This is a genomic window from Aliiroseovarius crassostreae (genome assembly GCF_001307765.1).
In the GTDB taxonomy this organism is placed as follows: domain Bacteria; phylum Pseudomonadota; class Alphaproteobacteria; order Rhodobacterales; family Rhodobacteraceae; genus Aliiroseovarius; species Aliiroseovarius crassostreae.
On the sequence record NZ_LKBA01000023.1, the window covers coordinates 170,611 to 226,010 of the forward strand.

At 58.3% G+C, this 55,400-nt stretch carries 52 protein-coding genes, 1 tRNA gene and 2 pseudogenes (1 of these 55 running past the window's edge); 30 read left to right on the forward strand and 25 right to left on the reverse strand.

The window, feature by feature from the left end:
- The 4 genes from AKJ29_RS16570 to AKJ29_RS16585 form a co-directional block, all read right to left on the reverse strand.
- Nucleotides 1-224, reverse strand: partial view of an acyl carrier protein gene (locus AKJ29_RS16570; RefSeq protein ID WP_055192641.1) — the 5' portion only. Its footprint begins 10 nt before the window's first position; only the first 224 of its 234 coding nucleotides appear in the window; the start codon lies at nt 222-224; its stop codon lies off the left edge, out of view.
- Between the two features lie 224 nt (nt 225-448).
- The gene (fabG, locus tag AKJ29_RS16575; protein WP_055192642.1) at nt 449-1,186 is read right to left on the reverse strand and encodes a 3-oxoacyl-[acyl-carrier-protein] reductase; all 738 of its coding nucleotides are present in this window, start codon (nt 1,184-1,186) and stop codon (nt 449-451) included.
- Nucleotides 1,187-1,275: 89 nt separating this feature from the next.
- The gene (gene fabD / locus AKJ29_RS16580) at nt 1,276-2,217 is read right to left on the reverse strand and encodes an ACP S-malonyltransferase (RefSeq protein ID WP_055192643.1); all 942 of its coding nucleotides are present in this window, start codon (nt 2,215-2,217) and stop codon (nt 1,276-1,278) included.
- A gap of 186 nt (nt 2,218-2,403) precedes the next feature.
- Nucleotides 2,404-2,982, reverse strand: coding sequence for a hypothetical protein (locus AKJ29_RS16585; RefSeq protein ID WP_055192644.1), 579 nt, complete (start codon nt 2,980-2,982; stop codon nt 2,404-2,406).
- Nucleotides 2,983-3,262: 280 nt separating this feature from the next.
- Here AKJ29_RS16585 and rpsF point away from each other — a divergent pair, with 280 nt between their 5' ends.
- From rpsF to AKJ29_RS16610, 5 genes are all read left to right on the forward strand, one after another.
- The gene (gene rpsF, locus AKJ29_RS16590; RefSeq protein ID WP_055192645.1) at nt 3,263-3,619 is read left to right on the forward strand and encodes a 30S ribosomal protein S6; all 357 of its coding nucleotides are present in this window, start codon (nt 3,263-3,265) and stop codon (nt 3,617-3,619) included.
- 19 nt (nt 3,620-3,638) lie between these two features.
- A complete protein-coding gene (gene rpsR, locus AKJ29_RS16595; protein WP_055192646.1) occupies nt 3,639-3,866 on the forward strand; it encodes a 30S ribosomal protein S18 in 228 nt (75 codons plus the stop codon).
- 10 nt (nt 3,867-3,876) lie between these two features.
- A complete protein-coding gene (rplI, locus tag AKJ29_RS16600) occupies nt 3,877-4,491 on the forward strand; it encodes a 50S ribosomal protein L9 (protein WP_055192647.1) in 615 nt (204 codons plus the stop codon).
- A 134-nt stretch (nt 4,492-4,625) separates the two neighbouring features.
- Nucleotides 4,626-5,531: a bestrophin family protein gene (locus tag AKJ29_RS16605; protein ID WP_055192648.1), complete on the forward strand. Its 906-nt coding sequence runs from the start codon at nt 4,626-4,628 to the stop codon at nt 5,529-5,531.
- Nucleotides 5,532-5,587: 56 nt separating this feature from the next.
- The gene (locus AKJ29_RS16610) at nt 5,588-6,028 is read left to right on the forward strand and encodes a transglycosylase SLT domain-containing protein (protein ID WP_074963756.1); all 441 of its coding nucleotides are present in this window, start codon (nt 5,588-5,590) and stop codon (nt 6,026-6,028) included.
- A gap of 220 nt (nt 6,029-6,248) precedes the next feature.
- Here the strand turns inward: AKJ29_RS16610 and tig are convergent, their stop codons facing one another.
- Entirely contained in the window at nt 6,249-7,580 is a 1,332-nt protein-coding gene (gene tig / locus AKJ29_RS16615) for a trigger factor (RefSeq protein ID WP_055192650.1), read from the reverse strand.
- Nucleotides 7,581-7,602: 22 nt separating this feature from the next.
- A tRNA-Leu gene (locus AKJ29_RS16620) sits at nt 7,603-7,687 on the reverse strand.
- 245 nt (nt 7,688-7,932) lie between these two features.
- Here AKJ29_RS16620 and AKJ29_RS16625 point away from each other — a divergent pair.
- Both AKJ29_RS16625 and AKJ29_RS16630 read left to right on the forward strand, forming a co-directional pair.
- A complete protein-coding gene (locus tag AKJ29_RS16625; protein WP_161805472.1) occupies nt 7,933-8,430 on the forward strand; it encodes a Hint domain-containing protein in 498 nt (165 codons plus the stop codon).
- 146 nt (nt 8,431-8,576) lie between these two features.
- Nucleotides 8,577-8,993 (forward strand): Hint domain-containing protein, encoded by a 417-nt coding sequence (locus tag AKJ29_RS16630; RefSeq protein ID WP_055192652.1) that lies wholly within the window; start codon nt 8,577-8,579, stop codon nt 8,991-8,993.
- On the opposite strand, the gene AKJ29_RS16635 is transcribed toward AKJ29_RS16630, so the two are convergent.
- The gene (locus AKJ29_RS16635) at nt 8,990-10,591 is read right to left on the reverse strand and encodes a bifunctional ADP-dependent NAD(P)H-hydrate dehydratase/NAD(P)H-hydrate epimerase (protein WP_055192653.1); all 1,602 of its coding nucleotides are present in this window, start codon (nt 10,589-10,591) and stop codon (nt 8,990-8,992) included. The two genes, AKJ29_RS16630 and AKJ29_RS16635, sit on opposite strands and share 4 nt — an antisense overlap.
- A 281-nt stretch (nt 10,592-10,872) precedes the next feature.
- Here AKJ29_RS16635 and AKJ29_RS16640 point away from each other — a divergent pair, with 281 nt between their 5' ends.
- Nucleotides 10,873-11,211: a P-II family nitrogen regulator gene (locus tag AKJ29_RS16640; RefSeq protein ID WP_055192654.1), complete on the forward strand. Its 339-nt coding sequence runs from the start codon at nt 10,873-10,875 to the stop codon at nt 11,209-11,211.
- A gap of 48 nt (nt 11,212-11,259) precedes the next feature.
- Nucleotides 11,260-12,666, forward strand: a complete 1,407-nt coding sequence (gene glnA / locus AKJ29_RS16645; RefSeq protein WP_055192655.1) for a type I glutamate--ammonia ligase — start codon at nt 11,260-11,262, stop codon at nt 12,664-12,666.
- Between the two features lie 580 nt (nt 12,667-13,246).
- Here glnA and AKJ29_RS16650 read toward each other — a convergent pair.
- Complete coding sequence (locus tag AKJ29_RS16650) at nt 13,247-14,029, reverse strand: heme-dependent oxidative N-demethylase family protein (RefSeq protein ID WP_055192656.1); 783 nt, start codon at nt 14,027-14,029, stop codon at nt 13,247-13,249.
- Nucleotides 14,030-14,286: 257 nt separating this feature from the next.
- On the opposite strand from AKJ29_RS16650, the gene AKJ29_RS16655 reads away from it, so the two are divergent.
- The 13 genes from AKJ29_RS16655 to AKJ29_RS16720 all read left to right on the forward strand — a co-directional run bounded on the left by AKJ29_RS16655 (nt 14,287) and on the right by AKJ29_RS16720 (nt 26,858).
- The gene (locus tag AKJ29_RS16655; RefSeq protein ID WP_055192712.1) at nt 14,287-15,504 is read left to right on the forward strand and encodes a bifunctional alpha/beta hydrolase/OsmC family protein; all 1,218 of its coding nucleotides are present in this window, start codon (nt 14,287-14,289) and stop codon (nt 15,502-15,504) included.
- 102 nt (nt 15,505-15,606) lie between these two features.
- On the forward strand, nt 15,607-16,656 hold the full coding sequence (alr, locus tag AKJ29_RS16660) for an alanine racemase (protein ID WP_055192657.1): 1,050 nt from the start codon (nt 15,607-15,609) through the stop codon (nt 16,654-16,656).
- Nucleotides 16,653-17,438 (forward strand): MlaE family ABC transporter permease, encoded by a 786-nt coding sequence (locus AKJ29_RS16665; RefSeq protein WP_055192658.1) that lies wholly within the window; start codon nt 16,653-16,655, stop codon nt 17,436-17,438. Before alr ends, AKJ29_RS16665 begins: the two co-directional genes overlap by 4 nt.
- Nucleotides 17,435-18,181, forward strand: coding sequence for an ABC transporter ATP-binding protein (locus AKJ29_RS16670; protein WP_055192659.1), 747 nt, complete (start codon nt 17,435-17,437; stop codon nt 18,179-18,181). The genes AKJ29_RS16665 and AKJ29_RS16670 overlap by 4 nt, the downstream gene beginning before the upstream one ends.
- Before the next feature lie 397 nt (nt 18,182-18,578).
- The gene (locus AKJ29_RS16680) at nt 18,579-19,034 is read left to right on the forward strand and encodes a paraquat-inducible protein A (protein ID WP_055192661.1); all 456 of its coding nucleotides are present in this window, start codon (nt 18,579-18,581) and stop codon (nt 19,032-19,034) included.
- Nucleotides 19,035-19,087: 53 nt separating this feature from the next.
- On the forward strand, nt 19,088-20,455 hold the full coding sequence (gene radA / locus AKJ29_RS16685; protein WP_055192662.1) for a DNA repair protein RadA: 1,368 nt from the start codon (nt 19,088-19,090) through the stop codon (nt 20,453-20,455).
- A gap of 44 nt (nt 20,456-20,499) precedes the next feature.
- Nucleotides 20,500-21,066: a CvpA family protein gene (locus AKJ29_RS16690; protein ID WP_055192663.1), complete on the forward strand. Its 567-nt coding sequence runs from the start codon at nt 20,500-20,502 to the stop codon at nt 21,064-21,066.
- Between the two features lie 170 nt (nt 21,067-21,236).
- Nucleotides 21,237-22,733, forward strand: a complete 1,497-nt coding sequence (purF, locus tag AKJ29_RS16695) for an amidophosphoribosyltransferase (RefSeq protein WP_235477648.1) — start codon at nt 21,237-21,239, stop codon at nt 22,731-22,733.
- A gap of 60 nt (nt 22,734-22,793) precedes the next feature.
- Complete coding sequence (locus AKJ29_RS16700) at nt 22,794-23,279, forward strand: DUF1284 domain-containing protein (protein ID WP_055192664.1); 486 nt, start codon at nt 22,794-22,796, stop codon at nt 23,277-23,279.
- 70 nt (nt 23,280-23,349) lie between these two features.
- On the forward strand, nt 23,350-24,003 hold the full coding sequence (locus tag AKJ29_RS16705; protein ID WP_055192665.1) for an SDR family NAD(P)-dependent oxidoreductase: 654 nt from the start codon (nt 23,350-23,352) through the stop codon (nt 24,001-24,003).
- Between the two features lie 132 nt (nt 24,004-24,135).
- On the forward strand, nt 24,136-24,921 hold the full coding sequence (surE, locus tag AKJ29_RS16710; RefSeq protein WP_055192666.1) for a 5'/3'-nucleotidase SurE: 786 nt from the start codon (nt 24,136-24,138) through the stop codon (nt 24,919-24,921).
- Nucleotides 24,918-25,574 (forward strand): protein-L-isoaspartate(D-aspartate) O-methyltransferase, encoded by a 657-nt coding sequence (locus AKJ29_RS16715; protein ID WP_055192667.1) that lies wholly within the window; start codon nt 24,918-24,920, stop codon nt 25,572-25,574. The genes surE and AKJ29_RS16715 overlap by 4 nt, the downstream gene beginning before the upstream one ends.
- A gap of 126 nt (nt 25,575-25,700) precedes the next feature.
- Nucleotides 25,701-26,858, forward strand: coding sequence for a LysM peptidoglycan-binding domain-containing protein (locus AKJ29_RS16720; protein WP_235477658.1), 1,158 nt, complete (start codon nt 25,701-25,703; stop codon nt 26,856-26,858).
- Between the two features lie 239 nt (nt 26,859-27,097).
- On the opposite strand, the gene der is transcribed toward AKJ29_RS16720, so the two are convergent.
- The 3 genes from der to AKJ29_RS16735 form a co-directional block, all read right to left on the reverse strand.
- Complete coding sequence (gene der / locus AKJ29_RS16725; RefSeq protein ID WP_055192668.1) at nt 27,098-28,558, reverse strand: ribosome biogenesis GTPase Der; 1,461 nt, start codon at nt 28,556-28,558, stop codon at nt 27,098-27,100.
- A 47-nt stretch (nt 28,559-28,605) separates the two neighbouring features.
- Nucleotides 28,606-29,952 (reverse strand): PQQ-like beta-propeller repeat protein, encoded by a 1,347-nt coding sequence (locus tag AKJ29_RS16730; RefSeq protein WP_235477666.1) that lies wholly within the window; start codon nt 29,950-29,952, stop codon nt 28,606-28,608.
- Between the two features lie 78 nt (nt 29,953-30,030).
- Entirely contained in the window at nt 30,031-30,663 is a 633-nt protein-coding gene (locus tag AKJ29_RS16735) for a hypothetical protein (protein WP_055192670.1), read from the reverse strand.
- A gap of 259 nt (nt 30,664-30,922) precedes the next feature.
- Between AKJ29_RS16735 and AKJ29_RS16740 the strand changes: the two genes are divergently transcribed.
- The 4 genes and pseudogenes from AKJ29_RS16740 (at nt 30,923) to AKJ29_RS19535 (ending at nt 38,170) form a co-directional block, all read left to right on the forward strand.
- Nucleotides 30,923-32,167: an efflux RND transporter periplasmic adaptor subunit gene (locus AKJ29_RS16740; RefSeq protein WP_055192671.1), complete on the forward strand. Its 1,245-nt coding sequence runs from the start codon at nt 30,923-30,925 to the stop codon at nt 32,165-32,167.
- The gene (locus AKJ29_RS16745; protein WP_055192672.1) at nt 32,164-35,910 is read left to right on the forward strand and encodes an efflux RND transporter permease subunit; all 3,747 of its coding nucleotides are present in this window, start codon (nt 32,164-32,166) and stop codon (nt 35,908-35,910) included. Before AKJ29_RS16740 ends, AKJ29_RS16745 begins: the two co-directional genes overlap by 4 nt.
- Before the next feature lie 690 nt (nt 35,911-36,600).
- Nucleotides 36,601-37,355, forward strand: a pseudogene (locus AKJ29_RS19055) (IS5 family transposase).
- Between the two features lie 54 nt (nt 37,356-37,409).
- Nucleotides 37,410-38,170 (forward strand): IS5 family transposase gene (locus AKJ29_RS19535; RefSeq protein WP_152972471.1). Its coding sequence is split into 2 segments (ribosomal slippage): nt 37,410-37,725 and nt 37,725-38,170, totalling 762 coding nucleotides; the frame shifts between segments, so codons are not numbered across the junction.
- Between the two features lie 253 nt (nt 38,171-38,423).
- On the opposite strand, the gene AKJ29_RS16770 is transcribed toward AKJ29_RS19535, so the two are convergent.
- Nucleotides 38,424-40,250: an ABCB family ABC transporter ATP-binding protein/permease gene (locus AKJ29_RS16770; protein WP_055192676.1), complete on the reverse strand. Its 1,827-nt coding sequence runs from the start codon at nt 40,248-40,250 to the stop codon at nt 38,424-38,426.
- Nucleotides 40,251-40,364: 114 nt separating this feature from the next.
- Entirely contained in the window at nt 40,365-41,672 is a 1,308-nt protein-coding gene (locus tag AKJ29_RS20260) for a LysM peptidoglycan-binding domain-containing protein (RefSeq protein ID WP_235477684.1), read from the reverse strand.
- 250 nt (nt 41,673-41,922) lie between these two features.
- Here AKJ29_RS20260 and AKJ29_RS16780 point away from each other — a divergent pair, with 250 nt between their 5' ends.
- The gene (locus AKJ29_RS16780) at nt 41,923-42,504 is read left to right on the forward strand and encodes an LOG family protein (RefSeq protein ID WP_055192678.1); all 582 of its coding nucleotides are present in this window, start codon (nt 41,923-41,925) and stop codon (nt 42,502-42,504) included.
- Here the strand turns inward: AKJ29_RS16780 and rarD are convergent.
- The 12 genes and pseudogenes from rarD to AKJ29_RS16840 all read right to left on the reverse strand — a co-directional run bounded on the left by rarD (nt 42,459) and on the right by AKJ29_RS16840 (nt 52,974).
- Nucleotides 42,459-43,385: an EamA family transporter RarD gene (gene rarD / locus AKJ29_RS16785; protein ID WP_055192679.1), complete on the reverse strand. Its 927-nt coding sequence runs from the start codon at nt 43,383-43,385 to the stop codon at nt 42,459-42,461. The genes AKJ29_RS16780 and rarD overlap by 46 nt on opposite strands.
- Nucleotides 43,386-43,515: 130 nt before the next feature.
- A pseudogene (locus AKJ29_RS16790) lies at nt 43,516-43,924 on the reverse strand (GFA family protein).
- Between the two features lie 82 nt (nt 43,925-44,006).
- A complete protein-coding gene (locus AKJ29_RS16795; protein WP_055192680.1) occupies nt 44,007-44,606 on the reverse strand; it encodes a superoxide dismutase in 600 nt (199 codons plus the stop codon).
- Nucleotides 44,607-44,699: 93 nt separating this feature from the next.
- A complete protein-coding gene (locus tag AKJ29_RS16800) occupies nt 44,700-45,359 on the reverse strand; it encodes a hypothetical protein (RefSeq protein WP_139231490.1) in 660 nt (219 codons plus the stop codon).
- A 255-nt stretch (nt 45,360-45,614) separates the two neighbouring features.
- Nucleotides 45,615-46,043: a hypothetical protein gene (locus tag AKJ29_RS16805; protein ID WP_055192682.1), complete on the reverse strand. Its 429-nt coding sequence runs from the start codon at nt 46,041-46,043 to the stop codon at nt 45,615-45,617.
- 282 nt (nt 46,044-46,325) lie between these two features.
- Entirely contained in the window at nt 46,326-46,742 is a 417-nt protein-coding gene (locus AKJ29_RS16810) for a hypothetical protein (protein ID WP_055192683.1), read from the reverse strand.
- 65 nt (nt 46,743-46,807) lie between these two features.
- Nucleotides 46,808-47,320 (reverse strand): hypothetical protein, encoded by a 513-nt coding sequence (locus AKJ29_RS16815; RefSeq protein WP_055192684.1) that lies wholly within the window; start codon nt 47,318-47,320, stop codon nt 46,808-46,810.
- Nucleotides 47,305-47,739, reverse strand: a complete 435-nt coding sequence (locus AKJ29_RS16820; RefSeq protein WP_139231491.1) for a hypothetical protein — start codon at nt 47,737-47,739, stop codon at nt 47,305-47,307. The genes AKJ29_RS16815 and AKJ29_RS16820 overlap by 16 nt, the downstream gene beginning before the upstream one ends.
- Nucleotides 47,740-47,824: 85 nt before the next feature.
- Nucleotides 47,825-48,379 (reverse strand): sarcosine oxidase subunit gamma, encoded by a 555-nt coding sequence (locus tag AKJ29_RS16825; protein ID WP_055192686.1) that lies wholly within the window; start codon nt 48,377-48,379, stop codon nt 47,825-47,827.
- Entirely contained in the window at nt 48,372-51,395 is a 3,024-nt protein-coding gene (locus AKJ29_RS16830) for a sarcosine oxidase subunit alpha family protein (protein WP_055192687.1), read from the reverse strand. Before AKJ29_RS16830 ends, AKJ29_RS16825 begins: the two co-directional genes overlap by 8 nt.
- Nucleotides 51,392-51,715, reverse strand: a complete 324-nt coding sequence (locus tag AKJ29_RS16835) for a sarcosine oxidase subunit delta (RefSeq protein WP_055192688.1) — start codon at nt 51,713-51,715, stop codon at nt 51,392-51,394. Before AKJ29_RS16835 ends, AKJ29_RS16830 begins: the two co-directional genes overlap by 4 nt.
- 11 nt (nt 51,716-51,726) lie before the next feature.
- Nucleotides 51,727-52,974, reverse strand: a complete 1,248-nt coding sequence (locus AKJ29_RS16840; RefSeq protein WP_055192716.1) for a sarcosine oxidase subunit beta family protein — start codon at nt 52,972-52,974, stop codon at nt 51,727-51,729.
- A gap of 274 nt (nt 52,975-53,248) precedes the next feature.
- Here AKJ29_RS16840 and ccmI point away from each other — a divergent pair, with 274 nt between their 5' ends.
- From ccmI to AKJ29_RS16855, 3 genes are read left to right on the forward strand one after another with little or no spacing between them, the layout of a single operon-like run.
- Nucleotides 53,249-54,520 (forward strand): c-type cytochrome biogenesis protein CcmI, encoded by a 1,272-nt coding sequence (gene ccmI, locus AKJ29_RS16845; RefSeq protein WP_055192689.1) that lies wholly within the window; start codon nt 53,249-53,251, stop codon nt 54,518-54,520.
- 53 nt (nt 54,521-54,573) lie between these two features.
- Nucleotides 54,574-54,993 carry a Holliday junction resolvase RuvX gene (ruvX, locus tag AKJ29_RS16850; RefSeq protein ID WP_409360044.1) on the forward strand — a complete coding sequence of 140 codons (420 nt, stop codon included), beginning with the start codon at nt 54,574-54,576 and terminating at the stop codon, nt 54,991-54,993.
- Complete coding sequence (locus tag AKJ29_RS16855; protein WP_055192690.1) at nt 54,993-55,247, forward strand: DUF1289 domain-containing protein; 255 nt, start codon at nt 54,993-54,995, stop codon at nt 55,245-55,247. The genes ruvX and AKJ29_RS16855 overlap by 1 nt, the downstream gene beginning before the upstream one ends.
- The last annotated feature ends 153 nt before the right edge of the window (nt 55,248-55,400 follow it).

A 55,400-nucleotide genomic window follows, 5' to 3' on the forward strand; every position in this document is an offset into this window, starting at 1 on the left:
TCGGTGATGAACTTTACGGCGTCGCCGAAGGTCTGGATGGTTTCGGCAGCGTCATCCGGGATCTCAATGCCGAACTCTTCCTCGAAAGCCATAACCAGCTCAACTGTGTCCAGGCTGTCTGCGCCCAGGTCGTCAATGAACGAGGCCGATTCCGTAACCTTGTCCTCTTCCACACCCAGGTGCTCAACAACGATTTTTTTCACGCGATCTGCGACGTCGCTCATGGTAAATCCTCACATTATTCAGGGCTTGTGCCCTTTGGGTCGGGCCGGAGCCCTGTCTCATTTGGCCTCGAAAGACCGCTCAGTTTCCCGCGCGTTATGCCGAGATCCCCAGACATGCAAATGCGCCCGGGGGAAAACCTGCGCCGCCTATACCACATCGGGTAAGATAGGCAAACCATTTCAGGGATCAAGGGGCAGGCACACCCGGCCCCTTGATCAAAGCCTTAAAGCATCGCCATGCCACCGTTGACATGCAGCGTAGTACCGGTCGTGTAACCTGCTTCGTTTGACGCCAGATACAGAACTGCGGCCGCAATTTCATCCGCACTGCCCATACGTGCAGCCGGAATTTGCACGTTGATCTTGTCTTTCTGATCATCGCTCAGCTTGTCGGTCATTGCGGTTGCAATGAAGCCCGGCGCCACACAGTTAGCGGTGATCCCGCGGCTCGCAACTTCATAGGCCAGCGATTTGGTCATGCCGACCATGCCCGCCTTCGACGCGGCATAGTTCACCTGACCGGGGTTTCCGGTGGCGCCCACGATCGAACTGATATTGACGATTCGCCCCCAGCGCGACTTCATCATCGGGCGCATCACCCCACGGCAGAGCCGCATGGTCGAGGTCAGGTTCACGTTGATCACGCTATCCCATTCCTCATCCGACATGCGCATGAAGATCTGATCCCGGGTGATACCAGCATTGTTCACCAGAATATCGACCGATCCCATCACCTCAATCGCCTGCTTGGGCAGGGCATCCACCGCCTCGCCATCCGAAAGGTTGCAGGGCAGCACATGCGCGCGCTCCCCCAGTTCAGAGGCCAAAGCCTCAAGCGGTTCCACCCGGGTTCCTGACAGCGCAACAGTCGCCCCCGCGCCGTGAAGCACCTTGGCAATCGCGCCCCCAATACCACCCGAGGCGCCTGTGATCAGCGCATTTTTACCGGTCAGATCAAACATCTGCTTTTCCTTCTTTGCTTTCCAGCCCCCTCAGCCCTGTGAAAGGAAACAAACGAGTGCTTCCCTACGAGACCGGCGGCTCTTCTGAATTATCCGTTCAGCGCCTCAATGGCAGCTTTCACATCCTCAGGTGTGCCCACCGCACGGCAGGTCACATCCTTGGCAATCCGGCGGATCATGCCCGAAAGCGCCTTGCCAGCACCGATTTCCCAGACTTCATTCACGCCTTCATTTGCCATCCACGCAACACTTTCGCGCCAGCGCACGGAACCGGTCACCTGCTCCACCAGCAAAGAGCGGATTGTCGCCGGATCGGAAAGCGCGGTGGCGCGCACATTGGCCACCAGCGGCACGCTGGGACGTTCCATATCCACTTCTGCCAGGGCCTGCGCCATCGCTTCGGCCGCAGGCTGCATCAGTTCACAATGGAACGGGGCGCTCACCGGCAGCAGCACGGCACGACGCGCGCCTTTCTGCTTGGCAATCTCAACCGCACGTTCTACTGCCTCCTTATGGCCAGACACCACAACCTGTGCGGGATCATTGTCATTGGCGGCCTGACAGATCTGCCCCTGTGCGGCTTCCTCGGCGACATCGGTCGCGGCGTCGAAATCCAGACCAAGCAGTGCCGCCATGGCCCCAACCCCGACCGGAACAGCCTCCTGCATCGCCTTGCCACGAATGCGCAGCAGGCGCGCCGTATCGGCGATGGAGAAAGTGCCCGCAGCGGCCAGCGCGGAATATTCCCCCAGCGAATGCCCGGCGACATAGGCGGCTGCGTCAATTCCCACACCTTCCGCTTCCAGTGCCTTCACAGCAGCCAGCGAGGTGGCCATCAGCGCGGGTTGCGCATTCTGGGTCAGGGTCAGCTCTGCCTGGTCCCCTTCCCAAATCAGGGTCGAAAGTTTTTCGCCAAGGGCCTCGTCCACCTCGTCAAACACAGCTTTGGCTTCCGGGTATGCCTCTGCGAGGGCTTTGCCCATGCCAATGGATTGGGCACCCTGCCCGGGAAATACGAATGCGCGGCTCATAACCCCTCCTTTGCCCAATCGGACAGATTTCTTTCCCCAAGGGCATAGCCTGCGGGGGAAGCGGGCGCAACGGGTTTAAACTGCACCAAAAAAAATGGGGCGCTGCCGCACCCCATCCGTGGTTCGCGCCTCGCCCAGATCGCGCCGTACTGCGCATGGATCCAGGCTCAGGCAGGACCGGTTTCGTCAGGCGTCGAGTGTTGCACGCCTCATATCTGCTTTGATGCGCATTAGCAGAGGATACAACAGGTCCTCCGGCCCGGCAGCCACTTCGAAAGCCAACGGGGCATCGTTGCGGCGCACATAAAGAACGGCATCGTCCCCCTCATATGCCGGGCGCGAGACAAACAGATCTCCTGCCTGCTGAAGCGGCATTTCAGCGACCACAGAAAAGCGGCCATTTGCGCGCCGCAGACCGCGACGCAGCTGGCGCCTTTCGAGATCAACCTGCGTTTCTTCACACCGGTCATTGGTGCCACTCCAGAACAGAACCGACCCGAGCAGGGCAAAAAGCACGCTCACCCCGATCTTGAACGGGATGACATCAGGGTGCACGGATGCGCCGGGCATCACCCAAAGGCCAACCGCAACCAGCAAAAGAACAATCCCGCCATAGCGCAACAGGAGGTAGCCAGCCCTCATCGCAACGCCCGCAGCATCGCAAGAGGTGATCATGTACCCCCAGCGCGTGTGGGTCAGCTCCGGCCCCTGGTCTTCCGACCCGAGGGATTTGACATCGTTGATATCGTTGATCAGAACGCTCATTACGCAACATCCTTCCTTGCCGTCTTTCCGTTAATCATTTGCGCTGAAAGGTGGCGGGAATGGGGCAGCGGAGAGGAGTTGTTTTGACACCCACCACCTTCGCTGTTCTGGCGCATACGCCTGACACGGGGGGCGCTTCCCCCTGCCCCTTGCATCCTGGCCCGATCCGTGTATAAGGCCCTGTCCTTTCCGCATGTCTTGAACTGCGTTGCCTCTCGTGAATGGGTCGCGGAAAGGTTGGACCCATACTTTGAAGCACGTGTAAATAACAGGAGCTCACATGCCGCTTTATGAGCATGTCTTCATCTCGCGCCAGGACCTGTCCAACGCGCAAGCTGAAAACCTCGTCGAACATTTTGGCACCGTGCTGGCCGACAACGGCGGTAAAGTCGTTGACAGCGAGTACTGGGGCGTCAAAACGATGGCCTACAAGATCAACAAGAACCGCAAAGGGCATTATGCCTTCCTGAAAACCGACGCGCCTGCCGCTGCGGTTCAGGAAATGGAACGCCTGATGCGCCTGCATGACGACGTGATGCGGATCCTGACCATCAAGGTCGATGATCACGCTGAAGGTCCGTCGGTTCAAATGCAGAAACGTGACGAACGCGGCGACCGCCGTGGCCGTGACCGCTAAGTTCGGAAGGATCTAAACAATGGCTAGCAAACCGTTTTTCCGCCGCCGCAAGGTCTGCCCGTTCTCGGGTGACAACGCCCCGAAGATCGATTACAAAGACACCCGTCTGCTGCAGCGCTACATCTCTGAGCGTGGCAAAATCGTGCCTTCGCGCATCACCGCCGTTTCGGCCAAGAAGCAGCGTGAACTGGCCCGTGCCATCAAACGCGCCCGCTTCCTCGCCCTGCTGCCCTACACCGTGAAGTAAGGAGAACATCATGCAAGTTATCCTTCTGGAACGCGTGGCCAAACTGGGTCAAATGGGTGACGTGGTTGACGTCAAGCCGGGTTACGCCCGCAACTTCCTGCTGCCGCAAGGCAAAGCCCTGACCGCATCGCAAGCCAACATCGCTGGCTTCGAAGCTCAAAAGGCTCAGCTGGAAGCCCGCAACCTCGAAACCAAAAAAGAAGCTGAGGCTCTGGCTGAGAAGCTGGACGGTCAGCAGTTCATCGTGATTCGCTCCGCTTCGGATGCCGGTTCGCTCTACGGTTCCGTCACCCCGCGTGACGCCGCAGATGTGGCCACCGAAGCTGGCTTCTCGCTGGACAAAAAACAGGTTGCCCTGAAAGCTCCGATCAAGGATCTGGGTCTGCATGCCGTGCATGTGCGCCTGCACCCTGAAGTCGAAGTTGACATCTTCCTCAACGTGGCCCGTTCGGAAGAAGAAGCCGAACTACAAGCCTCGGGCAAGTCGATCCAAGAACTGGCTGCAGAAGCTGAAGCCGAAGCTGAATTCGAAATCGCCGAACTGTTCGACGAAATCGGTGCCGCTGCTTCGGATGATGACGACGCTCTGGCTCCGGTCGCTGAAGACGCTTCGGAAGAAGAGTAATCTTCTTTTGATACACAATTAGAAAGGCCGCTCGAGTGAGCGGCCTTTTTTCTTTGCCCGAACCTCTGCCAACAACAAGCGTTTGACTTTCACATCAACACCAGCAATGTCTCTTCTCAAAGATTGGGAAGCTCATGATCGTAAAAGACCAACCCTCAGCGCTGCAGTTATTCTTTGCCATGCAAGGATCAATCGTTCCGAAAATAAGCATGAAGCTGTTTCTTATCGCAGCCCTGTCCCTTGCTATCTTCTTGATCGACCGCAGTGTGATACCGCTCCCACGTATCTCAATCACAGCGATGGGGATATTCGGCGTCGCCCTGTCCCTGTTTCTGGGGTTCCGCAACAACGTAGCCTATGATCGCTGGTGGGAAGGGCGCATTTTATGGGGCAAGATGATTGCCGACACGCGTAACCTGGGACGCAATGCTCAGATCTTTCTGGCGGATGCCGAGCAGAGAGAGCACCTTATTTCGACCGTCATGGCCAGCATCCATTTTCACCGTGGCTTCCTGCGCTCTGTGGATGCGCAGGCCGAGGTTGACCAGTGGATAGGCAAAGACTTGGGTCAGGAGCTTTCCAAATACCAGAACCCTGCCAATGCAGCCCTGCAAGAGGCCGCAAAGCAGATCGGCAACCTGACGCGCGCAAAAAGCCTCTCGGGTTTTGGGCAATTGGAGCTGTCCCGCACTCTGGCCTCGCTGACCCAATCGCAAGCGGGATGTGAGCGCATCGCAAGCACCCCCCTTCCCTATGTCTATTCACTGCTGATCCGCCGCACGACCTATATCTATTGCTGGCTTCTGCCATTTGCGCTTCTAGACAGCACCGGGGGTTTTGCACCTATCCTGTCTGCGGTCGTCGCCTATGTCTTCTTTGGATTGCAAGCCGTAACGCATGAGCTGGAAATGCCCTTTCAGAACATCGCAAATGGCCTGCCGCTTGACGCTATGTGCCGGATCATTGAGATTTCGGCAGCAGAATCGCTGGGACACGTGCCCCCGCCCCCGCTTACCCCAGTCGATTATGAGCTTACTTAGTCATACCTCACATTTCGCGCCGTTCCTTTGTTCTTTTCGCAACCACATTGCCACTAATTGGCTGCGGCCGCCACAGACAGGGTGATTCCAGACACTCTACCGGGGCGGATGCGTTCAACCCACCGCTCTATCCCAACGAGACCCCCGAACTGCGCGCCCTGATCAACAAATGGGCCGACCATTACCAGATCCCGCGCGAGCTGGTGCATCGCCAGGCCGTGCGCGAAAGCACCCACCGCCCCTGGGCGCGCAACGGACCCTATTGGGGGCTGTTGCAGATCCTGCCCCAGACCGCCCGCACCATGGGCCATCGAGGCCCGGCAGAAGAGCTGCTCGACCCAGATGTGAACCTGAAATATGCAGGGAAATACCTGAAAGGTGCTTATCTGGTGTCGAATGGCAGCATTGAAGGCGCAATGAAATGGTACGCACGCGGCTATTATTATGAGGCAAAGCGGCTGGGGCTGCTGGTGGAAACGGGGCTGCGACCGGGGTAATACTCCCGCGTCTTTACGGCCTTTGGCCGACAGGCTTGGGCGTGGCCTCGCTTCGCTCGGGAAGGGGCCTTGCCCCTCTTGTCCCCTTTGGGGGCCAATTCACCCAGGATATTTTTGACCAGAAAATGCGGCAAAAAGGCCGGGGATCGTTCCCGTTCGAACCGGCACAAAAAAGGCCGCCCCAAGCGGGACGGCCTTTTCATAAGCGGGAATGCCCGTCTTATTCGTCTTCCAGCGCCTCAACGGCCTTTTGAAGATCGTCTTTCGACACTTCTTTTTCCGACACATCAGCCAGTTCAAAGATGTAGTCAATGACCTTATCTTCGAACAGCGGTGCCTGGATCTGCTGGCGCATCTGCGGGTTTTGCTGAACGAATTCAAAGAACTGACGCTCCTGCCCCGGGTATTGACGCGCCTGGTTCATGATCGCCTGGGTGAACTCTGCATCAGAGACCTGGATCTCGTTTTTCTGGCCCAGTTCGGCCAGCAGCAGACCAAGGCGCACACGACGTCCGGCCAGTTTGTTGTGCTCGTCGGTGGGTTCAACTTCCGGGTGGTCGTGGCCTTCCACTTCCGGGTTTTCCTCATGCCACAGCTGATGAGCGATCTGCTTGGCTTCTGCATCCAGCAGCGACGGCGGCAGGTCGAACTCAACCAGCTTGTCCAGCTCATCCAGCAGGCCACGCTTCATCACGGCACGGGCTGCACCGCCGAACTCAGCTTCAAGACGCTCGGCGATCTGAGTTTTCAGAGCCTCGAGGCCTTCGGCACCGAATTTCTGGGCCAGCTCATCATTGATTTCTGCGGCAACCGGTTCCTTCACCTCATTCACGGTGCATTCGAACACGGCATCTTTACCAGCCAGGTGCTCAGCGCCGTATTCAGCGGGGAAGGTCACTTTGACTTCCACTTCTTCACCGGCCTTGGCACCAACCAGTTGGTCTTCGAACCCCGGAATGAACGAATTCGAGCCCAGAACCAGCGGGTAATCGTCGCCAGCGCCGCCTTCAAAGGCTTCGCCGTCCACTTTGCCCAGGAAGTTGATCACAACCTGGTCACCGTCTTTGGCTTTCGATCCCTTTTTGCGGGCTTTGAAGTCCTGCGCGGTTTCAGCCAGGTTGCCCAGAGCTTCGTCCATATCAGCGTCACCAGCCTTCACAACCAGTTTCTCGAGCTTGATGCCCTTCAGGTCGACTTCCGGAATTTCCGGCAGAGCTTCGTAGGTCATTTCAACCTCGACGTCGTCGCCTTCTTTCCAATCTTCGTTGGTCATTTTCACATCGGGCTGCAGAGCCGGACGGTCGCCGCTTTCCTCGAAGTGCTTGTTCATCGCACCATCAATCGATTCCTGCATGGCTTCGCCCATCAGGCGCTGACCAAACTGCTTTTTCAGAAGCGCCATCGGCACCTTGCCCTTGCGGAAACCTTTCATCTCCACTTCCGGCTGCGCCTCGGCCAGCTTTTCATTGACCTTTGCGTCCAGATCGGCCGCGGGAACCACGATTTTGTAACCGCGTTTCAGGCCTTCATTCAGGGTCTCGGTGACCTGCATGTCGTTGTCCTTCTTTCATCTTTGGTGCGGGTGGAGGGACTTGAACCCCCACGCCTCGCGGCGCCAGAACCTAAATCTGGTGCGTCTACCAATTTCGCCACACCCGCATAACCTTAACGGCGCACCGGTTGATTTCTGTCTGACCGGACGCCGAATTCGCGCCCTTCTAGCAAAGGACGCCGAGGGATGCGAGAGGAAAAATCGCAAAGTGAGTCCGCTTTGCCACGTTGCTTTGATGATTTTCCATCTGCCCGGAAAAATCGTCGCCCTTAACCGTTTGTTGGCCTATCGTCAGTATCTAAAGAGCAGCGCCCCGCAAGAGGGCAAAAACAAAGATGCAGGTGGTGTCCCCATGACGTTTCAAACACGGGGGCTTGTTTCGGCATATGATCGACAGGCCCGACATATTTATTCTTCCGGTATTGGCGCAGATGCGCGGGTTTTGACATTGTCAGGTGAAAAGCCGATCACCGAGATCAAGGCCGGAGAGCGTCTGGTGGCCGCAGATGTAGGTGTTGTCCGTCTTCGTGCCATCAGCCGAAAGACGATGCACCTGCAGGACATGATCCGCATCAATCCAACAGCGATGTTTGGAATGTCCGGAAAGGACGCCTTTCACGTAGCACCAAACCAACCTATTCTGCTCCGGGGCTGGATGGCAAAAGCCATGTTTGGAAAAGAACAAACGCTTGTGGCAGCACATTGCCTTGTGGATGGAGAACTGTTCAGCCGCCCGACTGGGGCAGGCACAGTCACTCTATTTCAGTTGCATTTCGCAAAACGTCATCTGATCCGCATCAATGGCCGGGACATGTCATCTACGCCCCTCCCCGCGCTGAAAGGGGCTTGATGGAAACAATGCCGCGCACTTCGGCGCATTGCCTCCAAATGCGCAACAGCCACATTAACAAACCTCACCGCTGCCCCAATTCTGCCCCATTTCCAAGCAAATGGTTACTCAGGGATAAATCCGAACTGATGTAAAAGGGTGCTGCCATGACTGCCTTGACCAGCAACAACGTATTTCACGACGCCACACCTGCCCAGACGGGCCTCACGAAAGGTACGATCGTCCTGACGTTGCGTGGCGAGGTCGCCGTGGAAGACCTGCGCGAAGGCGACCGCATCATCACACGTGATGTCGGAGCCCAACCGTTGCGCGCGATTGAGCAGAGCACCGCCAAAAGCGCGCTCATCCAGAAAGGCAGCCTCGGTGCGAACATGCCGGAACGTGACACCCGCGTGGCCGCTGAGCAGGCCATCCTGCTGCGTGGCGAGAAAACTTCTCTGGTCAGCGTCAGCAGTCTGGCAGGCGAAGTGCGGGGAACTCTGGAAAAAACGACGATCTATCGCCTCATCTTCGACCGCAACCATGTCATATACGCAAACGGTGCTGAGCTGACGACGGGTTAAGCCCCGATTTTCCGAAACACCTTTGGCAACATCTCCGACAGATCCTCCGCGATCAGCCCGGGGCCGAAATCCAACGCGCATTCCACATGCAGCCAGGCGGCCGTTTCGGCGGCCTGCATTGGCGAAAATCCCCGCGCCAACAGCCCGGTGATAAACCCGGCCAACACATCCCCAGCCCCCGCTGTCGCAAGCCAGGGCACAGCTCTTTCATAATGCGCTGAATTGATTGAACATTGCCCATCCGGGGCCGCAATCACCGTATCCGCTCCCTTGAACAGAACCACACAGCCAGACCGCACCGCCGCCTCGCGCGTTGCATCCACTTTGGAGTATGCCGGGCCTTTGGTGGCGGGCGCGTTCAGCTTCTCGGCAATGTCAGGGAACAGCCGCGCGAACTCGCCCGCATGAGGGGTCAGCACGCAGTTCTCGTGCAGCATGTCGAACAGCACAGACGGATCGTCCCTAAATGCCGTCAGAGCATCCGCATCCAGCACCGTCGCGCGTTTCGCGGCCAAGGCCACCGGCACCAAGTCCCGCGCACGCTCCACGCCCAAGCCGGGACCAAGGCACAGCGCATTGAGCCGCTCATCCGCCAGCACAGCCTGCAACACCTGCGCATCCCCCACCGGAGACAACATGATTGCGTCCAACCGTGCTGCGTTTTCTTGCAGCGCACCGGGTGTCGGGGCGACGGTGACAAGCCCTGCCCCGATGCGGAGTGCGCCACGGGCGGCAAGACGGGCTGCGCCGCCTTTGCCAGAGGGGCCAGACAGGATGAGGGCGTGGCCGTGGGAGAATTTGTGGTCGTTGCGGTGCCGATATTTATCAAAACCAAATGTGTTACCGGTTTGTTTGGCCGATCCTTTGAGCCAAGAACGCAAACCTATGTCCACCAGCTTCAATTTGTGAGACCGCTTAGCTCCCGTATACAAGTGGTGCCCAAGTTTAGCCCGGTGAAACGTAACCGTTAGATCGGCAAGAGTCGCCATCGCCTCCAACGTTGTCGACAAATCGGGTTCGCCTGCCGACGGAACAAGCACTTTTCCACTGTCACTACATAGACCGCTGGGAATATCGACAGACACGATTGGGGGCCAACTGGCGTCCCTTTCTTCGAGGCGTTGGTAGCAACCTGCATCAACGCAGTCATACATATCCAACAGCGTAAATCTAATGTCTTCAATTGGGCGGGTAAGACCTGTTCCAAACAGAGCGTCCACCACAATTGCTGGGCGATGCACCGAAGGTTCGTAGTTATTCGGTAGTGTTTCAACCTCACCCAACTCCACCCACCGTTCATAGTTCACCCGCGCGTCCGGGGGCAACTTCTCGGCGTCCCCATACAGAAACACCTCAACCTCCCAGCCCCATTCTTTCAACAGCCGTGCCACAACGAACCCATCGCCGCCGTTGTTCCCCGGCCCGCACAGCACCACCGCTTTGTGAGAGGTCTTTGCAAGTTCGGGCCATTCCTCGAAAATCGCCTCGACCACGCCCCTGCCCGCGCGCTCCATCAGCTCAAGCCCGGTGACCTCGCCTGAGTCGATGGCCGCTTGCTCGATCGCCCGCATTTGGGCCGCTGTCAGCAATTCCGTCATCTCGATCCTTTCTACAATTGCACAATTTCACGCCATGTCGCCTAAATTTTGTGCAGATACCCAAAAACTGGCACAGCTGCGCGCCGTAACAGAGGCCAACAATTGTCCGGCCACAGGGAACATGGTCTGTCTACTTCTAAAGCGTTTCGCCAGAAATCTGTATCACTGATTTGGGGCGAAACGATCGGAACGTAGATCTGTTGTGCTGCGTTTTGCTTTCTCCTGAGGCCAGGCAAAAAGCAAGACGCTTTAACACGCAAACTGCCATTGGGGGAAGCCAGATGAAAAAGATCGAAGCGATCATCAAACCGTTCAAACTGGACGAGGTGAAAGAAGCGCTTCAGGACATCGGCGTTCAAGGTCTGTCGGTGATCGAAGTGAAGGGGTTTGGCCGCCAGAAAGGTCATACCGAGCTGTATCGCGGCGCCGAATACGTGGTCGATTTCCTGCCCAAAGTGAAGATCGAAGTGGTTCTGCCCGCCGATCAGGTGGACGAAGCCATCGAAGCCATCGTTGAGGCCGCCAAGACCGACAAGATCGGTGACGGTAAAATCTTTGTCTCCCCCGTTGAACAAGCCATTCGCATCCGCACCGGTGAAACCGGTCTGGACGCCGTGTAATCCGCCCCTTTCCCGGGCATCCAAGTTTCTGAAACAAAGGAAAAAGCAATGAGCACACAAGCCGTACTCAAGCAAATCAAGGACGAAGACATCGCCTATGTCGACATCCGCTTCACCGACGTGCGCGGCAAGCTGCAGCACGTGACCGTGGACAGCGATCTGGTGGATGAGGACTTCCTGGAAGAAGGCTTCATGTTCGACGGGTCGTCGATTGCCGGTTGGAAGTCGATCGAAAACTCCGACATGAAACTGATGCCGGACACCAACAGCACCTATGTTGATCCGTTCTATGCCGAAAAAACGCTCTGCGTGCACTGCTCCATCGTGGAGCCGGACACCGGTGAGAAATACGGCCGTGACCCGCGCGGCACCGCCGAAAAAGCCGAGGCCTACCTGAAGTCGTCGGGTATTGGCGATGTGGCTTACATGGGGCCGGAAGCAGAGTTTTTCCTGTTCGACAACGTGCGTTACCAGGTTGGCATCAACAAAGTGTCTTACGAAGTGGACGCCGTGGACGCCTCGTGGAACACCGACACCGATTATGAAATGGGCAACTCGGGCCACCGTCCGGGCGTCAAGGGCGGTTATTTCCCGGTCAACCCGATTGACGATGCACAGGACATCCGCGGTGAAATGCTGTCGACCATGAAGTCGCTGGGCATGAAAACCGACAAACACCACCACGAGGTGGCGTCGTGTCAGCACGAGCTGGGTCTGATCTTCGACACCCTGACCAAACAGGCTGACGAGCTGCAGAAATACAAATACATCATCCACAACGTGGCCCACGCTTATGGCAAGTCGGCGACCTTCATGCCGAAGCCGATCTCGGGTGACAATGGCACCGGCATGCACGTGAACATGTCGATCTGGAAAGACGGTAAGCCGCTGTTCGCAGGCGACAAATACGCCGACCTGTCGCAAGAGGCGCTGTGGTTCATCGGTGGTGTTCTGAAACACGCCAAGACCCTGAACGCTTTCACCAACCCGTCGACCAACAGCTACAAACGCCTGATCCCCGGCTTTGAAGCCCCGGTTCTGCGCGCCTATTCGGCCTCGAACCGTTCGGGTTGCGTGCGTATTCCGTGGACCGAAAGCCCGAAAGCCAAGCGCGTGGAAGCCCGCTTCCCCGATCCGGCCGCGAACCCCTACCTGTGCTTTGCCGCCCTGCTGATGGCTGGCCTTGACGGCATCAAGAACAAGATCGATCCAGGCCCCGCTCAGGACAAGAACCTTTATGATCTGCCGCCGGAAGAGCTGGAAGGCATCCCGACGGTCTGTTCCAGCCTGCGTGAAGCACTGGATTCACTGGCTGCTGATCACGACTTCCTGCTGGCCGGTGACGTGTTCACCAAAGACCAGATCGACGGGTATCTCGACCTGAAATGGGATGAGGTTTACGCCTACGAACACACCCCGCACCCGATCGAATTCCAGCTTTACTACAGCTGCTGATCGCTTTTGCGGTTCATCACACCAAGGGCGCCTTCGGGCGCCCTTTCCTTTTTAGAAGCCATTTTTGCCCCGGCTTGGTATTGAAGTTCCGCCAGTAGAAGGGGCGGAAAACAGGGTTAACACAGCTTAAGACCTGAGGCACCGCCAGCCATATCGGCATGCAATTGGTCCATTTTAGCCGTATTTCTTTCCCGTAAACTGCATATTCACGAGGCATTCTGAGGTCAGAAGACCCCCAACCCGCGCCTGAATGCCCTGAAACCAATTGAGACCTTAGCCATGCCCCTCTTTGCACCAAAACATAAGAAACGGACCCCGATGACACGGTCCGGAAACCTGTTTTCCCGGCTCTTCCCCCAACGTCGCTCAGCCAATCCGCCGCGCACAATCCGCCGTTGGACCCCGCAACAAGGGTTTGTCGAAATCCCCGTTGGCTGCTGACACTAAAGCGTTTCGAGATTAACTTGAGACACAAGTTGATTTCGAAACGCCCGCGACATCAGTAGGTTTCGAGCGTTTCGCCTCATTATTGTGTCTCAATAATAAGGCGAAACACTTTAGGCGCAGAGTGACCAGAATGTCAGACCCACTCGGGTTGTGGTAAACTGATCCCAAGCTCCGCCAACCGCGTATCGCGCAGGACAAAGCTGTGGATCGAAAAGATCACGGCACGTGTCTTCGGCAGGCGTCGCATTCCTTGCCGCTCCACCCGCAGAAATTTGCGCCCTGACTGCACCGGGTCCCTCTTCTCCCCTTCCCGGCGCGGTTGATGCAGTTCAGGATCCCCGTAAACCAGAGCATTCGCCCGCCACATCGGGCGGCCAACCTGAATACCGTCAAACAGGCGCTGAACCCGGCGGGCAATTTCGGGCGTATATTCCTCAACCGGCACATGAATACGGGTCATGGGTTGCAGGAATTTCTGCTCCAGCGTCCAGCTGGCAGGAAAGCACAGGATTGCCCCGGTCAGCACGTGCTCATCCCCGATCTTTTCCATGATAACAAAATCTTCCTGAACCAAGGCTCCGACGGTCAGGAGCGGTGCAGCGCGATTGATCTCAATTTGCGCCCCGTCGGGACATATCACCCTCTCGGCGTGGATTTCGAAGTCACTGCGCGCACGCAATTCCTCCAATACCGTCTCTAAAAGCTCTTGTGCGGCAGGCAGGGCCGTTTCCGACAGGCGGTGCACGGCATCCCCCTTGTCTGACATCAGCTGACGGCGGTGGTTCATCTGGGCGCCATAGGCATCATCAACCCAAAGCCATTCCCCGGGAGCGGTCGGAGTCAGTCCTGGCAGGCGGCGAGTATGCTCATCCTCCCATGGACGAAATGGCAGTTCCAGTTGGCAAATTTCGACCATTCTAACTTCATGCTTCTGGACATTTGATCCGCCCCACCGTGACAAAGCCCGGTTGGGCTGACAAGCGGGGCCGTGCCGTGACGGACGCCTTTTGTCACGTCCCCTCACGTTCCTGTGCATTTGCACAACAATCCCTTGAGACCTGGGGCATCTGCCCCCAATCTCAGGGCAACACTGGTCAGTCCCTTGTCGGACGGGCTCTGGGAAAAGGAACACCGGCCCCAACCACCGGGACCGGCAAGAAAAAGGATCTGAGGATGCCGACCGAGCGTTTCACTTTCAAAGGGCATGGCGGACATGATCTGGCGGGGCGGCTGAACCTGCCTTCGGGACCGCATCTGGGCACTGCCCTGTTTGCCCATTGCTTCACCTGCGGCAAGGATATTGCGGCCGCCCGACGCATCGCGGATCGCCTTGCCGGGCTGGGCATCGCCGTTTTGCGGTTTGACTTCACCGGGTTGGGGCAGTCAGATGGCGCGTTTGAACACACCCATTTTTCTTCGAATGTAGAAGATATCCTGCTCGCCGCACAGGCTTTGAAAGCGCGCGGTATGGCCCCGGACCTCCTGATTGGTCACTCGCTGGGGGGCGCAGCCATCCTCCGGGCGGCGGCACAATTACCGGATACGCAGGCCGTCGTGACCATCGGCGCGCCCTCGACGCCTGCCAATGTCATCCGGCAATTTGAAACCGCCCTGCCCGATCTCAACGCCGAGGGAACAGCCCGTGTCCAACTTGGCGGTCGCCCGTTCACCCTTCGACAAAGCCTTGTTGATGATTTGCAGGAGCAGAAGATCGATGAGGCCATCCATAATCTGAATGCCGCCCTGCTGGTGCTGCATGCCCCGCGCGACGAAGTGGTCTCGATTGACCATGCCGCGAAGATTTTCATCGCGGCCAAGCATCCGAAAAGCTTTATCACCCTTGATGATGCCGACCATCTGATCACCCGACAGGCGGATGCGGAATATGTGGCCGAGGTGATTTCGGCCTGGGCAACCCGTTACATCGACCTGACCCCACCGGCCCCTCCGATAGGCGCGCCAGAGGGCATCGTCCGGGTGGCCGAAGCAGATGCAGACGGTTTTTTGCAAGACATTCAGGCCGGACCTTTTCATCACACCCAGGCCGATGAACCAATGGCCTATGGCGGCACCAACAAGGGCATGTCGCCTTACGGGTTTCTCTCAGCCGGGCTTGGGGCCTGCACGTCCATGACCATCCGCATGTATGCGCGCCGCAAAGGCTGGCCGCTGACCCATGTGCGGGTGGATGTCAGCCATAACAAGGTTCACGCGCAGGATGCCGACACCAGCACACGGGCAAAGATCGACAAGTTCCGCCGCGAGGTGATGTTGGACGGACCGCTCAGCCAGGACCAGCGGCTTCGACTTCTGGAAATTGCTGATCGCTGCCCGGTGCACCGCACACTTGAAGGCACAAGTGAAGTGGAGACCGTGCTGGTCGAGGCATAAGCCTGGTCATTCCCGCCACAATTCAGGTGAAAATACCGCTCCTTGCCGTGCGAATGCCGTTTTGCCTTGACCTCGTCCGCCCGCCTTACGAAAACGCTGAGCATGAGCACTGGTAAACTGACAATTGATCTTGATGCCGTGGCCGCAAACTGGCGGGCACTGGATGCGAAAACCGCAAATGACGTGCAGACCGCCGCGGTGGTCAAGGCCGATGCCTATGGGTTGGGTGTGGCAAAAACCGCGCGGGCGCTGGCCGCCGCAGGCGCACGCCGCTTTTTTGTCGCCGCCGCTGAAGAAGGGGCTGCCCTGCGCGAAGCCTTGGGACCGGGACCGGAAATCAGCGTGTTTTCCGGCCACATGTCCGGCGACACCGACATGATCCATGATCTGGGTCTTGTGCCGATGCTGAACTCGGTCGAACAGGTCACCCGCCATTTCGAAGCCCTGCCCGGGCACCCGTTTGGGGTCCAGCTTGATACCGGCATGAACCGCCTTGGCATGGAACCGGGCGAGTGGGCAGCCTTGCGCGACATCTGTCTGGCGCAGGGGCCGCGTCTGGTCATGAGCCACCTTGCCTGTGCGGATGAACCGGACCACGAGATGAACAAACGCCAGCTTATGGCGTTTCATGACATGACCGACGGCATTGATGCCCCGCGCAGCCTGTCTGCCACCGGGGGGATTTTGCTGGGGGACGATTACCACTTTGACCTCACCCGCCCCGGAATTGGCCTTTATGGCGGATTTCCGTATGAAGATGCGCAGCCCGTGGTGGAACTGGACACCCCGGTTATTCAGATCCGCGACGTGGCCATCGGCGAAAGTGTCGGATATTCAAACACCTGGATCGCAGAACAGCCCACGCGTGTAGCCACGGTGGCTGCCGGGTATGCGGATGGCGTAAATCGCGCGATTTCCAACAAGGCGGTGTTGTTTCACGAAGACACCCCCTGCCCGATCCTGGGCCGCGTTTCGATGGACATGATCGGCGTCGACATCACCCATCTGGACGTCCTGCCCAAATCCCTGACCCTTTTGGGCGAACATCAAAGCGTTGATGACCTTGCCGCCGTGGCCGGGACCATCGGCTATGAAATTCTGACACAGCTGGGCGCACGTTATTCCCGCCGCTATGCACGGGGCCGGGAATGACCACCCTGACCACCCCTTTGGCAGCAATCGGCCGCTCGGTTCTTGGCTTTCTGGCCCTGATCGGTCGGGTAGCGATTTTTGCCGGGCAGGCGCTGGGCCATATCCTGCGCCCCCCCTTCTACCCGCGCGAATTTCTCTCCTCGGTGATCAATATCGGCTATTTCAGCCTGCCCGTTGTGGGGCTGACCGCCATTTTCACCGGAGCGGCGCTTGCCCTGCAGATCTATTCCGGCGGACAGCGGTTTTCGGCCGAGGCTGTGGTGCCGCAGATTGTTGCCATTGGCATGGTGCGAGAGCTTGGTCCGGTGCTGGTGGGGTTGATGATCGCCGCCCGCGTCACCTCCTCCATCGCGGCTGAAATTGCCACAATGAAGGTGACCGAGCAGATTGATGCGCTGGTCACCCTGTCGACACACCCGATGAAATACCTCACCGCTCCGCGCGTGCTGGCCGCCATTCTGGTGGTGCCGGCCCTGGTTGGGATTGGCGATGTGATCGGCATCATGGGGGGTTATATCGTCGGCACCAAGCAACTGGGCTTTGCCCCTGGCGCTTATATCACCAACACCTGGAATTTCCTTGAAAGCGCCGACATTGTATCTTCTCTGGTCAAGGGGGCGGTGTTCGGGTTTATCGCCGCCGTGATGGGCTGCTTTCACGGTATGAATTCCGGGCGCGGCGCACAGGGGGTCGGTCGTGCCACCAAGACTTCGGTCGAGGCCGCCGCCGTGATGATCCTCGCCGCCAACTTCCTTCTCACCAGCTTTTTCTTTGTCTCATGATTGAACTCAAAAACGTCCACAAAGCCTTTGGTCCGAAACGCGTTCTGGATGACGTTGACCTTACGATCAACAGGGGCGAAAGCATGGTGATCATCGGTGGATCAGGCACCGGGAAATCTGTGCTGCTCAAATGTATTCTTGGATTGATGCAACAAGATAGCGGGCTGATCACGCTGGACGGGGAAGACACATCAAAAGTGGAGCGTGATGCGTTTCTGGCCCGATTTGGTATGCTGTTTCAGGGGGCGGCGCTGTTTGACAGTCTTCCTGTCTGGCAAAATGTCGCCTTTCGCCTGTTGCGTGGATCGCTGAAACGCCCGCGGGAAGAAGCCCGTGAGATTGCCATTGAAAAGCTGCGCCGCGTGGGGCTGACCCCTGACGTGGCCGATCTGTTCCCGTCCGAACTTTCTGGCGGGATGCAGAAACGTGTGGGCCTTGCCCGTGCCATTGCCGCAGAACCCGAGATCATTTTCTTTGACGAACCCACCACCGGGCTCGATCCGATCATGTCCGGTGTGATCAATGACCTGATCCGCGAGATTGTGGTGGAAATGGGCGCAACCGCGATGACCATCACCCATGACATGTCTTCGGTCCGGGTGATCGCAGACAAGATCGCCATGCTGCATGCTGGCAAGATCCAGTGGACCGGCCCGGTGAGTGAGATGGACACCTCTGGCGACCCCTACGTGACCCAGTTCATTTCCGGCAGCGCGGAAGGGCCGATTGAAGCGGTGAGGTGATGAGATCCGTTCTGTTGTTCGTGGTTTCCATTCCTGGAATCTACTTCAATCCGGTTCTCATCGTCTGGTTTGTCACTATGCTTGCCAAACATGGACTGATCTTTTCACCAATCCGTGCCTTCAACGTGATGAAACCATTATCAAAAGCTGTGCTTTACGGCTTCGTACCCGATGCAATTCTAACCAATGTAATTACGTTCTCATTGGGGAAATCGAACCTCCTCGTCATCCTACCAGCGGTCATCGGGATATCGTTCTCAGCTTATATGCTGCATTGGGAATTGATTATAAACTCCGCGAACTCCCGCCGGACAAATATTTATGTTCTGAATGTGGGGTTAATAATGACCTTATCTTTGGGCTGGTGTATCTTCGTAATGGAAAAGAGTCTTTTCGTATGACCCTCCGCCTAGCCAACCTCGGCCTTCTCATCGCCTTCCCCATCGCCTGGTTTGCCCCGCTCCTGCGCGCGGGCCTGAACCTTCCATTTTTTGGCACGGATGAAATCAGCGTGATTTCGGGGCTGCAGACCCTCTGGGCAAAAGATGTATTCCTGGCGCTGCTGGTCACGTTTTTCGCCGTTGTCGCCCCCCTTCTGAAAACGCTGGGGCTTGCGTTGATCCAGTTTGGACAGATGCGGCGCAAAATGCTGCCGGTTTTCAACCTGATGGGCAAACTGGCGATGGCCGACATCTTTCTTGTGGCGCTTTATATCATTGTTGCTAAGGGCATGACCCTCACCCGGATCGAGGTGGCCTGGGGGCTTTACCTGTTCAGCGCCTGTATCCTGACCTCTCTCGCCATCTCGCTTCTGACCGGGAAACGGTTCCAAACCGGAAAGAGCACCGGGTAGGCCCAACAACACTCCCCCTTGCATGGGCCTGCCCTCTCGGGCACAAGTTCGCCATGGCAAAGAACAACAATTCCTTCAGCTGCAACGCCTGCGGAGCAGTGTTTACCAAATGGTCCGGGCGCTGCGATGGATGTGGCGAGTGGAACACGATTGTTGAGGACAAACCGCTTTCGGCGGGGCCGGCCTCAAAATCCCTTGGGGCAACACGCGGGCGCGGCATTGCCTTAAGCGACCTGTCGACCGAAGAAACGCCGCCCCCGCGCACCCTGTGCGGTCTGGGCGAACTGGATCGGGTGCTGGGGGGCGGGCTGGTGCCCGGTTCAGCCATTCTGGTTGGCGGGGATCCCGGCATCGGAAAATCGACGCTCCTTTTGCAGGCCGCCGCGCGGTTTGCCCAGGCGGGCCTTGATACGATTTATGTTTCGGGCGAAGAGGCCTCTGCCCAGGTGCGGATGCGCGCCGAGCGGCTGGGGCTGAGACAGGCACCGGTGCGCCTTGCCGCCGAAACCAATCTCAGAAACATCCTGACAACCCTGGACGAAGAGCGCCCGCGACTGGCGATCATCGACTCGATCCAGACCATGTGGGCCGATAATGTGGACAGCGCCCCGGGCTCCGTCAGCCAGGTGCGCGCCGCGGCACATGAATTGACAACCTTTGCCAAGACCCGTGGCATCTCGGTCATACTGGTGGGCCATGTGACCAAAGAGGGCCAGATTGCCGGCCCCCGTGTGGTCGAGCATATGGTTGATACGGTGCTTTATTTCGAAGGCGAGCGTGGCCACCAGTTCCGCATTCTGCGCGCGGTCAAGAACCGCTTTGGCCCGGCTGACGAGATTGGCGTTTTCGAAATGACCGGGGGCGGGTTGTCAGAAGTCGGCAACCCATCGGCGCTGTTTCTGTCCGACCGCGAAGATCCGGCACCGGGCAGCGTGGTATTTGCGGGCATCGAGGGCACCCGCCCGGTGCTGGTCGAGTTTCAGGCGCTTGTCGCCCCCTCCCCTCATTCCCAGCCACGTCGCTCGGTTCTTGGATGGGATGGTGGGCGACTGGCGATGATCCTGGCGGTGCTTGAAGCCCGTTGCGGCATTCCTTTTGCCGGGCTGGACGTCTATCTGAACGTGGCCGGCGGCATGAAAATATCCGAACCGGCCGCGGATCTGGCTGTGGCGGCGGCGCTACTGTCTGCGCGAGAGGACGCCGCTATCCCCAAAGACACTGTGGTTTTTGGCGAAATCAGTCTATCAGGGGCGTTGCGCCCGGTGGGGCAGACCGAAAACAGGTTGAAAGAAGCGTTGAAACTTGGTTTCAACGCAGCCATCACCCCCAGCCGCAGCAAAACAGGGGCTGTTGAGGGCATACGCATACAGAAAATGGCGGATCTGAACGGATTCGTTGGTGAAGTTTTCGGGGCGGGGTAACCTCCCTCCCCGTGTAAATATGGCGAAAAACATCGGAGAGACAGATGGAAGCCTTTACTCTTGTTGACGGGATCGTTGCGGCGGTCATCCTTGTCTCGGCCATCCTGGCCTATTCACGCGGATTTGTGCGCGAAGGCATGTCGATCCTTGGCTGGATCGCTGCGGCCATTCTCGCCTATATCTTTGCGCCAAAGGCTGTGCCACTAATCAAAGAGGTTCCGGTGCTGCGCGATTTCATCGCTGACAGCTGCGAGCTGAGCATGATCGCAGCATTTGCCGGTGTCTTTGCGCTGGCGCTGGTTGTGGTGTCGATCTTTACGCCGCTGTTCTCCTCCGCCGTGCAACGCTCTGCACTGGGCGGGCTGGATCAGGCGCTTGGCTTCATCTTTGGCGTCGCCCGCGGGTTGCTGTTGGTGGCCATTGCGCTGGTGGTTTATGACCGGGTGGTGACCACGGACACGATCAAGATGGTGGATGACTCACGCACGGCCAAGATTTTCGCCCGCACCCAGGATAAGATCAACGAACAGATCCCCGAAGATGCCCCCGGCTGGATCGTGGGGCGGTACGAGGCCCTGGTGGGCAGCTGCACCTCCGAGGAAAAACCATAGGTATTGTCAACAAAACGCGCCTTCCGGCGCGTTTTTCTTTACATAAACAACGCCCCGGCCCTTCGGCCTCCCTCCCATGTTAAGAAATCGCCTCTTGTATATGATAGTTTCGTGACAGGACGCTTTTCACCCACTATGAGGAAGTCAACGCCACGGAATCGGAGACTGAGATGTCCAAACCGCCCGCCGCCTGCCCTTCCAAGGATCAGATGAAGCCGTTTCTTGCCCATCCGTTTGATGATGAGAAACTAAAGGAAGAATGCGGCGTCTTTGGCGTCATTGGCCTGAAGGATGCATCCAATTTTGTCGCCCTTGGCCTGCACGCGCTGCAGCACCGTGGACAGGAGGCTGGCGGCATTGTCTGTCATGACCCGGAGGAAGGGTTCAACTCGGCCCGTCGTTTCGGCTATGTCCGGGACAATTTCACCAAAGAAAGCGTGATGAAACACCTGCCCGGTCCGATTGCGATCGGTCACGTGCGCTATTCCACCGCCGGCTCCAAAGGGGCGGTGATCCGCGATGTGCAGCCCTTCTTTGGCGAGTTTTCCATGGGTGGCGCCGCCATTGCCCATAATGGCAACATTACCAATGCCCACGCGCTGCGCCGCGAGCTGATCGACCGCGGATCGATTTTCCAAAGCTCTTCAGACAGTGAATGCATCATCCACCTGATGGCCCGTTCACTGCAACGCAATATCTCCGAACGGCTTGAAGATGCGCTGCGCCGGGTTGAAGGCGCGTTTTCGGTGGTCGCAATGACCCGCACCAAGCTGATTGGGGTGCGTGATCCGCATGGGGTGCGCCCGCTTGTGCTGGGCCGCTTGGGTGACGGGTGGGTCCTGTCGTCTGAAAGCTGTGCACTGGACATTATCGGTGCGGAACTGGTGCGTGAAATCGAACCGGGCGAAATGGTGGTGATCTCGGATGGTGAGGTGGAAAGCCGGTTCCCCTTCCGACCGCAGCCATCGAAATTCTGCATCTTCGAACATGTCTATTTCTCGCGTCCAGATTCGATTATCGGAGGGCGCTCGGTCTATGAAACCCGCCGTCAGATCGGTGTGGAACTGGCCCGCGAAGCCGCGGTAGACGCAGATCTGGTCTGCCCGGTGCCGGACAGCGGCGTACCGTCTGCGATTGGCTATAGCCAGGAAAGCGGCATCCCTTACGCAATGGGCATTATCCGCAACCAATATATGGGCCGCACCTTTATCGAGCCCACCGACGCGATCCGTAACATGGGGGTCCGCCTCAAGCTCAACGTCAACCGTGCGCTGATCAAGGGCAAACGGGTGATCCTGGTCGATGACAGCGTTGTGCGCGGGACCACAACCCGCAAGATCAAGGACATGTTCCTGGATGCAGGCGCCAAGGAAGTGCATTTCCGCATTGCCTCTCCGCCCACAGCCTGGCCCTGCTTCTATGGGGTCGATACGCCGGAACGCGAAAAACTTCTTGCCGCGACAATGAGCGAAGAGGAAATGTGTGAACACCTCAAGGTCAACAGCCTGAAATTCATCTCTCTCGATGGGCTTTACCGCGCGGTGGGAGAGGCTGACGGCCGCAAGAAAAGCTGCCCGCAATATTGCGACGCCTGTTTCTCGGGGGAATATCCGGTTACGCCTTCGGACAAGATTGAACAGGGATTCAAGATGGCGGCGGCGGAGTGACCCCTGCCCTGCTTTTCCGGCCCCATTGCCTCCCATAACAAGTTGCGGCAAGCTTGAAAGATGACCAAGCTACGCTTTCGCCCACATCATTTCCTCTGTTCCCTTGGCTTTCAGGGCAAGGGCTATTCGGATGGGTTCACCGCCAATATGGACGGGATCGTCAATGGGTGCCTGCGCGCAGACGGCGGCGATCAGGTCGAGATTGAAGTGATCCGACACACCGATGACATTTGTGGCCCCTGCCCCAAACGCATCAACACAAAATGCCAAAACCAGGAGGGGATCGAGGCGCTGGACCGCCAGCATCTGACCGCGCTGGATCTGCGCTATGGCCAGACCCTGACCTGGGGTGAGGCCGAGGCGACCATCCGCCGCAAGGTCCGCCCACGCGACCTGAACACGATCTGCGCGGGGTGCCAATGGCTCAGCTACGGCCTGTGTGAAACCGCTCTGCGCGATCTGCATGACCGATTGGATCTGGAAGATGACGGGGTGCGTCCGCTCGCCCCCTCGAGTCAGAAGGCGGCGCAGGAGCGGGCGAAATGACACAGGCCCAATGAGACAAGATCGTGTTGGCCCCCTCGACATTCCAGAACCTGAACGCTACAGGTCAACCATGACTGAGACCAAGAAAATCGCGCTGGTCACCGGCGCCTCCCGTGGGCTCGGCGCCGCCTTGGCGCTGGAGCTGTCAAAGACCCATCACGTGATGGCCGTGGGCCGCACCACAGGCGCGCTGGAAGAGCTTGACGACAGGATCCAGGCAGCAGGTGGCAGCGCCACGCTGGCACCGCTGGATGTGACTGACAAGGGCGCGATGGCCCATCTGTGCCGGTCGATCCATGACCGCTGGGGCAAAGTGGACACCTGGGCGCATACCGCAATCTATGGCCCGGCCCTGATGCCAACCACTGATCTTGATGACAAGGGATGGAACCGGGCCTGGCAAACCAATGTCGAGGCCACGCGGATCCTGATCCATATGGTCAACCCGCTGCTGACGGATGAAAGCACCGCGTTGTTTTTCCACGACGATCACGCGGGAGAGAGCTTTTTTGCAGGCTACGGCGCCACCAAGGCAGCACAGATGGCGATGGTGAACAGCTGGGCGTCTGAGACCTCACGGCTTGGCCCGAACGTGGTGGTGGCAAAGCCGAAACCGCTGGCCACAACAATGCGCACCCGGTTTTACCCGGGCGAGGATCGCAACACCCTGGCACATGTCGAGGATGAAAGCCGCCGCATTCTTGCTGAGGTGGGGCTGGCCTAACCGGTTCCCGACCTGAGTCCCGAAAAGCACATATCGCCGCGCAAATTCTGAAAACAATTGCCGCTTTTCCCTGCCTGCCCTAATGAGGGGCAGGCATTGTTTTTATGATTGAACGGCAAATCGGGGACAAACATGCGCATTCTCATCACCAATGACGACGGCATCAACGCGCCCGGTCTGAAAGTGGCCGAAGCCATTGCCAAAGAGATTGCCGGCCCCGATGGCGAGGTCTGGATCGTGGCCCCCGCCTTTGAGCAATCCGGGGTTGGCCACTGTATCTCATACACCCACCCATTCATGGTGGCCCAGCACGGCCCCCGACGCTTTGCCGCAGAAGGCAGCCCCGCCGATTGCGTTCTGGCAGCCCTGCACCACGTCCTGCCCGAGCGCCCTGATCTGGTGATTTCCGGGGTAAACCGGGGCAATAATTCTGCCGAAAACGCCCTTTACTCGGGCACATTGGGCGCAGCGATGGAAGCGGCCCTTCAGGGCCTGCCGGCGATTGCACTCAGCCAGTATATGGGGGCTGGCACCAAGGGGCTGGACAGCGTATTCGGTGCCGCCAGCGCCCATGGCGCGAAGATTGTGCGCAAGCTGTTGCAAGATGCTCCCTGGGATGCGCAGGAAAACTACAAGATCTTCTACAATGTGAATTTCCCCCCGGTGAGCGCCGAGAACGTCCAAGGGGTGAAAGCCGCGCCGCAGGGTTGGCGTCACGACGCCACCTTCTCAGCCGAACCGCATCAAAGCCCGTCCGGTCGACAGTTCCTCTGGATCAAGGGCGGCCCGCAGGCCACCCCGTCCGACCCCGAGATGGATGTGACGGAAAACCTCGCAGGCTATGTTTCGGTCACGCCGATGCGCGCTGACCTGACCGCACATGACCATTTGTCCCGGGTAAAGGACCTGTTTTCATGACCTCCCCCGGCAATGGCATGGATGCAGAGCGCAAGATGCAGTTTCTTTTCGCGTTGCGCACGAAGGGCGTGACGGATCCACGCGTCCTGACGTCGATGGAAGAAATTGACCGTGGACCATTTGTGCGCGGTATTTTCACTGAACGCGCCTATGAAGACATGCCGTTGCCAATTGCCTGCGGACAGACAATTTCACAGCCCTCCGTGGTGGGGTTGATGACGCAGGCCGCCCGGATCACCCCGCGCGACAAGGTGCTCGAAATTGGCACCGGATCCGGTTACCAGGCCGCCATCCTGTCGCGCCTCGCCCGCCGGGTCTATACGATCGACCGGCACAGACGTCTGGTGCAGGAAGCCCGGCAGATCTTTGAAGCACAGGACCTGCACAATATCACCGCCATCACCGGGGATGGGTCCCGCGGCCTGCCGGACCAGGCGCCTTTTGACCGCATCATTGTCACGGCTGCGGCGGAAGACCCGCCCAGCCCCCTCTTGGCGCAGCTGGCAATCGGCGGTATCATGATTGTGCCGGTGGGACAGTCGGACACGGTCCAGAGCCTGATCAAGGTGACACGCCTTGAGGATGGGTTTGACTATGACGAGCTGTTGCCGGTGCGTTTCGTGCCCCTGTTGGAAGGGTTGGGGCAGGAATAGCGGGCCCTAGGGAAAACGGGGCCGGAAAGCGAAAATTTCCGTGGCAAAACCCCGGCAGAGGGTACGCCACTCGCCCTCTGGGCACATAAACAGGCCCAAACGGGCCGATGATTGAGGACAAGAGCAATGAAACGACGCCCCATGAGGATCATGCGCGGCCTTCCGATTGTTGGCATGGTTGTCGTAACAACTGCCTGCACCAACGGGTTCGACTTCGACCTGCGCCCAGCCCATAACAGCCTGTCAACCGCTGCAGCCGCCCAGAATGCCAGGACCGCCCCACGCCCTGAACCCGACGCACGCGGCGTGATCGCCTATCCGACCTATCAGGTGGCGCTTGCACGCCGGGGGGATACGGTGGCCGACGTGGCCAAGCGGATCGGGCTCCCGGCGGACGAACTGGCCCGCTACAATGGGATCGACGCAAACACCCCCCTGAACCGGGACGAGCTTCTGGCCCTGCCCCGTCGTGTGGCTGAGCCATCAACCGGTGTGATCCAACCCGGCGGTCAGATCGATATCCAGACATTGGCCGGAGATGCCATTGACCGCTCTCCCTCTGGCACCAACCGTGCCGTTGCCTCCACAAGCCCGCCCGCATCCCTCGGTGGTGAAGAGCCGCTGCGCCACCGCGTTGAGCGCGGAGAGACCGCTTATTCGATTGCGCGTCTTTATCAGGTCTCCGTCCGCTCGCTTGCCGACTGGAATGGTCTTGGCGCGGATCTTGCCGTGCGCGAAGGTCAGTTCCTGCTGATCCCGCTAAAGGTGCAGGCGACCGCCGCAACCACCCAGGTCAGCAAACCCGGGCAGGGCAGCCCGACCCCCACCCCGCCATCTGCATCGCAGCCGCTGCCGGACGAAAAGCCGTCCCAGGCGAAACCGGCTGCAACGCCCCCGTCACCTGACATGAAAGATCAACGCACAAGTGCATCCTCCTCAAAGATGGTCCTGCCGGTTGCCGGCAAGGTGACCAGCCTGTTTGACGCGGACAAGGCGGGCTATATCCTCATATCAGCCAAACCGGGCGACGCCGTCAAAGCGGCCTCCTCAGGCACTGTGCGCCTTGTGTCGAAAGACGTGGAAGGCGAGGAGATTGTGGTGATTGATCACGGGGACAACACCCAGACCGCCTATAGTTTCATCGAAGGCATTTCGGTTCGGAAAGGACAGAAGGTGAAACGCGGCCAGCAGATCGCAAAGGCCACGAAGAACCAGTATAACGCCATTCAGTTCCTGGTCTTCAAAGGGACGGATCCAGTCGATCCGATGCTTTACCTGAATTAACCTGCGGCCCCACAAGACCTTAACGAAGTAGGTGGTTTGCCCATCACCTCTTCAAGGTCCTCTGGAATGTGGGAGGCAAGAAAAAAAGAGGCGCGCTTTTGGCGGGCCTCTTTTCTTTTGACGGGGCTTTGGGCGGAAAATGCGCGAAGACCCGAGCCTGTTTCGGGAAACGCCCGCAACATCAGTAGATTTCGAGCGTTTCGCCTCATTATTGTGTCTCAATAATAAGGCGAAACACTTTATTCGTCAGCGCGGCCTTTCCCAAGGTGCTTGCGCAGCCGGGAAGGCGTGGATTTCTTCCGGTTCTTGTAGGGGTTCTTGTCCCCTTGCCCACGCATGGTCAGCCGGATCGGCGTACCGGGCATGTCAAAATCCTCACGCAGCCCGTTCACCAGATAACGGGTGTAGCTTTCGGGCAGCTTATCCGGCTGCGAACACATCACAACAAAGGCCGGCGGGCGGGCTTTGACCTGGGTCATATAGCGCAGTTTGATGCGACGTCCGCCGGGGGCGGGAGGCGGGTGCGCCTCAATCATTTCCGACAGCCAGCCGTTCAGATGAGAGGTGCGGATGCGGGTGTTCCAGATCGCATGCGCGCGCAGAACCGCCTCTCGCAGGCGCTCCATCCCTTTGCCGGTCTTTGCCGAGATTGTCACAAGAGGTGCGCCGCGAAGTTGCGGCAATAGGCGGGCAAAAGCCTCTTTCAACTCTTTGAGTTTTTCCTGTTTTTCCGGCTCCACGTCCCATTTGTTGATCGCAACGACAACCGCCCGCCCTTCGCGTTCCGCGAGGTCGGCGATGCGCAGATCCTGTTGTTCAAACGGGATGGCCGCATCAAGCATGACCACCACCACCTCGGCGAATTTCACCGCGCGAAGACCGTCTGAAACAGACAGTTTTTCCAGCTTTTCCTGAACCTTGGCCCGCTTGCGCATCCCGGCCGTGTCAAAGATCCGCGTGGGCGTGTCGCCCCAGTTGAACCGCAACGAAATGGAATCGCGTGTGATCCCGGCCTCGGGACCGGTGAGCAGCCGCTCCTCGCCGATAAGCTGGTTGATCAGCGTGGATTTCCCGGCATTGGGCCGGCCAATGACCGCCACCTGCAAAGGGCGATCCACGGTCGGCTGGCGCGGACCGTCATCCTCTTCGCCATCGACAACATCCACATCGGTTTCCGGAGCCGTTTCCGCGGCACGTTCCTCAAATTTTTTCGCAATCGGATCAAGGGCAGTCAACAGCTCCCCCATGCCTTCGCCATGCTCACCTGACATGCGGATCGGTTCCCCCAGCCCCAGCGCATAGGCTTCGAGATAGCCCGCATCCGCCGCCTTCCCTTCCGCCTTGTTTGCCGCAAGGATCACATGGGCATTCTTGCGGCGCAGGATGTCGGCAAACACTTCATCAGCTGGCAAAAGCCCGGCCCGCGCATCGACAATGAACAGGCAGGCATCGGCCATTTCCACGGCGCGCTCCGTCAGGCGGCGCATCCGCCCCTGCAGGCTTTCATCCGTGGCCTCTTCCAACCCCGCCGTATCAATCACGGTAAAGCGCAGATCGCCCAGCCGCGCCTCGCCTTCACGCAGGTCGCGGGTCACACCGGGCTGGTCATCGACCAGCGCAAGGCGCTTGCCCACCAGTCGGTTGAACAGGGTAGATTTGCCCACATTCGGGCGGCCCACAATGGCGAGGGTAAAGCTCATATCGGACTCCGGGTCACATCAAGCGCCCCGCATACACGGTTTTTCACTCAGCGCAAAGCCAGAAGTTGACCATCACGCGACACGACATAGGCAACCCCGTTGACAATCGCCGGACGTGTTGCAGCCCCTGCGGGCAATGCGATGCTGCTGACCAGACTGCCATCAACCGGATCAAAGCCACGCATCACCGCATCGGAAGAGGTCACCCAGAGTTTGCCACCAGCGAGGACCGGGCCATAATGGGCATAAATCGCCTTGCGTTTCTTGACTTTTTCCTTGGTGAAATAAGGCAGATCCACCGCCCAGATCCGTTCGCCGCTTGTGGCATCCAGACGCACAAGTTTTGCCTCATCCGAAATCAGGAAGGCCGAACCGCCGGAAACCCAGATCGGGCTGATCGCCCCCTCAGTGGCCGTCCAAAGCCGTTTGCCCGACAGGGACAGCGCAAAGCTGCGTCCAACGGGATTGCCAACATAGATCACATTGCCCTGCACGACGGGGGCTGCCGAGATATCATTGATCAGCGCATAGCCCCGCCCGGCCCGCTCGCCGGTCACCAGCGCGTCCCAGGTGCGGGTTCCGCCTTTGGGAAGGGTGGCCACGATCTCTCCTGACGCGAAGGGCCAGATGACCAGATGATCGGTGACAGCGGGACTGGAGGTTCCCGTGACCCCGTTCGGACTGGGAGCGCCGCTTTCGCGCCACTTCACCTTACCGGTTTTCGCCTCAACCGCCCATGCGATGTCATCCCTTGTCGTGGCGTAAACAATGCCGCCACGCACAGACGGTGCCCCGTGGGCAGGCGCCCCGAGCACCTGCTGCCATTTCACCTCGCCGGTGGCTGTATCAAGAGCGGTCAGCGTGCCAAAGCCAGACGTGACGAACAAGAGGTTTCCGGCGACAGCCAGCCCGCCTCCGGACGCATCGTCTGAACTATCTGTGGCTGGGGTCAGGTCACGGGTCCACAGCGTTTCCCCCGCGCCCGAGGTCGCGACAACCAGCGCGCGGCTGTCGAGCGTAAAGATACGCCCGTCAAGGATAACCGGTTCCGCCGTAATGCGGTGTTTACGATCATTGCCCTGGCCGATATCTGCCGCCCAGACCAATTGTGGGCTGGCGGCCAATGCAGGATGCTGCACCTGATGGGTGACATTGCCACCAATATGCGTCCAGCTCGCATGGTTGACCTGTTTGGGGAGCGTGATCGGGGCCGACACATTGTCCGGCGTCACCCCTTCTTGCTCTGACGCAGCCGTTTCGGCGGCATCTTCCACCACCGCCACATTGGGGCTGCGCAGGGCTTCGCGCTGACCTGGCAGGATATATTCGGGTGGCGAACAGGCCGCCAACAGACCAAAGGCCACCATAATTCCGGTGCTTGTCTTAAGCTTCACCTTAACTTCCCCCGAAACGCTTCTTATCATTATCAAATCAAGGCAATGCGGCTATGTTATTCGCATGCCACCCCCGGATCAGGACGCCTCCGGCACCCCGCCCAAGGCTACAATCAACTGAGAGGCGCGCTGACGCAAGGCCTGAGATGCTTCTTCGTCGCTCAACAATGCCTGAAGGCGAGAAATTGCCGCGTCTTTTTGGCCCTGCGCCAGTTCGACCAGCGCCATCTGCTCTTCTGCCATGACGCGGAAGGGTGCCCCGGCCACCAAAAGCGGCTCCAGATGTTCTGCCACCTGTTGCGGCTCCATGTCCGTGCCCGCCTGCATGACCAGTTTCAAGGCCGCAAGGTCCCGATAGACCTTGGACAGAGATGCATCCTGAGCAAGGCGCTCCAGAGAGGTCCCCCCCTCCTCGGCATCCGCAGCAAGAAGAGAAAGAACCGCCTTGGCATCCCCTTCGGCCGGAACCCCTTGCAACATTTTAGCCCGCGCCGCCCGGTCTTCAAGTTCTTCCGCCGCCAAAATGGCGTCGCCCACAGCCTCGGCCTTGGCCTGCGCCTGCGCCTTGGACCATTCATTATAGGCAGCGCCCCCGACCAGCAGCAGGACGCCGGTCACACCAATCCAGCCATATTTCCGCATCAATGCAAACAGCTTGTCTCGGCGGACCTCTTCGGTCACCTCGTCGATGAAATTCTCGGGATTGCTCACGATATCCGTCCTTTAACTTGTCTTGCACCCTTTTGCCTCAAAGCGGGCGGATTGCCAAGGGGATCAGGCAGGTCCATTTGATGTCGGAAAAGTTGCCGTTAGGGCACCTGCTTTGACAGGTGTAATATCCCCAATTTATCAGCATTTTCACGTCATTTTGCTTGCCGCGAAGCACACGCAGAGCTTGTCCCGAGGACGCACCGCTCTTATCCTCCCATCTAAAATAGTATTTACTATAAATATTCCAACAGGATCTGAAATGCGCATTTTTCCAGTCATTGCCGCCATCGCCGTCGTCACCGCTCTCTATCTGGTGATCTTTCAGCGCACCGGCCTGAAAGAGGCCATGGGCATTGCCCCTCAACAGGTTGCTGGGCAAGTCGAGGAAACCACCCCCTCCTCCTCTTCCCCGTCAAGTGGTGACATTGCAAAAGGTGCTTCCGTAATCGCCGTTGAAACGATTGCCCGCGACATCGAAAGCGCCGTGGTTGTGCGGGGACGCACCGAAGCGTCACGCCGGGTGCAGATCCGGGCAGAGACTTCAGGCCAGGTCATTTCTGAACGGGCAAACAAGGGCAGCACAGTCGCGCAGGATGATATCCTGTGTCAACTCGATCCCGGCACCCGAGAAGCCAGCCTGGCCGAGGCCCGCGCCCGTCTGGCCGAGGCCCGTGCCCGAGCGCCGGAAGCAGCCGCCGGGGTAAGCGAAGCACAGGCCCGGCTCGACGAAGCCCTGATCAACCTCAACGCGGCCGAAAAGCTGTCGCAAGATGGCTTTGCGTCAGACACGCGCGTGGCCAATGCCCGTGTACAGGTCGAAGCGGCCAAAGCGGGCGTTATCGCGGCCCAATCCGGGGCCATAAGGTCTGCTTCGGCGATCCAGTCGGCAAAAGCCTCTTCCGCTGCGGCGCTGCGTGAGTTGGACCGCACCGTGATCCGCGCCCCGTTTGGCGGTCTTTTGGAAACCGACACCGCAGAGCGTGGCGCTTTGCTGCAGCCGGGCAGTGCCTGCGCAAGCATCATCCAGCTCAACCCGATCCGGTTGGTTGGGTTTGTGCCAGAGCTGATGGTGGATATCGTGGATCTGGGCAGTCCCGCCACGGCACGGCTTGCCAATGGCGAGGAGATTTCAGGTGTGGTAACCTATGTCGCCGACAGCTCGGATCCGGAAACCCGCACCTTCCGGGTCGAAATCGAAGCGGAGAACGGGGAAAAACGGCTCCGCGAAGGACGGACAGTTGAAATCTCCATTGCGGCCCCGGGGCGACAAGCCCATCTCCTGCCGCAAAGCGCGCTGACATTGGATGATGACGGGCATCTGGGCGTCCGTATCGTGACCGATGCGGGACGTGCAGGTTTTGCCCGGGTCGAGATGCTGCGCGACAGCCCCGAAGGGGTCTGGGTCACCGGGTTGAGGGACCGCGCAACCGTGATTGTCAGCGGACAGCATTATGTCACCGATGGTGTCCTCTTGGATGTCACCTTGCAGGACAAAGACGCATGATTGGTATTGTCGACTGGGCCGCAACACGCGCCCGCATGGTGATTGCCTTTGTGATCCTGTCCATCGCGGCGGGGACATTGGCCTATGTCAGCCTGCCCAAGGAAGGGGAGCCGGATATCGAAATTCCGGCATTGTTTGTGTCGGTCCCCTTCCCCGGAATTTCGGCTGCAGACAGTGAACGCCTTCTGGTGCGCACCATGGAAACAGAGCTGGCCGATATTGACGGGCTCAAAACCATGTCCGGCACGGCTGCCGAAAACTATGCCGGTATCGCGCTGGAATTTGAATTTGGCTGGGACAAGACCCGTGTCATGGCAGATGTGCGCGACGCCATGAACACGGCTGAGGGGAAGTTCCCGGACGGGTATGAGAAATACTCCATCAACGAGATCAATTTTTCGGAATTCCCGATCATCATCGTCAACCTGACCGGCCCGGTGCCGGAGCGCACCCTGATCCGGGTGGCCAAGGACCTTCAGGACCAGTTGGAAGCGGTTGATGCGGTGCTGGAGGCCTCTCTTGCCGGGTATCGCGATGAGATGGTCGAGGTCGAAATCGACCCGCTCCGGCTCGAGGCTTATAATGTCACCGCGGATGAGTTGATCCGGGTGGTGCAATCGAACAACCAGTTGATTGCGGCCGGGGACGTGAAGACCGCCAGCGGCTCTGCCGCGATCAAGATCCCGTCATCCTTTGACGAAATCGAAGATATTTATGCGCTGCCGGTGAAGGTCAGTGGCGACAGTGTGGTCACATTGGGTGATCTTGCCTCCATCCGGCTGACCTTCGAAGATCGCCGGGGCACCGCGCGCTTCAATGGGCAGAACTCGGTCGCGCTGCAGGTGGTGAAACGCAAAGGGTTCAACCTGATCGACACCGCCGCCCAGGTGCGGGACGTGGTCGCCAAGGCCAGCGCACAATGGCCTGAGGAGTTGCAGCAGGCGGTGCATGTGGGCACCTCCAATGACCAGAGCTTTATTGTCGACAGCATGGTCAAACAGCTGGAAGGGTCGGTGATCACGGCCATCGCACTGGTGATGATCGTGGTGCTGGCAGCCCTCGGCATCCGCTCTGCCCTGTTGGTGGGGTTTGCCATCCCAACCTCGTTTCTGCTGACCTTTGCCCTGTTCGGGGTGCTGGATGTGACGATTTCGAATATCGTGATGTTCGGTCTGATCCTCGCGGTTGGGATGCTGGTGGATGGGGCCATTGTGGTGGTCGAATATGCCGACAAGAAGATCAGTGAAGGTGTGGGACCGATGGAGGCCTATACCCGGGCCGCCAAACGCATGTTCTGGCCGATCGTCAGCTCAACCGCCACCACGCTTTGCGCCTTTCTGCCCATGTTGTTCTGGCCCGGCATCCCCGGGCAATTCATGGGGTGGCTGCCGAAAACGCTCATCTTCGTGCTCTCCGCCTCCCTTCTTGTGGCACTGGTTTACCTGCCGGTGGTCGGAGGCGTGTTTGGGCGGTTCGAGCGCTGGTTCCAGGACCGGGTCCGCGACATCGCGGATGCGCGTTTCTGGATCCACAACCTGCTGTTTCCGATTGCAATCGGCGCGATCATCCTGTGCAGCTATCTGGCTCAGGCCAGCCTGACAAAAGCGATGGGGCTTCTGTCCACAATGGACCAGACCGCCATCCTGTCTTCGGTCGTCCCGAGCCTGGTCGGAGCCTTTGTACTGCTCGTGGCCGTGGCCGGGTTTTCGGCTCTTGTAATCGGCAGCCTGCTTTTGGTGATTTTTGCCATCAGCGCCCTGTTCAAAAGGATACGTCGCCGTCTTCGGGCCCTGAAAACGCGCCTCTTTCCAAAACAAGAAGCCCATGTCGAGGGCGGGCACCGGCGCACGGCGCTGGGTTACCTGATCCATGCCATTGCCGCCAACCCGGTGATGCCGCTGGTTGTGATTGGCTTCATTTTCACTTTTGTCGGCACCGTCTTCATCTATTTCACGAACAATAACAAAGGGGTGGAGTTTTTCACCGATAGCGAACCCGAGCAGGCAATTATCTATGTCCGCGCCCGGGGCAACCTGTCGATCGAAGAGAAAGACGCCATGGTGCGACAGGTGGAGCGCGTGGCACTTGGCACCAAGGGGGTGGAAACCGTCTTTGCCTTCGCCGGAGAAGGCGGGCTGAACCAGAATACCGGCGGCGCTTCCGGCCCACGCGACTCGATTGGCCAGTTGCAGCTGGAACTTGTGGCCTGGGCCGACCGGCCCTTCATCGAGAAAGACATCAAGCTTTTGGGGGTCATCCCGTTTACAACCGTGGAAATCGACCCGGAATATGACGGCGATTTCGTCATGGAAAAGTTGGAAAAGCGGCTGTCTCAGCTGCCGGGCATTCGGTTTGAGGTTCTGAACCTGAACCGGGGGCCGGCCTCGGCCAAGCCGGTGCATCTGCGCCTGAAAGGGGATGACTGGACCACGCTGCGGGCCGCAACCCAGGCTGCCGTGGCCAAGTTCAACGCCACTCCGGGGCTGACGCTGATCGAAGATACCCTGCCCCTGCCCGGCATTGACTGGCGCATGGATGTGGATGTGGAGAAAGCAGGGCGTTACGGCACAAACGTGGCGACGGTTGGCGGTATGGTGCAATTGGTCACCAACGGGATCCTGCTGGACACAATGCGGGTCGACAGCTCAGATGAAGAGATCGAAATCCGCGTCCGCCTGCCCGAAGATCAGCGCCTTCTGTCGACACTCGACACGCTGAAATTGCGCACGCCCACGGGGCTGGTGCCATTGTCGAATTTCGTCACCCGCAAACCGGTCCCCAGCCTGGCGCAAATCGACCGGGTGGACCAAAGCCGCTATTATGATGTGAAAGCCGGTGTTGCAAATGATCTGGTCAAGCTGGTTGACCGCGATGGTGGGGAACAATTTGTCACCACCGCCGAGGCGGACAGGGCGCTTGCGGCTGCCCCTGAGCTGAAACGGGTTGTTGTCACCCCGGCCGAGCGGATCGACGCCATCACCAACTGGATCAACGCCACTGGCCTGCCCGCGGGTGTGACCTATGAATGGACAGGTGACCAGGAAGACGAAGCCGAAAGCCAGGCCTTCCTTGGTCAGGCCTTTATCGGCGCCCTGTTCTTGATGTTCATTATCCTGCTGGCGCAGTTCAACAGCCTTTACAACTCGGTTCTTGTCCTGCTGGCGGTGGTTCTGTCCACCACCGGGGTTCTGATCGGCATGTTGATCATGGGCCAGCCCTTCTCGATCATCATGACCGGGACCGGCATCGTTGCGCTGGCGGGGATCGTGGTGAACAACAATATCGTGCTGATCGACACCTATCAGGATTATTCGCGCTACATGCCCCCGATTGAGGCGATCACCCGCACGGCCGAGGCCCGCATTCGCCCGGTGCTGTTGACAACCGTCACCACCATGGCCGGTCTGGCCCCGATGATGTTCGGCCTGTCGCTGAATTTTGCCGACGGGGGGTATTCCATCGACAGCCCAACCGCGCTTTGGTGGAAACAGCTCGCAACCGCCGTGGTCTTTGGGCTTGGCATTGCCACTGTTCTGACACTGGTCTTTACGCCCTCGATGCTGGCGCTTCGGGTGTGGCTCTCCGCCGGCGCTTACCGCTCACTTTCAGATTTGCGGGCTCTGGCCCATCGTCGGGGCGCAGAAGCCCGCGACGCCGCCCTTGGCAAAGCGGCCAGGAAAACCGCTCTGAACGAGCTGATCTGGTCGGACATCCTGCCCGAGACGGACAGCGAGCAGCCGTAAAACACGCCGGAAACAGGGGCTGGCGAAGGTGATGTCGCCCCCGGCGTCGCCGACATTCAACGGGTGCTGTCGGGCCCGGCAGAAGAGGATGAGGCTCAGACCAACAACGACAACAGCACCGAAACCCCGGAGAACAATAAGCCCCCCTCCTCCAGAAGCAGCGCTGCGGAGTGATACCGGTCATCACGAAGCAAGCAGGGGGGCAGTGCAAAAAGAAAGGGGCGGAAAATCCCCAGCCTGTGCCATAAATGTTGAAGAGGGCGTGCCAGTTAATCCGGCTTGTTCCAGAATGGGAGAGGCCCTCAGTATACAACTGAGGGCCTCTTGAGTGTAGAAAGGCTTGTTGTCTCGGAGTGTTGTCAACACACCGAGAAGCAATGAAATTCAACCGCGTTCCGACTGAATTGCTGACTTGACGCTCTTCCCGGTCGTCGCGCGTATCTGCTCATCCCAACTCTTGTTGATATCAATTGCCATTGAGGCAGGCGGCACAATATAGGTTGAGCTTTTTAGGCGTGATGGAAGAGCCAACATTCGAGCGTTTCTCTGTGCTCGTGCGACAGCGGCGCTCACGGCTGTGTGGAGTAGATTTAGGCTCAGGACCCATTGATTTTGGGGATTTGTCGTGATTCAAGCGCTCCAAAACGGAGCGATATGATGAGCAATTTGTTTTGGCTGAGTGAGGCTCAGATGGATCGCCTTCAGCCTCATTTTCCGAAGACCCACGGGCGTCCCCGTGTTGATGCCCGGCGAATTCTGAGCGGGATAATCTTCATTATCCGCAATGGGTTGCGCTGGTGTGACGCGCCCCGGGAATATGGCCCGCACAAGACACTTTACAACCGGTTCGTGCGCTGGTCCGAGAAGGGTATCTTCGAAAAACTCTTTGAGGAACTGGCCAAACCAAACGGCCCAGAAGCGGATATGCTGATGATTGACGCAACACATCTCAAGGCGCACCGCACAGCGTCGAGCCTCAAAAAGGGGGCGACGGGCCGCGCCTGATCGGGCGCACCAAGGGTGGCATGAACAGCAAACTGCACACCGTTGGTGACGGCGCAGGCCGCCCGATCCGTTTGCATCTGACCGCTGGCCAACGCAGCGATTTCAAGGGAGCAGACGTGTTGCCGCCAGGCTTGCCGCCTGCAAGGGTGTTGATCGCAGACCGCGGCTATGACAGCGCGAAAGTCCGGAAAATCGTTGAGGATCAGCGGATTGGGGCATGTATCCCTTCGAAGAAAAACCGCAAGGTACCAATCCCGCACTGCGAGGCGACCTACAAGAAACGCCACAAGGTCGAGAACCTCTTCGCCAAACTCAAGGACTGGCGGCGTGTCGCGACCCGATATGACCGCTGCCCCAAAGTCTTCCTCTCCGCCATCGCTCTCGCCGCAACAGTTATGTTTTGGTTATGTGTCCTGAGCCTAGGCGGCGTCTGCATTTAGGGGGTTCCCAAATCGCCGGTTGTTTTTTCAAGATCAAAACCACGGGAGGCGACCTTGAGCAGGCGTATTTTGACAGACCGGCAATGGGCCATCATCGCACCTTTGGTTCCGGGCAAGGAGGGAGATCGGGGCCGGACTGGCACGGACAATCGACTGTTTCTGGATGCCATACGTTGGCTGGCGCGCGGTGCGTCGCCGTGGCGTGATCTACCGCCCGAGTTGGGCAACTGGCGCACGGTGCATTCTCGGTTCAGGAGGTGGACGCTTGCTGGTGTTTGGGAGAGTCTTTTCAAAGCGTTAAGTGCAGACCCCGACTTTGAATATGTGCTGGTAGATGCGACAATCTGCAAGACACATGCCGATGCGACCTCTCAAAAAGGGGGCTTGAAGCTGCCGGCATTGGCCGTTCCAAAGGTGGCCTGACCACGAAAACCCATGCGGCGGTCGACGCCCTCGGACTGCCAATCCGAACCATCATCACCCCCGCTCAATGGGGGGGGGGCAGCCCGCAAGCGCCTGGGCTGATCGAAGGGATGACAGACGCGCAACACGTCATCATGGATGCCGCCTACGACGCCGACCACCTGCGCGCTTTCATCGCCGATGATCTGGGCGCAACTGCGCATATCAAACGAAATCCAACACGCCGGGAAGAGCGATTCATTGATTGGGTGCTCTACAAGGAACGCCATCTCGTTGAGTGTTTCTTTAATAGAATCAAACGCTTCCGCCGCATCGCCCTGCGTTGCGAGAAAACCGTCAGCTCATTCAAAGCCTTCGTCGATCTCGCATGCGCAATGACGTGGATCGGCTAAATGCAGACGCCGCCTAGGGTTGTCGGAAGCCTTTTTCTCGCAACTCTCGAAGATTTCTTCGAGAGTTGCGTAGTAGGGGCCTTCACATTCTCTTTCGCCATAGCCCTTCTCATAAAGGAATACACCCCGCCACTTTACTGACAGGGGGATAGCTTTCAACATTTACGGCACAGGCTGGCGGAAAATCCGCCCCTTTTTCTGATCCGTATCTCTGATACTGTGCCCCGGCTTCGCGCACGGCTGTAATCATTGATCACGCCACGCCAGCCATGTCTTCCTCGCTGTCGCTCGCCTGACGGGCCCACATGGCGGCATAGCGCCCCTCGCGGGCCAACAGCTCCTCATGGCGGCCCTGCTCGACCACTTGCCCCTGTTCCAGCACCACAATCTGGTCCGCGTCAGCAATGGTCGACAAACGGTGGGCGATGGTAATGACCGTGCGCCCCTGCCCCATTTCCCGCAGGCTGTCCTGAATATCGCGCTCGGTCTGGGTGTCCAGCGCCGAGGTGGCCTCATCCAAAAGCAGGATCGGCGGGTTTTTCAACAAGGTGCGCGCAATCCCCACGCGTTGTTTTTCCCCACCTGAGAGTTTCAATCCCCGCTCGCCAACAGGCGTTTCATAGCCTTCGGGCAAGCCCACGACAAAATCATGAATCTTTGCCGCTTTGGCGGCGGCCTCAACCTCGGCCCGCGTGGCGTCAGGATTTCCATAAGCGATATTGTAATAAATCGTGTCGTTGAACAGAACCGTATCCTGCGGCACCACGCCAATTGCATCATGCAGGCTGTCCAGCGTCACATCCCGCACGTCCTGCCCATCGATTTTCAGCGCCCCCCCGCTCACATCGTAGAACCGAAACAAAAGCCGCCCGATGGTGGATTTTCCCGCTCCGGAGGGACCAACAATGGCCACAGTCTGTCCGGCCCCGGCCTTGAGCGAGACCCCTTTCAGGATCGGTCGATCCGCATCATAGCCAAATTGAAGATTGTCAAATTCCAACGCTGCGCCATCAACTTTCAGATCCGGCGCGCCCGGTTTGTCTACCACCTCGGCGGGTTGTTCGAGCAGGTCAAACATCTCTCCCATATCCACCAATGACTGGCGGATCTCTCGATAGACGGTGCCGAGAAAATTGAGCGGCATGGTGATCTGGATCATATAGGCGTTGACCATGACGAAATCGCCCACTGTCAGCTGGCCCTGTTCGACCCCGATCGCGGCCATGACCATGACCGCCACCAGACCACCGGTGATCAGAAGCGCCTGACCGAAATTGAGAAAGGCCAGAGAATAGGAGGTCTTGAGGGCGGCCTTTTCATACCCCTCCATCGCCACGTCGTAACGGGCTGCCTCACGCGCTTCGGCGCCGAAATACTTCACCGTTTCGAAATTGAGCAGGCTGTCGATCGCTTTCTGGTTGGCGTCCGTATCCTGTTCATTCATCTCTTTGCGGATTTTCACCCGCCATTCCGTGACTTTGAATGTGAAGGTTACATAGGCCCAAATCGTCACAACAACGGCGACCAAATACCAGACATCAAAGACAAAAAACAGGATTGCGGCGATCATGGCCAGTTCAAGGATCAGCGGCCCCATGGAAAACAGAAGGAACCGCAAAAGGAACTCGACCCCTTTCACCCCACGCTCAATGATCCGGCTCAGCCCCCCGGTCTTGCGCGTGATGTGATAGCGCATTGAGAGGCGGTGAATATGGGTAAACGTTTCAAGGGCAAGCTGGCGCAGGGCCCGCTGCCCAACGCGGGCAAAGATCGCATCACGCAATTGCTGAAACCCATTGGCCATCACCCGCGCCAGACCATAGGCCAGCGTCAGCCCAACCGCCCCCAGGCCAAGAAACGTGGCGGGGCTTGCGTCTTTGGCAAGCGCATCCACCGCTTCTTTGTAAAGGAAGGGCGTGGCCACGGTGACCAGCTTGGACAGCAGCAACATTGCCATCGCCCAGATGACCCGTTTTTTCACCCAGCCCTGCCCCTCGGGCCAGAGATAGGGCAGAACGCGCTGAATAATCGTCAGGCTGTTGTCCGGAACTTTTGTTGCCGTGATGTGATTATGTCTCATGCAATGCCCTCTTCCTCACGCCCAGGCAGATCAAAGGATGGGCGAAACAAACACATAGGCCCCCCCCTGCCAAAGGTCGAGGGGAACCCAGTGAATAAGCCGGTGACGGTCTGATCAGTTTGCTACAGGCACATGAAACACCTGACCGGGATAGATCAGATCCGGGTTGCGGATTTTGCCCCGGTTGGCATCAAACACCTGCACATACAGGACCCCTTCCCCCAAATTGTCGCGCGCAATGGCCCAAAGGGTTGCGCCCGGCTGCACCGTCACAAGGCGTGGACGGGAGGGGGCAGGATCCGGCTGAACTGCATCTGCGGCAGGCGCAGGCTCTGCCTCAGCGGCCAGATCCGTCTTCTGAGCAGAAGCCACCCCGTCCGCACCTGCCCCATCTTGCGCACCAGACACAGGCTGTGGCGCTGGCGTGTCAGTGGCTTCAGAGGACAGGGTGGCAATCTGCGCAGGATCTTCCCGTTTGAACGGGGTTTCAACCCGCGACAGGACAGTGCCATTCGCATCACGGGCCTCGACGCTCAGATCATAAACTCCCGCAGCCACTGCAGGCAGGTCCATACGCCATTGCCCGTCTTCCCCGACCGTGGTGTCCATCAGCGCTGCACCATCCAGAAATACCTGAATTGTGGCGCCCGCAACCGACCGCCCAGCAAGGGTGACGGCTCCCAGCGCATCATAGGCGATGCTGTCGATCCGAACCTTATCGTCCTCATCATCCACGGCGTCCTGCAATACCCTGATCCCCGCTTGATCCGCCAACAGCACCTGAGGCGCTGTCGGTGAACCGGTTTGCGCTCCGCTGTCTTGGGCAGTGTCACTTTGCGCAAGATCGTCGGCAGGATCTTTTTCGGGACTGGCGGAGGGGGCATCTGGCTCCGGCTCGGAGGTGGCCAGAACCGGTGCGGCGATCGGACCAATGATGACCGACTCGTCCGAGCTGCGGAGCTCTTGCCCATCGACCATCAGCTTCATGACGCGGGGGGTATCAGATGGGGGCAGCGACAGGAGTGCTACAAAATTGCCGCTGCCATCCACCTCAACCTGCCCCGCTTCTGCATCATCCAGAAGGATCTGCACATGGGCGCCGGGAGGGGCCTGACCGGCAATAACCGCGGCCCCATCGGGGTCAACCCGCACCACGTCGAACCGCGGCGCCTGTGCGGCTGGGTCTGCCTCGTCGGTCCCCGGATGCTCCGCCGTGTCCGTCGGGGCGGGCGCGGTCGTGGTGCCGGTCGTATCTTCGCCCGTCCCCGGTTCCGCAACCATCTGGGGTTGCCACCCTGTCGTTGCTGGCGCCCCGGTATCGCGCGACACCCACCAGCCAAGGGCCACAAGCACAAGCGCCAGCGCGGCACCGCCACCAACCAGCGCCCCGGCACCCATGCCGGAGGTTTTCTCTGAAGTCATCTTCATCCCCTTATGGCCGGATCAACGGTCTTCCCTTCCTTTGATCTGGCCTGTTGTTTCACCTGTCAACACCTACGCATTTCACACTGATACCAATCCGATGTCCCGCCTCAGTTTTCGTTCATGACCCTGTCTGTTTCAGGGCCGCAGGCTTGTCTTTTCCGCAAGGTCCGGCAAACCTGCCGTGACGCTTGAGCAAACCTAACAACCTCGTTATCACCGGTCAAAAGATCTATTGAAAGAAATGCCTATGTCGCCCTCTGCCGCTCTCACCTATTCAGCCTCGGTCTGCGTGTTCTGTGGTGCACGTATGGGCAATGATCCCGCCTTTGAACACAGCGCGGTCCAACTGGGGCAGGTCCTCGCGAAAGAAGGCTGGCGTCTGGTCTATGGTGCCGGCGATGTGGGCATCATGGGGGCAGTGGCGAAATCGGCGCAGGCCGCTGGGGCCGAGACCTTTGGCGTGATCCCTGTGCATCTGATGGGGCGCGAAGTTGGCAAGCGGGACCTGACCGCCTTTGTGGTCACCGAAAACATGCATGAACGCAAGAAAGTCATGTTCATGAACTCTGACGCGATTGTGGTGCTGCCGGGCGGGGCCGGGTCGCTGGACGAGTTTTTCGAAGTGCTGACCTGGCGCCAGCTGGGGTTGCACGACAAACCGATCATTTTGCTTAATATCAACGGCTATTGGGATCCGCTGATTGCCCTGATGGATCATGTGATCGCACAGGGCTTTGCCGGGCCTGACATCCGCGACAACACGCTGGCTGCGGATGATGTGGATCAGATTACAGCCCTTTTGCGCGACCGCCTGAGCGCGCGTTCCTGACCGAAAGCGGCCAGAGAATAGATCACCAATGCGGCCCAGATCAGGGGCAGCGCAATGGCATGCCAGCGGGTCACGGGTTCGGCAAAAATCAGGCTTGCGCAGAGGAATTGCAGGCTTGGGTTCAGATATTGCACCACCCCCACCGTGGACAGGGGCAATTGCTTGGACGCATAGCTGAACAGGATCAGCGGACCCGCGGTCAGGGCCCCGGAGCCGATCAACATCAGGCTGTCAAAAAGGTCATGGCCAAACACCCCCAGATTGCGATCAAACAGCCCGGTCCAGCCTTGCAGATGCACCCCCGCCAACCAGATCAGCGCCAGAGGGGCCAAAAGCAGCACCTCAGCCGTAACTGAAACAACCGGCCCGGCCTGCACCCGTTTCTTGATCACACCGTAAAAGGCAAATGTGCTGGCCAGAAACAGTGAAATCCAAGGAGGCACCCCGAGACCAAAGGTGAGAATGGCCACGGCCAGAGCCGCCAGTCCAATGGCAACCAGCTTGCCACGCCCAAGCACCTCGCCATAGATCATCCGCGCCAAAAGCACGGTCACCAGCGGGAAGATGTAATAGCCCAGGCTGGCCTCAACCGCCTTTCCGATCTGGATCGAAATGATGAACCCGCCCCAGTTGGCCGAAATCATCACGCTGGCAATGGCCACCAGCAACACCCCCTGGGGATCACGACGCAGATGGAAAAGATCTGGCAAGCGCCGCTGAACCGTCAGAACCGTGCTGAACAGGACAAGCGACCAAAGCGTGCGATGGCTGAGCAGTTCCAGCGGAGGAACATGCGCCAGAGCCTTGTAATAGAGCGGTGACAGCCCCCAGATGGTGCAGGCCAGCAAAATGGCAATAATGGCTTTGGTGCTGTCGCGCATCGGGGCTTTCCGGGAAGAGGTGAAAACGAAAGCATTTCACATGTGAATTCCGCGCGAAGATGGCATGGATTGGATCCAATCCCAAGCAAAAACCCCGGCCTGCCCTGAATTCACCGGCACGATCCCAAACTCAGCTTTTGGAGTAGCGCAAGATCCCTGCAATCCCACTGGCCCCATCTGAGGGGTGGTTCACGCCGTCATGCACCACAAGTTCGGGGAAATCGAACGGGCTGACCCCATCCAGACAGGCGACATTTACCCCATATTCATTGGGGTTGAAGCGGCGCTGATGGTGGGTATAGATGCCACAAATCTTGCAGAAATAATGTTTCTGCTGTGCCTGTGCCAAATTGGTAGAGGGTGAGGCTATCCGCCCCTCCGGTAATGCGAATGCCATCAAGCGGGGCCGACACGGCCACCGCACCACGCATCCGACAAAAGCTGCAATCACAACGCCGGGCCCGGTCCAGGGCCTCGGACAACACCACGTCAAACTGGACTGCGCCACAATGACAGGCCGCTTTTCTCACATCACTCATACTCTTAACCTTTCCAATTCCACCAAACAAAAAGGGGCGCCCAAAGAGCGCCCCTTCGTAAAACCCGTTGCAATCGCGCTGCTTACAGGCGCGATGCCACGTTTTCCCAGTTCACCAGGTTTTCCAGGAAGTTGTCCAGATAGGCCGGGCGCTTGTTGCGGAAATCGATGTAGTAGGAATGCTCCCACACATCGCAGCCCAAAAGCGCGGTCTGGCCGAAGCAGAGCGGGTTCACGCCGTTTTCGGTCTTGGTCACAGCCAGCGACCCGTCAGCGTTTTTCACCAGCCAGGCCCAGCCCGAACCGAACTGACCAGCGCCAGCAGCAGCAAACTGCGATTTGAAATCGGCAACCGAACCGAAGTTCTCAACGATGGCTTTTTCCAGCTCACCCGGCATGGCGGATTTACCCGGCCCCATCATTTCCCAGAACTGGTTGTGGTTCCACAGCTGCGAAATGTTATTGAAGATGCCGTTTTGCGCCACGGACGATTTGTCATAGGTGCCGACAATGATCTCTTCAAGGGTCTTGCCCTCCCACTCGGTGCCAGCGATGGCGGCGTTGCCGTTGGTCACATAGGCATTGTGGTGCAGGTCGTGGTGGAATTCCATGGTTTCCGCCGACATGCCAAACTCGGCAAGGGCGTCATGTGCATAAGGAAGGTCGGGAAGTTCAAAAGCCATTGGTAGGGCCCTCATCTGTCGCGTGTTTTTGTTCTCGTTCTAAATGGGGTAGTTGGGTGGTATGGGTCAAGGGGAGAAGAGGGAAATCTCGCATCATCCATCATTAATATGGTTCAGACATTCTTCTTTTGTCATGAAAACGGTCGTTGTATGCGTCGGGCCATTATAAATGAACTCCAACACTTTGACCGGTCCGCGAAAATACCCGGAAAACTCCTGACACATCTCATCTGCGTCAGGACCGTCAAACATGTTCATGCGCCCCGGTTCCAGATCGTCGAACGCATAAGAGTATACGATCTGGTAAAGCCCGTTTTCGAAGGCAACACGTTCGGCGACGATCCCCGGAGACACTTCGCTTGGCATTGACAGATTCAGCGCCAACACCTCATTTCGGATTGCCTTACGGCCAATTGGCAGGCCGTTTATGTTGAAGGTAAACAAATTATACCCATATCCGACACCGCCCAGCAGGATAATGACCAGCCCCGCCCATGACCAAAAGGACGGCACCCGATCATTGTTCATTGCGCGATACTGGCCACGGGCAAGCAGCAGGCAGTAAACAATACCCACAACAATGGCAAAATTCATAATGCCGTCGGCCAGCCAGTCCTGATCGTTGACATAAAGCCCCAACGTACCAGCGGTGATCGCAATGAACACCCCCCGCATCAGGAAATTGAAGCCGACAAACCCGCCCCAATATGTCTGGGTTACCGTCAGCTCACCTGCAAAAAGTTTTCTCAACATTAAATAAATCCAAAACCAGTGAAAAAGGCGCATCTCAACTTAAAGATGCGCCCAGAACAGTCCTTTTGGACGGGTTTGTCAATTAGGAAACACGCCTTTCCCCGGCACCGCAGCGGCGCCACTGGTCACAATCTCTTAGGGGGAGAGGCCATGGTGGATTTTCATGCTTTGCCCAAACCCTCCTACTCGACAAACACGTCATGTGCGTAAGGAAGACAGGGGCGTTCAAAAGCCCCTGGTTGGGCTCTCACCACCTTATTTCACCTGACACGTCCCCGTGGACCGGAATGTATTTCGGAACCCGCGCGGCTTCATCGACATCGTCGCTGATAAATCCGATTTTTGAATGGTCAGGCGATAGGCCAAATCATGGGCCAACACCTTGCCGCCATACTGGTTTTTTCCCGGAACTTTCTTGACGGAGTAGGCAAAGGTGATGCGCTTGGCGTTGTCCACGGCAACTTGCCCTTCGATCGGATCCCCGAACATCTCCTGGATCAAACCATCCAGCACTTTGACCTCACCGGTCTTTTCATCATGCCAAACATAGAGGTCAGGCGGCAGGCTACCAGCATCCCCGCCGCTGCTTTCTTTTTGAATTTTGCAATAATACTCTGCCGCCGTCGCCTGCCCCAACGAGGCCCCAAGAGAAATGACTGCAACCGCCAGGAACTTTGTAAACACGTCTTACTCCTCAATCAGAAATCAAACCATCTATGATTGATTCCCTCATAGATTTAAAGAGTGCCAAGAACCAATCAGTTCAAAAAAACCATCTTTGCCGCAAGGTAAGAAAAGACCCCGGCGACCTGAACAATCACCGGGGTCTGCATGATCCAATTTCGGTCCAGATCAAGCCCAGACCTCGCCTCCCGGAAGCGCTGCATCCTTCAACAGGCCATAGGCAAATTGCTCCACGGAACGGAAGAAGACCGGGTTCCCGTCCCCGCCATTCCCGTCATCAACTCACACGATGCTGCATTTTCCTTTGCCGCGGAACGTATTAAGAAAACCCAAGGGTTTGACCGAGGTCCTGGCCTGCAGGTTCGCCTTCACAATTGTAAACTTATACACAATATTCTGCATCATCGCTGTGCCGCCTTCGGTCGTTCCAACCTTGAGCCCAGAGACATTCCAAGAATAGGTCGTGCGCTTGGCGTTATCCGTCGAAATACGGGCTTCAATCGGTTGACCATAGATCTCCTTGATTAACCCGTCGAAAACAACAACTTCACCTGTCGCCTTATCATGTTCGATAAACGTTACGGATGGGATCAACCAATCTTCGTGACCGGTATCTGGCTTGACCTCACATTTATATGTATCAGCGATTGCAGAAAATGGTGCCAAAGCAACAACGCCAGCAAATACGAGATGTTTCATTTTGTTCTCCTAATTAATGGATAAGTATTTTTGCAGTGATTTCACCGTTGCAGGTGATGATCTTGTCATTGCCGACCAATACATTTTCCGGTTGTTCTGTATTTTTCTTCCGTGAAGAAATAATCGGGTTCTACCCCTGCAGCTTTCAAAAGAGCAGGCCTGCCGTCTTTGTAGAGCGTAAGCTCATATTTCGTGCGCCCCAGAATACTTGCACTGCTTCTCCCGCTGCTGCGCCACACATCCGAGTTGCCAAACCAAAACACAAATCTCTTGCGAAGATTGTTTTCGAACACCACCTCAGCCTTCAGTGCGCGTTCTCCAAAGCGATCAAACAGCTTTGCCCGCACTGAACCAAAGGCCCGCGCGGGATCATCATCAAGGCGGATCTGGTCAGGAACCCATAACCGGTACCGGTCCGGGATCTTGAAAGTACAGTCATAGGTTTCTGCCGCAGCAGGCGCGGCAAGCAGGAACAGGGAAAGTGAGGATACGAGAAATGATTTCATTACTTTAACCATCAGATATTCAGTTTTCGAGGCATCAGACAGGCAACCCAGCTGTGCTATTTCTTCTTGCACTCACCTTTGAAGCGAACCTTCAAATTGCTCCAGCCAAGTGTTTCCGGCTTGGTTGTCGCTTTCAGGAGCGCCGGGCGTTCATCTGAGTAAATCGTCAAGGAGTATCGGGCACTGCCCACGTCACGCCTTGCATACCCACCAGCATTCGTCACGCTTGGGTCGATATTTTGAAATCCAAACCTGATCCGCTCATCGGTACTGAGCATCAGCTTTGCTGGAATAAAGGACTTTCCTGATTTCCGGAAAATCTCTGCCGACACTTTATCGCGCCCGTAATCCCGGTCACGGATCAGGGTAATTTGCGCCGGCACCCAGTCCCGGTGCCGTTCTGTCACGTCAAACGTGCAGATCAAGGTTTCAGCAATGGCAGGAGCGGCTAAACTGCTCGCCAGCATTGTAGAAAAAACAATATATTTCATAAAGTTAACCCCGAAACAGCTTAGCGTTGCGCTAAATCAATTCGGGGTTAAACTCAATCTTGAATTGCAAGTTTGTCACTTGACGTCAGAAGACCTCGCCTCCAGGAAGCGCTGCATCCTTCAACAGGTCATAGGCATACTGCCCAACGGACCGGAAACAGACCAGTTCTGCGGTCTCTTCGTCGATCAGATGGAACGCCGCCGGGATCTGCGCGATGCGGGTACGGCGCAGTTGGCCCGGAACCATAACCGACACGTCAGCGGGGCTAAGTTTGGCCACCACTTCACGCGCTGCCTTGCCAATAACCCGGAACACGGCGCGCGCGTCAGAGACGTTCACCACAAGCGCATGTTCACCAGCCAGCGTGGCGTTCATCGCGTCGATGATGCCCGGAGCAGCCGCGTGATCCACGATCAGCAAAAGCTCATCCGGGGACATCCAGGCGGTGCGCCCCGCCTCGCCCGACAGGATTTCCCCCTGCCCCGGCATTTTGGTCCCGGTGGCTTCTTTCACCGCTTTCGCCAGTGTCTTCGAAGCCAGATCACCGCGCACGGTGATCATGCCCACGAGGCCCTGTTCTTCGATGCGGCAATAGCCGTCAAACGACGCGCCATTGAGTGCGGAAACAGCTTTAGACATTCTGCTTCTCCCCATCCTTGTCATAGAAGACCGGATCACAGATCCGCGCCTTGATCACTGTGTTGGTGCCATCCACGGTCGGGAAGGAAATCACCTCGCCCATCCGGTCGGGGCCGTGTTTCACAAGCCCCATGGCGATGCCGCGTTTCAGGGTTGGCGAATAATAGGTCGAGGTCACGCGCCCGATCACAACCTTCTGGCCGTTTTCGTTCACGCCTTCGCCCTGCGCATAGGCCCCGTCCGGCAGGACAGACCCATCGAGGGTTTCCAGCCCAACCAGTTTCCAGCGCTCCGGATCGGTCATATGGCTGCGCAGCTGGGCGCGTTTGCCAAGGAAGTCTTCCTTCTTCTTGGAAATCGCCCAGTTCAGCCCCAGATCCTGCGGGATCACCGTGCCGTCGGTTTCGTCGCCAATCATAATAAAGCCTTTTTCGGCCCGCATGATGTGCAGACATTCGGTGCCGTAAGGCATCACGCCGAACTCTTCCCCGGCTTCCAGAAGTGCATCCCAGAAGGCACGCCCCTGCGAGGCAGGCACAGCGATTTCATAGCTGAGCTCACCCGAAAACGAGATCCGGTAGGCGCGCGCATCGAATTCACCGATCTTGCCATCACGCCACTGCATGAAAGGCAGAGCCTCGGCAGACAGATCCATGCCGCCTTCGGCGCCCGCATTCAGCTTTTCCAGCACCTTGCGCGCGTATGGCCCCACAACGGCAACCTGCGCCAGCTGTTCGGTCACATTGGCGACATAGACTTTCCAGTCCCACCATTCGGTCTGCAGCCATTCTTCCATCCAGCCATGGATGCGATCGGCCCCACCCGAGGTGGTGTGACACAGCCAGGTGTCTTCGTCGATGCGGGCAACCACACCATCATCCGACAGGAAGCCGTTTTCCGAACACATCAGACCATAGCGACATTTGCCAACAGCCAGGTTCGACATCATGTTGGTATACATCATGTCCATGAACTTGCCTGCATCCGGCCCTTTGACAATCAGCTTACCAAGGGTCGATGCATCCAGCAGGCCGAGGTTCTCACGGGTGTTCAGCACCTCGCGATTGACCGCCTGCTCATGAGTCTCACCCTTGCGCGGATAGGTATAGGGACGGCGCCAGTGGCCAACCGGTTCCATATAGGCGCCCTGCTCTTCATGCCATTCATGCATCGGCGTGCGGCGAATGGGTTGAAAGATTTCGGCCCGTGCCTCACCAGTGATCGCGCCCATCGAAATGGGGTGATAGGGCGGGCGGAAGGTGGTGGTGCCGGTGGTCGGGATCTCTTGACCCAGGGCATTAGACAATACCGCCAAGCCGTTGATATTCGACAACTTCCCCTGATCCGTCGCCATGCCAAGTGTGGTATACCGCTTGGTGTGCTCAACGCTTTCATAGCCCTCACGAGCAGCAAGCTGCACGTCGGACACTTTCACGTCGTTCTGATAGTCCAGCCACATTTTCATGCGCTTTTTCGGACCTGCGCCCTGCGGCATGATCCAGACTGGCTCCAGAGCGGCTTCGGCCTCAGCTTCCCCTTTCGGAGCGGCCATCTCGCCTTCCCCCGCAGCAGCCAGACCGGCCTTCACGGCATTGTCCAGAACGGCACCCAGGGCGAACTCACCATCTGCCGAGCCTGCCGGGATCACAAAGCCTTCGCCATTTGCGCCAAGCGGCGGGCGGGAGGCGTCGGGGCGGAACATGGCGTTGGCCTCGTCCCAGTTGAGCTTGCCACCGCAATGTGACCAGAGGTGCACAACCGGGGACCAGCCGCCGGACATGGCAACCGCGTCACAGGCGATTTCTTCCAGCGTGGCCCCTTCGCCTTGCTGGGCGCAGAGGGTCACACCGGTGACGGATTTGCCACCTTTGACCATGCCAATGGCTTTGCCGTTTTCCACGCGAATACCAGCCTCGCGAGCCGCATCCGCCAGCGCGCCGCCACCGTTGGGGCGGGCGTCGATGATCACCGGCACCTCAAGACCAGCCGCCTTCACGGCCAGCGCGGTGCGATAGGCGTCGTCATTGTTGGTCACAACCACCACACGGTCGCCGGCGGAAACACCCCAGTTCACGAGGTAATCACGCACGGCACCGGCCAGCATCACGCCGGGGATGTCGTTGCCTGCAAAAGACAGCGGACGTTCAATGGCACCGGTTGCGGTGACAATCTTGCCAGCCCGGATCCGCCACAGGCGGTGACGCGGACGACCATCGCCGGGGGTGTGATCTGCCACACGTTCGTAGCCAGTCACATAACCGTGATCATAAACCCCTGCCCCCATAGTGCGGGTGCGGAGCGTCACATTGTCCATCGCTTCCAGTTCAGCCACAGCGGCGTCGACCCACTCGGCAGGTGATTTGCCATCAATGGTGCCGCCATCCACAGGCGCACGACCGCCCCAGTGGTTGGTTTGCTCGATCAGCATGACCTTCTTGCCCGACTTAGCCGCGGCCAGGGCTGCGGCCAGACCGGCCACGCCACCGCCCACAACCAGAATATCGGTGTGGTGATAATAATGCTCGTAGCGATCGGCATCAAAAGTCTCAGCGTCAGGCGCTTTGCCCAGACCGGCGGATTGACGCACAATCGGTTCAAACACATGCTTCCAGCCCGCGCGCGGGAACATGAAGGTCTTGTAGTAGAACCCGGCAGGGAGCCAGCGCGACACGTAGTTGTTCACCACACCCACGTCGAACTCAAGGCTCGGCCAGTGGTTTTGCGACCCAGCGGTCAGACCGTCAAACAGCTCGGTAGTGGTGACACGTTGGTTCGGCTCAAAGCGCGCGCCTTCGCCCATGTTCACCAGGGCGTTCGGCTCTTCTGCTCCGCTCGCAATGATGCCGCGCGGACGGTGGTATTTGAACGAACGGCCCACAAGGGTCTGGCCTTCGCCCAGCAGAGCGGACGCAAGGGTATCCCCTTCAAAACCCTTCATTTTCTTGCCATTGAAGGTGAAGTTCTTCACCTTCGAGCGGTCGATCAGGCGACCGCCAGTTGAAAGACGGGTGCTCATTTATACCCCTCCCAGTCAGGGTGTTTCGCCTTGACCGCGTCGATCACGTCCTGCGGCGGTTCGGTGGTTTGCGCGGAATAGGTCGCATAGACTTCCAGCGTCATCGTATTGCGGGCCGCGTGGAACCACTTGCCGCAACCCGACGCATGGCGCCAGCGCTCAAAGTGAACCCCTTTCGGGTTCTTGCGCATGAAGAGATAGGTTTCAAATTCATCATCCGACGAGCCGGGACCAAAACGCTTCAGATGCGCTTCGCCACCGCCATGCAGATTGGTTTCATCGGCCATAACGCCGCAGTAAGGGCATTCAAGGATCAGCATCTCATATCCTCCTAGTGGGCCACGCCGGCCGCGACGCTTTCGTCGATAAAGCGGCCTTCGGTGAAGCGGTTGAGGCCAAATTCGGCAGCCAGCGGTCCGGGTTCGCCTTTGGCAACCAGCTCCGCCATCGCCCAGCCGGATCCGGGGATCGATTTGAACCCGCCGGTGCCCCAGCCTGCATTGATGAAGGTGTTGCCCAGTGGCGTTTTCGAAATGATCGGCGAGCGGTCGCCGGTCACATCCACGATTCCACCCCATTGGCGCAGCATCTTGAGGCGCGACACCATCGGGAAGGTCTCAACCAGCGCGCGCACGGTTTCCTCGATATGGTGGAACGACCCGCGCTGGGTGTAGTTGTTGAAGGCGTCAGTGCCGCCACCGATCACCATCTCGCCTTTGTCCGACTGGGACATATAGCCGTGCACGGTGTTGGCCATCACAACCACATCCATGCAGGGTTTGATCGGCTCAGACACCAGCGCCTGCAGCGCCACAGATTCCATCGGCAGGCGGAAGCCAGCCATGTCAGCCAGGTGACCCGAGTTACCGGCCACGACAATCGCCATCTTGTCACAGGCGATGTCGCCCAGGGTGGTGCGCACGCCGGTCACTTTGCCGTCGGCCTGATCCACGCCGGTCACTTCGCATTTCTGGATGATGTCCATGCCCATGTCAGAACACGCGCGAGCATAACCCCAGGCCACGGCATCGTGGCGCGCGGTGCCGGCGCGTTCCTGCCACAACGCGCCCAGAACGGGGTAGCGCGGGCCGTTGATATTCATGATCGGCACCAGTTCTTTTACGCGTTGGGGCGAAATGAACTCGGTCTTCACGCCTTGCAGCGCGTTGGCATGGGCCGTGCGCTGATAGCCGCGCACCTCATGATGGGTCTGCGCCAGCATCATCACACCACGGGGGCTGAACATGACGTTATAGTTCAGGTCCTGCGACATGGTCTCATAAAGGCTGCGCGCCTTTTCATAGATCGCCGCGGACGGATCCTGCAGATAGTTCGAGCGGATAATGGTGGTGTTCCGGCCCGTATTGCCGCCCCCCAGCCAGCCCTTTTCGATGATCGCCACATTGGTGATCCCGAAATTCTTGCCCAGGTAATAGGCGGTGGCCAGCCCGTGGCCGCCAGCGCCCACGATCACCACGTCATATTTCTTTTTAGGAGTGGGCGACTTCCAGGCGCGTTCCCACCCTTGGTGGTAGCGCACACCCTCCCGTGCGATGGCAAATGCCGAATAACGTCTCATGCTAACCCCGTCGAATCCTCTGATTGGGCGTTCGGTATCCTTCCCTTTTACGCTTTTGTGTGTCGCATCCTTGGCGATCCAGCGCCGTTTATAGGCAAAAAGCGACATTGAGGGTTTTACCCCTGATCGCAGTACAGATCACAGCTTGGTGATCAGGCCCTTTGCTTGACACATATCATGTCAACAGGGGCCGAATTGTCACATCTACGCTTTGGGGGTTTTTAACCCGGCCTTCCCCCATTACATGATACGGGACCAAACAGACGGAGATATCATGGTTTTCTGGGCACTCACCGGCGCAATTGTACTGGCCGCTGTTCTCATCCTGTCACGACAGATCCTACGCCGAACCCCCGAAGAGGCCGGATCGGAAATCACCTCGGACATGCAGATTTATCGCGACCAACTGAAAGAACTAGACCGGGATCTGGAACGGGGGACGGTTGGCAAGAACGAGGCAGACCGCACCCGTCTGGAAATCTCGCGTCGCCTGCTGGATGCCGACCGCCAGGCGCAGGCCCGAATGCGGGCAACCGATGCCCCAGAGGGCACAACCCGTCTGGCCATGGGGCTTGCTGCAACAGCGCTGATTACAGGCAGTTTTGGCCTTTATTGGGGGCTGGGCAGCCCCGGCGCCGAGGATCTTGGCCTTAAAAAGCGCATCGCAAAAGCAGAAGCGCTTCGTGTGGCACGACCGTCGCAGGCTGAAATCGAGGCCGAACGCCCCGAATGGTCTGGCCCCCCCGAAGGCACCCCCGAAAATTACATCAAACTGGTCGACAGCCTACGTGCCAAGATGCAGGAAACCCCGGAGGATCCCCGCGGGCTGGACCTCCTCGTGCAGCATGAAACAAATATGGGCAACCTCATCGCAGCCCGCACGGCCATGGATCGCCTGATGGAGATCAAGGGCTCCGAGGCCAGCTCGGACGACTATGCCCGTCAGGCGGATGTCATGATCATGACCGCCGGCGGCTTTGTTTCGCCCGAAGCCGAAGAAGCACTGCGCGTGGCGCTGATCAAAGATGCCTCAAATCCGGTGGCCCGTTATTATACCGGGCTGATGTTTGCCCAGAACTCACGCCCGGATCTGGCCTTCCGCCTGTGGCGCGCTCTTTTGGAAGAAGGTCCGGATGGCGCCCCCTGGATCACCCCGATCCGCACGCAGATCGAAAGGCTGGCACAGATGGCGGGTGAAAACTTCACCCTTCCACCGCGCGCAGCCAAGGCAACCGCCCCCCTGCCGTCGGCAGACCCCGACGGGTTGGCCGGTCCTTCAGCCGAAGACATGGCCGCCGCCGCAGAAATGAGTGACGAGGACCGTCAGGACATGATCCGAGGGATGGTGAACCAACTGTCCGAACGCCTTGCCACCGAGGGGGGCACACCTGCAGAATGGGCCCGACTGATCACCGTTCTGGGCGTGTTGGGCGATACCGAACGGGCTGCGGCCATTTGGGGCGAGGCCCAGAAAACATTTGCGGGCACGGGCGATGCGTTTGAAATGGTCAAACAAGCGGCTATTCAGGCCGGGGTGGCAGAGTGACCCCAGCTGTGATCCATGAGGATATTGCGGATTTCGCGGCAGCTCTCTCACCGATGACGGCCCTGGCGGGGCTGGACCTCGGCACCAAGACCATCGGGGTTGCGGTGTCCGACGGGTTTCGCCAGGTTGCCACCCCTTTGGAGACCATCAAACGCAAGAAATTCACACTGGATGCGGGGCGTATTCTTGAGATTGTCGCAGAGCGGCAGCTGGGCGGCATTGTCCTTGGCCTGCCCCGCAACATGGATGGCACCGAAGGGCCGCGCTGCCAATCCACACGCGCGTTTGCCAGAAATCTGGCCAAACTGACCGAGCTTCCCATCACCTTCTGGGATGAACGCCTGTCCACCGTGGCCGCCGAACGGGCCCTTCTGGAGGCGGATACGTCACGAAAGCGTCGCTCCGAGGTCATCGACCATGTCGCTGCCGGGTATATCCTGCAAGGAGTGCTGGATCGTATGAGGCATCTTTGATGGCGGATGACGGGAAAATCTGGGTGCGTGACGAGGTGGACAGCCCCTGCGTGAAAATCTGTGTTGTGCACCGCGACGCAGGCCTTTGCACCGGCTGCCTGCGCACGCTTGACGAAATCGCCAGCTGGTCATCCCTTCCGGCTGAAACCCGCCGCGAGATCATGGACACCCTCCCGGAACGCCGCTCGGAACTGACCAAACGTCGCGGTGGGCGACGCGCCCGTCAACGGCGAGCCATGGGGTTGGACGAATAACACCCCCTCCGTGCCGGGTTCACAGACCTAGGGCGTAGACCTATAAACGTTGATGTGATTCAAGATGTGAAATCTGGGAGGTTTCATGTCGTCGCATTTCTGGCTCACCGAAGAACAGTACAATAAAATCAGGCCCTTGTTGCCCAATACGCC

Excerpts from the sequence above, each read along its gene's own strand:
- AKJ29_RS16605 (WP_055192648.1), top strand. The coding sequence starts at position 4,626 with ATGATCGTAAAAGACCAACCCTCAGCGCTGCAGTTATTCTTTGCCATG.
- AKJ29_RS16585 (WP_055192644.1), bottom strand. The coding sequence starts at position 2,982 with ATGAGCGTTCTGATCAACGATATCAACGATGTCAAATCCCTCGGGTCG.
- AKJ29_RS16665 (WP_055192658.1), top strand. The coding sequence starts at position 16,653 with ATGACCACCCTGACCACCCCTTTGGCAGCAATCGGCCGCTCGGTTCTT.
- surE (WP_055192666.1), top strand. The coding sequence starts at position 24,136 with ATGCGCATTCTCATCACCAATGACGACGGCATCAACGCGCCCGGTCTG.
- AKJ29_RS16630 (WP_055192652.1), top strand. The coding sequence starts at position 8,577 with ATGACTGCCTTGACCAGCAACAACGTATTTCACGACGCCACACCTGCC.
- AKJ29_RS16795 (WP_055192680.1), bottom strand. The coding sequence starts at position 44,606 with ATGGCTTTTGAACTTCCCGACCTTCCTTATGCACATGACGCCCTTGCC.
- glnA (WP_055192655.1), top strand. The coding sequence starts at position 11,260 with ATGAGCACACAAGCCGTACTCAAGCAAATCAAGGACGAAGACATCGCC.
- AKJ29_RS16635 (WP_055192653.1), bottom strand. The coding sequence starts at position 10,591 with ATGACGGAATTGCTGACAGCGGCCCAAATGCGGGCGATCGAGCAAGCG.
- AKJ29_RS16770 (WP_055192676.1), bottom strand. The coding sequence starts at position 40,250 with ATGAGACATAATCACATCACGGCAACAAAAGTTCCGGACAACAGCCTG.
- AKJ29_RS16680 (WP_055192661.1), top strand. The coding sequence starts at position 18,579 with ATGACCCTCCGCCTAGCCAACCTCGGCCTTCTCATCGCCTTCCCCATC.
- purF (WP_235477648.1), top strand. The coding sequence starts at position 21,237 with ATGTCCAAACCGCCCGCCGCCTGCCCTTCCAAGGATCAGATGAAGCCG.
- AKJ29_RS16715 (WP_055192667.1), top strand. The coding sequence starts at position 24,918 with ATGACCTCCCCCGGCAATGGCATGGATGCAGAGCGCAAGATGCAGTTT.
- AKJ29_RS16825 (WP_055192686.1), bottom strand. The coding sequence starts at position 48,379 with ATGTCTAAAGCTGTTTCCGCACTCAATGGCGCGTCGTTTGACGGCTAT.
- alr (WP_055192657.1), top strand. The coding sequence starts at position 15,607 with ATGAGCACTGGTAAACTGACAATTGATCTTGATGCCGTGGCCGCAAAC.
- rpsR (WP_055192646.1), top strand. The coding sequence starts at position 3,639 with ATGGCTAGCAAACCGTTTTTCCGCCGCCGCAAGGTCTGCCCGTTCTCG.
- rpsF (WP_055192645.1), top strand. The coding sequence starts at position 3,263 with ATGCCGCTTTATGAGCATGTCTTCATCTCGCGCCAGGACCTGTCCAAC.
- AKJ29_RS16835 (WP_055192688.1), bottom strand. The coding sequence starts at position 51,715 with ATGCTGATCCTTGAATGCCCTTACTGCGGCGTTATGGCCGATGAAACC.
- AKJ29_RS16690 (WP_055192663.1), top strand. The coding sequence starts at position 20,500 with ATGGAAGCCTTTACTCTTGTTGACGGGATCGTTGCGGCGGTCATCCTT.
- AKJ29_RS16700 (WP_055192664.1), top strand. The coding sequence starts at position 22,794 with ATGACCAAGCTACGCTTTCGCCCACATCATTTCCTCTGTTCCCTTGGC.
- rarD (WP_055192679.1), bottom strand. The coding sequence starts at position 43,385 with ATGCGCGACAGCACCAAAGCCATTATTGCCATTTTGCTGGCCTGCACC.
- AKJ29_RS16810 (WP_055192683.1), bottom strand. The coding sequence starts at position 46,742 with ATGAAACATCTCGTATTTGCTGGCGTTGTTGCTTTGGCACCATTTTCT.
- AKJ29_RS16740 (WP_055192671.1), top strand. The coding sequence starts at position 30,923 with ATGCGCATTTTTCCAGTCATTGCCGCCATCGCCGTCGTCACCGCTCTC.
- rplI (WP_055192647.1), top strand. The coding sequence starts at position 3,877 with ATGCAAGTTATCCTTCTGGAACGCGTGGCCAAACTGGGTCAAATGGGT.
- AKJ29_RS16720 (WP_235477658.1), top strand. The coding sequence starts at position 25,701 with ATGAAACGACGCCCCATGAGGATCATGCGCGGCCTTCCGATTGTTGGC.
- AKJ29_RS16780 (WP_055192678.1), top strand. The coding sequence starts at position 41,923 with ATGTCGCCCTCTGCCGCTCTCACCTATTCAGCCTCGGTCTGCGTGTTC.
- AKJ29_RS16625 (WP_161805472.1), top strand. The coding sequence starts at position 7,933 with ATGACGTTTCAAACACGGGGGCTTGTTTCGGCATATGATCGACAGGCC.
- AKJ29_RS16800 (WP_139231490.1), bottom strand. The coding sequence starts at position 45,359 with ATGTTGAGAAAACTTTTTGCAGGTGAGCTGACGGTAACCCAGACATAT.
- AKJ29_RS16830 (WP_055192687.1), bottom strand. The coding sequence starts at position 51,395 with ATGAGCACCCGTCTTTCAACTGGCGGTCGCCTGATCGACCGCTCGAAG.
- AKJ29_RS16840 (WP_055192716.1), bottom strand. The coding sequence starts at position 52,974 with ATGAGACGTTATTCGGCATTTGCCATCGCACGGGAGGGTGTGCGCTAC.
- ccmI (WP_055192689.1), top strand. The coding sequence starts at position 53,249 with ATGGTTTTCTGGGCACTCACCGGCGCAATTGTACTGGCCGCTGTTCTC.
- ruvX (WP_409360044.1), top strand. The coding sequence starts at position 54,574 with ATGACGGCCCTGGCGGGGCTGGACCTCGGCACCAAGACCATCGGGGTT.
- AKJ29_RS16670 (WP_055192659.1), top strand. The coding sequence starts at position 17,435 with ATGATTGAACTCAAAAACGTCCACAAAGCCTTTGGTCCGAAACGCGTT.
- AKJ29_RS16650 (WP_055192656.1), bottom strand. The coding sequence starts at position 14,029 with ATGGTCGAAATTTGCCAACTGGAACTGCCATTTCGTCCATGGGAGGAT.
- der (WP_055192668.1), bottom strand. The coding sequence starts at position 28,558 with ATGAGCTTTACCCTCGCCATTGTGGGCCGCCCGAATGTGGGCAAATCT.
- AKJ29_RS16640 (WP_055192654.1), top strand. The coding sequence starts at position 10,873 with ATGAAAAAGATCGAAGCGATCATCAAACCGTTCAAACTGGACGAGGTG.
- radA (WP_055192662.1), top strand. The coding sequence starts at position 19,088 with ATGGCAAAGAACAACAATTCCTTCAGCTGCAACGCCTGCGGAGCAGTG.
- AKJ29_RS16855 (WP_055192690.1), top strand. The coding sequence starts at position 54,993 with ATGGCGGATGACGGGAAAATCTGGGTGCGTGACGAGGTGGACAGCCCC.
- AKJ29_RS16655 (WP_055192712.1), top strand. The coding sequence starts at position 14,287 with ATGCCGACCGAGCGTTTCACTTTCAAAGGGCATGGCGGACATGATCTG.
- fabG (WP_055192642.1), bottom strand. The coding sequence starts at position 1,186 with ATGTTTGATCTGACCGGTAAAAATGCGCTGATCACAGGCGCCTCGGGT.
- tig (WP_055192650.1), bottom strand. The coding sequence starts at position 7,580 with ATGCAGGTCACCGAGACCCTGAATGAAGGCCTGAAACGCGGTTACAAA.
- AKJ29_RS16820 (WP_139231491.1), bottom strand. The coding sequence starts at position 47,739 with ATGAAATATATTGTTTTTTCTACAATGCTGGCGAGCAGTTTAGCCGCT.
- AKJ29_RS16705 (WP_055192665.1), top strand. The coding sequence starts at position 23,350 with ATGACTGAGACCAAGAAAATCGCGCTGGTCACCGGCGCCTCCCGTGGG.
- AKJ29_RS20260 (WP_235477684.1), bottom strand. The coding sequence starts at position 41,672 with ATGACTTCAGAGAAAACCTCCGGCATGGGTGCCGGGGCGCTGGTTGGT.
- fabD (WP_055192643.1), bottom strand. The coding sequence starts at position 2,217 with ATGAGCCGCGCATTCGTATTTCCCGGGCAGGGTGCCCAATCCATTGGC.
- AKJ29_RS16745 (WP_055192672.1), top strand. The coding sequence starts at position 32,164 with ATGATTGGTATTGTCGACTGGGCCGCAACACGCGCCCGCATGGTGATT.